General features: G+C 72.8%; 45 protein-coding genes, 3 pseudogenes and 2 CRISPR repeat arrays. Of the genes and pseudogenes, 34 read left to right on the top strand and 14 right to left on the bottom strand.

Annotation, left to right across the window (positions count from 1 at the left end):
* Positions 1 to 228 precede the first annotated feature (228 nt).
* Positions 229 to 625: a CRISPR direct-repeat array (repeat unit 31 nt; unit sequence TCCGGAACAGCCCCGGCTGCGCGGGGAGGAG).
* 183 nt (positions 626 to 808) lie between these two features.
* The 9 genes and pseudogenes from ACWEMJ_RS21600 to ACWEMJ_RS21560 all read left to right on the top strand — a co-directional run bounded on the left by ACWEMJ_RS21600 (position 809) and on the right by ACWEMJ_RS21560 (position 12,030).
* The gene (locus tag ACWEMJ_RS21600) at positions 809 to 1,657 is read left to right on the top strand and encodes a CRISPR-associated endonuclease Cas3'' (RefSeq protein WP_452138704.1); all 849 of its coding nucleotides are present in this window, start codon (positions 809 to 811) and stop codon (positions 1,655 to 1,657) included.
* Positions 1,654 to 3,549 (top strand): CRISPR-associated helicase Cas3', encoded by a 1,896-nt coding sequence (cas3, locus tag ACWEMJ_RS21595; RefSeq protein WP_452138703.1) that lies wholly within the window; start codon positions 1,654 to 1,656, stop codon positions 3,547 to 3,549. Before ACWEMJ_RS21600 ends, cas3 begins: the two co-directional genes overlap by 4 nt.
* A gap of 3 nt (positions 3,550 to 3,552) precedes the next feature.
* The gene (casA, locus tag ACWEMJ_RS21590) at positions 3,553 to 5,133 is read left to right on the top strand and encodes a type I-E CRISPR-associated protein Cse1/CasA (protein WP_452138702.1); all 1,581 of its coding nucleotides are present in this window, start codon (positions 3,553 to 3,555) and stop codon (positions 5,131 to 5,133) included.
* Positions 5,130 to 5,687, top strand: coding sequence for a type I-E CRISPR-associated protein Cse2/CasB (gene casB, locus ACWEMJ_RS21585; RefSeq protein WP_452138701.1), 558 nt, complete (start codon positions 5,130 to 5,132; stop codon positions 5,685 to 5,687). Before casA ends, casB begins: the two co-directional genes overlap by 4 nt.
* A 3-nt stretch (positions 5,688 to 5,690) precedes the next feature.
* Complete coding sequence (gene cas7e / locus ACWEMJ_RS21580; RefSeq protein ID WP_452138700.1) at positions 5,691 to 6,959, top strand: type I-E CRISPR-associated protein Cas7/Cse4/CasC; 1,269 nt, start codon at positions 5,691 to 5,693, stop codon at positions 6,957 to 6,959.
* Positions 6,956 to 7,732: a type I-E CRISPR-associated protein Cas5/CasD gene (gene cas5e, locus ACWEMJ_RS21575; RefSeq protein ID WP_452138699.1), complete on the top strand. Its 777-nt coding sequence runs from the start codon at positions 6,956 to 6,958 to the stop codon at positions 7,730 to 7,732. Before cas7e ends, cas5e begins: the two co-directional genes overlap by 4 nt.
* Positions 7,729 to 8,364 carry a type I-E CRISPR-associated protein Cas6/Cse3/CasE gene (locus ACWEMJ_RS21570; protein WP_452138698.1) on the top strand — a complete coding sequence of 212 codons (636 nt, stop codon included), beginning with the start codon at positions 7,729 to 7,731 and terminating at the stop codon, positions 8,362 to 8,364. The genes cas5e and ACWEMJ_RS21570 overlap by 4 nt, the downstream gene beginning before the upstream one ends.
* 72 nt (positions 8,365 to 8,436) lie before the next feature.
* Positions 8,437 to 9,197: a CRISPR direct-repeat array (repeat unit 29 nt; unit sequence GTCCTCCCCGCGCAGCCGGGGCTGTTCCG).
* Between the two features lie 803 nt (positions 9,198 to 10,000).
* A pseudogene (locus ACWEMJ_RS21565) lies at positions 10,001 to 10,884 on the top strand (helix-turn-helix domain-containing protein).
* Positions 10,885 to 11,154: 270 nt separating this feature from the next.
* Positions 11,155 to 12,030 (top strand): helix-turn-helix transcriptional regulator, encoded by an 876-nt coding sequence (locus ACWEMJ_RS21560; protein ID WP_452138697.1) that lies wholly within the window; start codon positions 11,155 to 11,157, stop codon positions 12,028 to 12,030.
* A gap of 28 nt (positions 12,031 to 12,058) precedes the next feature.
* On the opposite strand, the gene ACWEMJ_RS21555 is transcribed toward ACWEMJ_RS21560, so the two are convergent.
* Positions 12,059 to 12,334 (bottom strand): Atu4866 domain-containing protein, encoded by a 276-nt coding sequence (locus ACWEMJ_RS21555; RefSeq protein WP_452138696.1) that lies wholly within the window; start codon positions 12,332 to 12,334, stop codon positions 12,059 to 12,061.
* Between the two features lie 228 nt (positions 12,335 to 12,562).
* On the opposite strand from ACWEMJ_RS21555, the gene ACWEMJ_RS21550 reads away from it, so the two are divergent.
* The 7 genes and pseudogenes from ACWEMJ_RS21550 (at position 12,563) to ACWEMJ_RS21520 (ending at position 19,920) form a co-directional block, all read left to right on the top strand.
* Positions 12,563 to 13,312, top strand: coding sequence for an Atu4866 domain-containing protein (locus ACWEMJ_RS21550; RefSeq protein WP_452138695.1), 750 nt, complete (start codon positions 12,563 to 12,565; stop codon positions 13,310 to 13,312).
* An 83-nt stretch (positions 13,313 to 13,395) separates the two neighbouring features.
* Positions 13,396 to 13,794 (top strand): annotated as a pseudogene (locus ACWEMJ_RS21545) (amidohydrolase family protein); the annotation flags it as partial.
* Positions 13,795 to 14,297: 503 nt separating this feature from the next.
* Positions 14,298 to 14,894, top strand: coding sequence for a PadR family transcriptional regulator (locus tag ACWEMJ_RS21540; protein WP_452138694.1), 597 nt, complete (start codon positions 14,298 to 14,300; stop codon positions 14,892 to 14,894).
* Positions 14,891 to 16,654, top strand: coding sequence for a sulfatase (locus ACWEMJ_RS21535; protein WP_452138693.1), 1,764 nt, complete (start codon positions 14,891 to 14,893; stop codon positions 16,652 to 16,654). The genes ACWEMJ_RS21540 and ACWEMJ_RS21535 overlap by 4 nt, the downstream gene beginning before the upstream one ends.
* 109 nt (positions 16,655 to 16,763) lie before the next feature.
* Positions 16,764 to 18,110: an MFS transporter gene (locus tag ACWEMJ_RS21530; protein WP_452138692.1), complete on the top strand. Its 1,347-nt coding sequence runs from the start codon at positions 16,764 to 16,766 to the stop codon at positions 18,108 to 18,110.
* Positions 18,111 to 18,132: 22 nt separating this feature from the next.
* Positions 18,133 to 19,098 carry a formylglycine-generating enzyme family protein gene (locus ACWEMJ_RS21525; RefSeq protein WP_452138691.1) on the top strand — a complete coding sequence of 322 codons (966 nt, stop codon included), beginning with the start codon at positions 18,133 to 18,135 and terminating at the stop codon, positions 19,096 to 19,098.
* 18 nt (positions 19,099 to 19,116) lie between these two features.
* A complete protein-coding gene (locus tag ACWEMJ_RS21520; RefSeq protein ID WP_452138690.1) occupies positions 19,117 to 19,920 on the top strand; it encodes an SGNH/GDSL hydrolase family protein in 804 nt (267 codons plus the stop codon).
* On the opposite strand, the gene ACWEMJ_RS21515 is transcribed toward ACWEMJ_RS21520, so the two are convergent.
* The 3 genes from ACWEMJ_RS21515 to ACWEMJ_RS21505 form a co-directional block, all read right to left on the bottom strand.
* A complete protein-coding gene (locus ACWEMJ_RS21515; protein WP_452138689.1) occupies positions 19,917 to 20,327 on the bottom strand; it encodes an antibiotic biosynthesis monooxygenase family protein in 411 nt (136 codons plus the stop codon). The genes ACWEMJ_RS21520 and ACWEMJ_RS21515 overlap by 4 nt on opposite strands.
* A 133-nt stretch (positions 20,328 to 20,460) precedes the next feature.
* Entirely contained in the window at positions 20,461 to 21,642 is a 1,182-nt protein-coding gene (locus ACWEMJ_RS21510) for an acyltransferase family protein (RefSeq protein WP_452138688.1), read from the bottom strand.
* The gene (locus ACWEMJ_RS21505; protein ID WP_452138687.1) at positions 21,636 to 22,106 is read right to left on the bottom strand and encodes a nuclear transport factor 2 family protein; all 471 of its coding nucleotides are present in this window, start codon (positions 22,104 to 22,106) and stop codon (positions 21,636 to 21,638) included. The genes ACWEMJ_RS21510 and ACWEMJ_RS21505 overlap by 7 nt, the downstream gene beginning before the upstream one ends.
* 164 nt (positions 22,107 to 22,270) lie before the next feature.
* Here ACWEMJ_RS21505 and ACWEMJ_RS21500 point away from each other — a divergent pair, with 164 nt between their 5' ends.
* Positions 22,271 to 23,266 (top strand): aldo/keto reductase, encoded by a 996-nt coding sequence (locus ACWEMJ_RS21500; protein WP_452138706.1) that lies wholly within the window; start codon positions 22,271 to 22,273, stop codon positions 23,264 to 23,266.
* A 115-nt stretch (positions 23,267 to 23,381) separates the two neighbouring features.
* Here ACWEMJ_RS21500 and ACWEMJ_RS21495 read toward each other — a convergent pair whose 3' ends face one another.
* Positions 23,382 to 23,822: a MerR family transcriptional regulator gene (locus ACWEMJ_RS21495; RefSeq protein WP_452138686.1), complete on the bottom strand. Its 441-nt coding sequence runs from the start codon at positions 23,820 to 23,822 to the stop codon at positions 23,382 to 23,384.
* A gap of 23 nt (positions 23,823 to 23,845) precedes the next feature.
* On the opposite strand from ACWEMJ_RS21495, the gene ACWEMJ_RS21490 reads away from it, so the two are divergent.
* Both ACWEMJ_RS21490 and ACWEMJ_RS21485 read left to right on the top strand, forming a co-directional pair.
* Positions 23,846 to 25,336, top strand: a complete 1,491-nt coding sequence (locus ACWEMJ_RS21490) for an MFS transporter (protein ID WP_452138685.1) — start codon at positions 23,846 to 23,848, stop codon at positions 25,334 to 25,336.
* A 358-nt stretch (positions 25,337 to 25,694) separates the two neighbouring features.
* Positions 25,695 to 26,381 carry an alpha/beta fold hydrolase gene (locus ACWEMJ_RS21485; RefSeq protein WP_452138684.1) on the top strand — a complete coding sequence of 229 codons (687 nt, stop codon included), beginning with the start codon at positions 25,695 to 25,697 and terminating at the stop codon, positions 26,379 to 26,381.
* 140 nt (positions 26,382 to 26,521) lie between these two features.
* On the opposite strand, the gene ACWEMJ_RS21480 is transcribed toward ACWEMJ_RS21485, so the two are convergent.
* From ACWEMJ_RS21480 to ACWEMJ_RS21470, 3 genes are all read right to left on the bottom strand, one after another.
* A complete protein-coding gene (locus ACWEMJ_RS21480; RefSeq protein WP_452138683.1) occupies positions 26,522 to 28,306 on the bottom strand; it encodes a CocE/NonD family hydrolase C-terminal non-catalytic domain-containing protein in 1,785 nt (594 codons plus the stop codon).
* A 180-nt stretch (positions 28,307 to 28,486) separates the two neighbouring features.
* Complete coding sequence (locus tag ACWEMJ_RS21475) at positions 28,487 to 28,609, bottom strand: hypothetical protein (RefSeq protein ID WP_452138682.1); 123 nt, start codon at positions 28,607 to 28,609, stop codon at positions 28,487 to 28,489.
* Positions 28,610 to 28,620: 11 nt separating this feature from the next.
* A complete protein-coding gene (locus ACWEMJ_RS21470) occupies positions 28,621 to 29,487 on the bottom strand; it encodes an alpha/beta fold hydrolase (RefSeq protein ID WP_452138681.1) in 867 nt (288 codons plus the stop codon).
* Between the two features lie 178 nt (positions 29,488 to 29,665).
* Between ACWEMJ_RS21470 and ACWEMJ_RS21465 the strand changes: the two genes are divergently transcribed.
* Positions 29,666 to 30,004 (top strand): ArsR/SmtB family transcription factor, encoded by a 339-nt coding sequence (locus tag ACWEMJ_RS21465; RefSeq protein ID WP_452138680.1) that lies wholly within the window; start codon positions 29,666 to 29,668, stop codon positions 30,002 to 30,004.
* Positions 30,001 to 31,176 carry an MFS transporter gene (locus tag ACWEMJ_RS21460; RefSeq protein ID WP_452138679.1) on the top strand — a complete coding sequence of 392 codons (1,176 nt, stop codon included), beginning with the start codon at positions 30,001 to 30,003 and terminating at the stop codon, positions 31,174 to 31,176. The genes ACWEMJ_RS21465 and ACWEMJ_RS21460 overlap by 4 nt, the downstream gene beginning before the upstream one ends.
* Before the next feature lie 21 nt (positions 31,177 to 31,197).
* On the opposite strand, the gene ACWEMJ_RS21455 is transcribed toward ACWEMJ_RS21460, so the two are convergent.
* Positions 31,198 to 31,839 (bottom strand): class I SAM-dependent methyltransferase, encoded by a 642-nt coding sequence (locus ACWEMJ_RS21455; protein WP_452138678.1) that lies wholly within the window; start codon positions 31,837 to 31,839, stop codon positions 31,198 to 31,200.
* Positions 31,840 to 31,940: 101 nt separating this feature from the next.
* On the opposite strand from ACWEMJ_RS21455, the gene ACWEMJ_RS21450 reads away from it, so the two are divergent.
* From ACWEMJ_RS21450 to ACWEMJ_RS21435, 4 genes are all read left to right on the top strand, one after another.
* On the top strand, positions 31,941 to 32,417 hold the full coding sequence (locus ACWEMJ_RS21450; RefSeq protein WP_452138677.1) for a hypothetical protein: 477 nt from the start codon (positions 31,941 to 31,943) through the stop codon (positions 32,415 to 32,417).
* 243 nt (positions 32,418 to 32,660) lie between these two features.
* Positions 32,661 to 32,963 carry a hypothetical protein gene (locus ACWEMJ_RS21445; RefSeq protein WP_452138676.1) on the top strand — a complete coding sequence of 101 codons (303 nt, stop codon included), beginning with the start codon at positions 32,661 to 32,663 and terminating at the stop codon, positions 32,961 to 32,963.
* A gap of 147 nt (positions 32,964 to 33,110) precedes the next feature.
* A complete protein-coding gene (locus ACWEMJ_RS21440; protein ID WP_452138675.1) occupies positions 33,111 to 34,223 on the top strand; it encodes a hypothetical protein in 1,113 nt (370 codons plus the stop codon).
* 28 nt (positions 34,224 to 34,251) lie between these two features.
* Positions 34,252 to 35,313 (top strand): TauD/TfdA family dioxygenase, encoded by a 1,062-nt coding sequence (locus ACWEMJ_RS21435; RefSeq protein WP_452138674.1) that lies wholly within the window; start codon positions 34,252 to 34,254, stop codon positions 35,311 to 35,313.
* Between the two features lie 63 nt (positions 35,314 to 35,376).
* Here the strand turns inward: ACWEMJ_RS21435 and ACWEMJ_RS21430 are convergent, their stop codons facing one another.
* Positions 35,377 to 37,173: an amidohydrolase gene (locus ACWEMJ_RS21430; RefSeq protein ID WP_452138673.1), complete on the bottom strand. Its 1,797-nt coding sequence runs from the start codon at positions 37,171 to 37,173 to the stop codon at positions 35,377 to 35,379.
* Positions 37,174 to 37,439: 266 nt separating this feature from the next.
* Between ACWEMJ_RS21430 and ACWEMJ_RS21425 the strand changes: the two genes are divergently transcribed.
* From ACWEMJ_RS21425 to ACWEMJ_RS21390, 8 genes are all read left to right on the top strand, one after another.
* Complete coding sequence (locus ACWEMJ_RS21425) at positions 37,440 to 38,951, top strand: M1 family metallopeptidase (RefSeq protein ID WP_452138672.1); 1,512 nt, start codon at positions 37,440 to 37,442, stop codon at positions 38,949 to 38,951.
* A gap of 173 nt (positions 38,952 to 39,124) precedes the next feature.
* A complete protein-coding gene (locus ACWEMJ_RS21420; protein WP_452138671.1) occupies positions 39,125 to 39,679 on the top strand; it encodes a hypothetical protein in 555 nt (184 codons plus the stop codon).
* A 47-nt stretch (positions 39,680 to 39,726) separates the two neighbouring features.
* Positions 39,727 to 40,638, top strand: a complete 912-nt coding sequence (locus ACWEMJ_RS21415; protein ID WP_452138670.1) for a 2-hydroxyacid dehydrogenase — start codon at positions 39,727 to 39,729, stop codon at positions 40,636 to 40,638.
* A 190-nt stretch (positions 40,639 to 40,828) separates the two neighbouring features.
* Positions 40,829 to 40,981: a hypothetical protein gene (locus ACWEMJ_RS21410; protein WP_452138669.1), complete on the top strand. Its 153-nt coding sequence runs from the start codon at positions 40,829 to 40,831 to the stop codon at positions 40,979 to 40,981.
* Positions 40,982 to 41,086: 105 nt separating this feature from the next.
* The gene (locus ACWEMJ_RS21405; RefSeq protein WP_452138668.1) at positions 41,087 to 41,242 is read left to right on the top strand and encodes a hypothetical protein; all 156 of its coding nucleotides are present in this window, start codon (positions 41,087 to 41,089) and stop codon (positions 41,240 to 41,242) included.
* A gap of 94 nt (positions 41,243 to 41,336) precedes the next feature.
* The gene (locus ACWEMJ_RS21400) at positions 41,337 to 43,691 is read left to right on the top strand and encodes a DUF4135 domain-containing protein (protein WP_452138667.1); all 2,355 of its coding nucleotides are present in this window, start codon (positions 41,337 to 41,339) and stop codon (positions 43,689 to 43,691) included.
* Positions 43,688 to 44,884 carry a hypothetical protein gene (locus ACWEMJ_RS21395; protein WP_452138666.1) on the top strand — a complete coding sequence of 399 codons (1,197 nt, stop codon included), beginning with the start codon at positions 43,688 to 43,690 and terminating at the stop codon, positions 44,882 to 44,884. Before ACWEMJ_RS21400 ends, ACWEMJ_RS21395 begins: the two co-directional genes overlap by 4 nt.
* Positions 44,881 to 46,170: a JmjC domain-containing protein gene (locus tag ACWEMJ_RS21390; protein WP_452138665.1), complete on the top strand. Its 1,290-nt coding sequence runs from the start codon at positions 44,881 to 44,883 to the stop codon at positions 46,168 to 46,170. The genes ACWEMJ_RS21395 and ACWEMJ_RS21390 overlap by 4 nt, the downstream gene beginning before the upstream one ends.
* 62 nt (positions 46,171 to 46,232) lie before the next feature.
* Here ACWEMJ_RS21390 and ACWEMJ_RS21385 read toward each other — a convergent pair whose 3' ends face one another.
* From ACWEMJ_RS21385 to ACWEMJ_RS21370, 4 genes are all read right to left on the bottom strand, one after another.
* On the bottom strand, positions 46,233 to 47,465 hold the full coding sequence (locus ACWEMJ_RS21385) for a serine hydrolase domain-containing protein (protein WP_452138664.1): 1,233 nt from the start codon (positions 47,463 to 47,465) through the stop codon (positions 46,233 to 46,235).
* Between the two features lie 131 nt (positions 47,466 to 47,596).
* A complete protein-coding gene (dnaE, locus tag ACWEMJ_RS21380) occupies positions 47,597 to 51,148 on the bottom strand; it encodes a DNA polymerase III subunit alpha (RefSeq protein ID WP_452138663.1) in 3,552 nt (1,183 codons plus the stop codon).
* 109 nt (positions 51,149 to 51,257) lie between these two features.
* Entirely contained in the window at positions 51,258 to 52,082 is an 825-nt protein-coding gene (locus tag ACWEMJ_RS21375; protein ID WP_452138662.1) for a carbohydrate ABC transporter permease, read from the bottom strand.
* Positions 52,079 to 52,861 (bottom strand): carbohydrate ABC transporter permease, encoded by a 783-nt coding sequence (locus tag ACWEMJ_RS21370; protein ID WP_452138705.1) that lies wholly within the window; start codon positions 52,859 to 52,861, stop codon positions 52,079 to 52,081. Before ACWEMJ_RS21370 ends, ACWEMJ_RS21375 begins: the two co-directional genes overlap by 4 nt.
* A gap of 116 nt (positions 52,862 to 52,977) precedes the next feature.
* On the opposite strand from ACWEMJ_RS21370, the pseudogene ACWEMJ_RS21365 reads away from it, so the two are divergent.
* Positions 52,978 to 53,057, top strand: a pseudogene (locus ACWEMJ_RS21365) (metal-dependent hydrolase); the annotation flags it as partial.

Raw genomic sequence — 53,057 nt, 5'->3', positions numbered from 1 at the left:
TGTTCGCCAGCGAAGTCATGAAGCGAGATGGTCACGGCCGCGATCTTCTCACGCCCAGCTCCCACGCCGGTGATCCTTTCCGGTCACGGCACTAGCCGACGGACGAGATCGGAACAGCCCCGGCTGCGCGGGGAGGAGGGCGACGAGCACGAAGTCGCCCGCTCGTACGTCGGAACAGCCCGCCTGCGCGGGGAGGAGCGCAAGATGCCCGCCGACACCGGCCTGCACTGCGGAACAGCCCCGGCTGCGCGGGGAGGAGTCGTCGCTCTGGCCGGACTCGGAGTTTCCCTCCGGAACAGCCCCGGCTGCGCGGGGAGGAGTCGTGCCCACAAGTGGTCCTGCTGCCGACGTCCGGAACAGCCCCGGCTGCGCGGGGAGGAGGCCGCCGCCTGCGCGGCGCTCAGGCTCGCATCCGGAACAGCCCCGGCTGCGCGGGGAGGAGCGTCCGATCGCAGCTCGGGTGCCGACAGGTTCCGGAACAGCCCCGGCTGCGCGGGGAGGAGGATCATCAACGACCTACCTGCCGGGCGTTCCATGGAACAGCCCCGGCTGCGCGGGGAGGAGGGTCAGAAGATGAAACTCATCGCCTGGCCGACCGGAACAGCCCCGGCTGCGCGGGGAGGAGGCTTCGCGAGCTGCAGTGTTGTGGCGGCTTTGCTTTTTCTTTGCCTTGTCAAGGAGCGGTGGGGCAGCTCTGCGTACAGGGTAGCGGGGCCGCTCGGCTTCGCTGCGGGCTCTCCGGCAACTGAGTGATCGTCAATTACCTTGGCGTGTTGGCCTGTCAGTGGTCGGCTCTACGATCCGCCGCGTGGAAGCTGACTGCTCGAAGCCGGCGAGTGAGCTGGACTGCGCGTTGTGGGGCAAGTCCGATGGTTTGCCTGCCGGGGTGGTGTATCCGCTGATCGGGCACCTTCTGGATGTGGCCGCGGTTGCGTGGTGGGCCTGGGAGTTGCATCTGGTGGAACTTCAGCGGCGTGTCCTGGTGGCCGGCCTGGGGCTCGATGCCGGTGGTGTTGAGGGGCGGGAGCGTGCTCGGGCGTTGCTCGCGTGTTGGGCCGGTTGGCACGACGTGGGGAAGGTCGGGGCCTTTCAGCGCAAGGATCCGGCGGCTTTCGCGCTCCTGCGGGGGTACGGCCCTCTCGGTCCCGGTGCGGTGTCGTCGCACGGCCATGTCGCCCACCTCTTCCTCGCGCAGGCGCTGCCCGGTCTCGGGTACGACGGCGAGGGCGACGGGCTGGTGCCGGCGTCGCCGGCCCGGCGGGTCGCGCAGGTGGTCGCGGGGCATCACGGTCGCTATCCGGCGCAGCCGTCGCGGCGGGCCTTGCGCTCGGCGGGGCTGCGCGACAGGGAGCTCGGTGGCGGCAAGTGGGACGCGCAGCGCCGGTCGCACCTGGCGGCGGTGGCCGAGGTGATGGGCCGTCCGCTCGCGCCGCCGGTGTTGTCCGTCGAGGCGGCGGTCCTGGCGTCGGAGGTGGTGGTGCTCTCCGACTGGCTGGCTTCTCAAGTGCACCATGTCGAAGCCCAGTTGCACGCGATGGACACCGCCGGGAGCGACTTTCCGGAACGCCATTGGGAGCGCGCCCTGGAGGCCGCGCCCGGGCTGATCGCGGAGGCGGGCCTGCTGGTGCCGCAGTGGACGGAGACTCCGCTCGCGTGACGTTCCGGGACTGGTTCGAGTTCGACCCCAATCCGATGCAGGCATCCCTGCTCGAAGGGCTGCCGCGCTGCGCCGTGCCCGGTGCCGCCGGGTTGCTGATCGTCATGTCGGAGACCGGCAGCGGCAAGACCGAGGGCGGCCTGTGGGGTGCGAGGTGGCTGGGCGGGCCCGGCGTCGGGGTGCACGTCGCGCTGCCGACCATGGCCACCACGGACGCCGCGCACCGCAGGGTCGACGCCTGGGCGGGCCGGGCGCTGGCGGTGTCCTCCCCGGTCACCCTGGCGCACAGCCAGGCCGGCTGGAACCGCGACGCCTCGCGGGTGCTGACCCACGAGAGCGGCCTGGACACGTCGTCCTCGACCTGGCTGGAAGGCCGCGGTCGCGCGGTGCTGGCGGGGGTGAGCGTCTCGACGATCGACCAGGTCCTCACCGCCGTCCTGCGGGTGCGTCACAGCGCGCTCAGGCTCGGCGGGTTGACCCGCAAGGTGCTGCTGGTGGACGAGTGCCACGCCTACGACCCGTACATGCAGTCGTTGCTGCGCCGGGCGCTGGCCTGGTGGGGCGCGATGCGGGTGCCGGTGGTGCTGATGTCGGCGACCGTGCCCGCGGCCGTGGCGCGTTCGCTGGCCGCCGCCTATCTCTCCGGCTCCGCGCCGGGCGTCCCGGCGCCCGACGTGGAGCCGGTGTACCCGGGCTGGCTGTACGTGGACGGGACGACCGGCGAGCCGACCGCGTCCGAGCGCGTCACGACCAGCCGCCCCCGCACCCTGGACGTCGAGCTGGTCGAACTCCGGGGCGCGAACAAGCCTGTGCACAGGGGCGGCATCCCCGGTGCCGACGAGGCCCGCGCCCGGTTCGTCGCCGACCTGATGGAGCGTCAGCATGGAGACTTCTGCGCGCTGGTGGTGTGCAACACGGTCCGCTCCGCGCAGCACACCGTCACTGCTTTGGGCGAACTCCTCGGGCGGGACGTGGAGGTCTTCCTGGTCCACGCCCGCTACCGGGTCCTCGACCGGCGGGGGCACACGCTCCGCGTCGAGGAGGCGTTCGGCAAGAAGCGGGACAGGCGGCCCCGGCGCGCGGTGCTGGTCAGCACCCAGGTGTGCGAGCAGTCGCTGGACCTGAGCCTGGACCACGTGGTGAGCGACCTCGCGCCCCTCGCCCAGATCGTCCAGCGCGCCGGCCGCGGGCTCCGCCACCAGGTCGGCGACGACGTGCGGGTGCCCGTGAGCGTCCTGGTGCCCTGCGGCAGGGACGGCACACCGGACGACGGCCGCTGGCGAGCGGTCTACGGCCCGGCTCTGATGCGCTCCACCCGCGAACTCCTCGCCGCCCACGGCCCGATCGCCGTCCCCGGCGATGTCCAGAAGCTCGTGGACGCGGTCTGTGCGGGCTGGGACGCCGACGTCCCGGACCGCGACATCCTCGCCCACCTGGCGGGGGAGTGGGCGATGGAGAACGCGGCGAAACCGGTGATGATCCCGCACCCGCGCGACGTGGTCGACCTGTTCGACCTCACCGACCTGTCGATGACCGACGAGCAGGCCGCGACCCGCTACAACCTCGGCAGCGTCACCGTCCTGCCCCTGTGGGTGCTCCCGGACGGCCGGCTCGGCCTGGAGGAGGACGGCGCCCTCGTGCTCCCCGAACGGCAGCACGCCGACCTGCGCCCGATCCGCGAACGCCTGCTGTCGGTGCGGCGCGAACCCTGGCAGCGCGCCTTGCCGACCCTGGCCGAACGCCTGCCCGACTGGGCGCCCGCCCGCAGCCTCAAGGACGTCATGATCCTCGAATACCCGTGCGGGCAAAGGGAGTTGTCAGTGGCGGGGTGCACAGTGGCCTACGACAGCCGTCTGGGCCTCATCGTCCAGGCGCCCGTTGCCCAGGAGTAGAACGTGAACGCCCCAACCGCCGGCGACCTGGCCCACGAGCCGTGGATCGACTGCCTCTACGCCGACGGCGTCGTACGCCGCGTCGGCCTCCTGCAGGCCGTCCTGGACGCGCACCTGATCGCCGACATCGCCCCGCCCTACCCGGCCGCCTACGGCGCGCTGTACCGACTGCTCGCCGCCTTCTCCTACCGCGTCACCGGCCTGGACCGGCTGCAGGAGGGCGAGAGCGCCGAGAGCTGGTACCGCCGCCGCAACCGCCGGTTCGGTACGGCCTTCGACCCGGACGCCGTCGAGGAGTACTTCGGCCGCCACCACGACCGCTTCGGGCTCTACCACCCCGTGCGGCCGTTCCTCCAGGACCCGCGGCTGGCCACGGACTGCAAGGACACCTCCGGCATCAACAAGCTGGTCGTCGGAGGAGCCTCCGGCAGCGCCCGGCCGTGGTTCAACGGCAAGCACGGCGACCGCTCCCAGCGCCCCCTGCCCTCGGCGCAGGCCGCACTCCACCTGGTGATGTGGGCCTACTACGGCTCCGGCGGAACGGTGACCACCCGCTCCCACGGCGGCATCACCACCCAGACCGGCTGCCAGTCCGCCCCCGCCCGCGGCACGGTCGGCTACCACCCCCTGGGCGCCACCCTGCACGCCACCCTCCTCGCCCACCTCGTCCCGCCCGGCACACCGGAGGCCGACGGCCGCCCCGACGAGGCGATGTGGGAGCGCGACCGGCACCCCGACCCCACCCGGCCGGCCCCCGAACCCACCGGCCCCGTCTCCCTGCTGGCCGGCCGCATGCGCCACGCCATCCTGCTCACCCCCGGCCCCGACGCCCGCTCGGCCGTCGACTGCACCATCACCTGGGGTGCCCGCAACCCGCCGAAGACCGTCGGCGGCGAGAAGACCGAGTACGTCGAGGCCCACCCCGACCCCTACCTGTCCTACCGCCGCTCACCCAGGACGCAGCGCCCCGGCGCAGCAGTGGAGGCCGACGGCGGACGCCACCTGTTCCGCGATCTCGACGTCCTCCTCGACGCCCCCGACAACCGCCCCGCCACCCGCCGCAACCGGCCCACCCGCCCGCTCGTCCTGGCCGGCTGCGACATGCTGCCCGACGCCGTCCTGGACACCCTGCGCCTGCGCGTCGTCGGCGCCCAGCAGGACCGCGCCCAGAACCGGGACAGCCAGTGGTGGACCACCACCACACCTCCGCTGCTCGCCCACGACGCCCAACACGACCCGGACACCGCCGAGTTGGTGGCTGACGCGGTCAAGGAAGCGGACGCCGCCGCCCGGCGGCTCGACGAAGCACTCGCCGCCGCGTTCAACGACCGCCCCAAGGACAGGACCGACACCGCCAACCGCAGAGCCCGCGCCGCCGTCCAGTACTGGCCCCGCGCCGACACGGAGTTCTGGAACCTCTACCACACCGGCCGACTCGACCGCGCCCAGGCCCGCATGCGCCACGCGGCACTCGACGCCTTCGACCACCTCACCACCGCCCTCGCGCGCAGCCCCTCCGCCACCCGCCGAGTCGCCCGAGCCCGCGCACTGCTCCCCCTGCCCCGCAAGGAACCCACCCCGTGACCGACCCCGCCACCAGCCCCACTGACGGGCAGCAGACCCACACCCGCCGCTTCGTCGATCACATCGCCACCCTGCTGCGCGACGACGGCGCCGCCCGCCGGGCCCTGTCCACCGGCCTGCGGCCCTGGACCGAACACCCTCCCGGCGGCATGCACCGCTACGTCGTGAGCTGGCTGCCCGATGCCGCGCACCCGCAACGGGAGCGCGCCTTCTACACCGTGGCCGCGCTGATGACCACCACCAGCCGCGCGGGCATCGGCACCGGCGTCAGCATCGGCGGCGCACTCGGACGAGCCTCCCGCACCCTCTCGGCCACCACCACCGAGTCCTCCCTCAAACGCGTGGCCACCCACACCAGCGCCGGCCCCTACACCCACCTGCGCGGCGCCGTCCGCCTGATCGATGCCGGTGGCGCCCGTCCGGACTGGGAACGGCTGCTGCGCGAACTCGACGGCTGGTACTTCAACGGCCGCCGTACCTGCACCCAGTGGCAACAGGACTACTTCCGCGAGAACCAGCCCCGGCCCGTCAGCACCACGACCGACAGCGAGTGAGCCATGACCACCACCGTTCCCGCCGCCTTCCTGGATCTGCACGTCATCCAGACCGTCCCGCTCTCCGCCCTCAACCGCGACGGAGACGGCAACCCCAAGTCCGTGGTGATCGGCGGCGTCACCCGCGCCAGGCTCAGCCCCCAGGCCGTCAAGCGCCCCGTCCGCCTGCACATCGAACGGGCCCTCCCCGAGGAAGCCGCCGTCCGCACCCGTCGGCTCGTCCACGAGATCCGCGACACCCTGCTGCGCGAGCACTGGACGCCGGCCGAGCCCGGCCGGCCGACCCCCGAGGAGGAAGAGCTCGCCACCTTCGCCGCCCTGGACGTCTTCGCCGCCGCCTCCGGCGGGATGAAGGTCGGCAGCGTCGACGAGGCCGCCGAAGGCACCAAGGCCGCCGAAGGCACCAAGGCCAGAGACCCCCTCGCCACCGCAGCCCTGATCTACACCCCCGCGCACACCGCCGCCCGACTCGCCGCGGTGGCAGCCGAGTTGAAGGACGAGTACGAAACGGCGCACAAGGAGGCCGCCAGCAACGGCGGCAAGCCCAAGGCGCGAGCGAAGGCCAAGAAGGTCGAGCCCGCCACGGTCGCCGACCCGGGCACCATGAAGGGCCGGCTCGCCGAAGCCAACGGCTCCATCGCCCTGCTCGGCCGCACCCTCATGGAGGTCGACGGCGCCGAACGCGACGCCTGCGTCCAGGTGTCCTCCGCCTTCACCACCCACGAGGCCGTCATCGAGGTCGACTTCTTCGTCGCCGTCGACGACTACGCCGCCGCGACCCCCGGCATCCCCGACGTCGGGCAGATGGGCGACAGCCAGCACACCGCCGGCACCTTCTACCGCTACGCCACCATCAACCTGCACGCCCTCGTCGCCGCCAACAACGGCGACACCGACCTCTCCCGCCGACTCACCCGCGCCTTCGTCGAAGGCTTCATCACCACCCTCCCCGACTCCGGCCAGACCAACGCCGCCGCCTGGACCCTCCCCGACCTCGTCCACCTCGCCGCCCGCAGCGACCGGCCCGTCAACCTCTCCACCGCCTTCGACAAGCCGATCCGCGGCGGACGCGCGGGCCACGCCACCCCCTCGATCGAGCGCCTGGCCGAGTACGCCGCCACCATCCAGCGGCTCACCGCCGGCCGGGGCCTCGTCCACGCCGTCCACGCCCACACCGGCAGCGGCGAACTGCCCGGCCTCGGCGAGGCCGCCGACAGTTACGACCAGGCCACCGACGCCATCCTCGACCGGGCGTTCGGAACCCCTCAGTGACCGACACCGACCACGTCCTCGTCCTGCGCCTGGCCGCCCCCCTCCAATCCTGGGGCGTGCGCGCAGCCTTCAACGAGTACCGCGACAGCGCCGACCACCCCACCCGCTCCGGCGTCCTCGGCCTACTCGCCTGCGCCCTCGGCCACCCCCGCGGATCCGCCCCCGGCGACCTCGCCCAACTCGACCTCGCCGTCCGCGTCGACCGACCCGGCACGCCCATGGAGGACCTCCACACCATCGGCGGCCAGTCCCGCGCCGGCGTGGTCCCCTCCGCTGACGGCGGCACCCGCCCGGGCGCCGTCCTCACCCGCCGCGCCTACCTCGCCGACGCCGCGTTCACCGTCGCCCTGACCGGCCCAACTGCCCTCCTGCGGACGGTCAGTGACGCCCTCGACCACCCCGCCTACACCCCCTTCCTCGGTCGCCGCGCCTGCCCGCCGGCCGCCCCCTACAACCTCGGCATCCACCCCGGCGGCCCCGCCGCTGTCTTCGCCACCGCACCGCTGGACCGCGACGCCCGTCCGGGCGAGACCACCGTCACCGTCGACACCATCACCACCGTCGCCCACGACGACCCGACCGCGACCCACACCGTCAACGACGACCCGCACGGCGGCCGCCGCTTTCGCCAACGCACCCTCGCCCGCACCACGTTGACGCTCCCCGCCGACCTCTGCGTCGGCAGCGACGCCGGCGAGCGCTACGAGCGACTCCACCACTACCGCCACCACCACACCTCCCCGCCCGCCGGGGCAGCACCGGAGCACCCATGACCAGCGCCCACCTCACCGAGATCCGCCTCAACACCCGATCCCGCGACGTCCAGGCCGACCTCAGGAACGGCGGCTACGGCTTCCACCACCGCACCGCCCGCCTCACCAACACCGAGACGGCCGGCGGCGAAACCCGCCTCCTGTGGCGGCTCGACACGTTCAACAACGGCTTGCGCCTGCTCGTTCAGACCATGGACAAGCCCGCCCCCCAGACCCTCCCCGACGGCTACGGGGTTTCCCGCACTCTCCCTCTCGACAAGCACTTCGACCGCCTGGCCGCCGGCCAGAAGGTCCGCTACCGACTCGCCGGCAACTCCGTCCGGTTCGCCTTCGACGAGATCACCGGCCTCCCCCTCCCGAACCGCATCCCCTGCAGGGGCGAGGAGATCACCACCTGGTGGACCCGCCGCGCCCCCGACACTGGACTCGACCTCGACACCACCACCACCTCCCAACTCCCCACCGTCACCGGCACCCGCGACCGCAAACCCGGCTTCCGCCTCGTCCTCACCCGCTACGACGGCACCGCCACCATCACCGACCCCGACACCCTCCGCACCGCCATGCTCACCGGCATCGGCCGCGGCAAAGCCTTCGGCGCCGGCCTCCTCACCATCGCTCCGGCCCTCTAGCCGCCCCGCCCACCGCTCCTTGACAACAGCAAAGAAACCGCAAACCCCCTGGATCGCACCAGGTCAAAAAGGGTCCTCCCCGCGCAGCCGGGGCTGTTCCGGCGTCCGGCGGCGTCCTGACCATGGGTCACATGTCCTCCCCGCGCAGCCGGGGCTGTTCCGGGGCACGCCCACCCCGGCGTTGCGTTGTTCCTGTCCTCCCCGCGCAGCCGGGGCTGTTCCGAGCGGACGACGTGACGTCGCGGGTCGAGCAGAGTCCTCCCCGCGCAGCCGGGGCTGTTCCGCGCCCCCGTGGAGCTGCCGTCGTGACGATCCGGTCCTCCCCGCGCAGCCGGGGCTGTTCCGGCCCAGCAGGCCCTGGACGACGCCCGCCGGCAGTCCTCCCCGCGCAGCCGGGGCTGTTCCGGGTGCGCTGGGCGGAGAAGTGGGCCAGTTCGGGTCCTCCCCGCGCAGCCGGGGCTGTTCCGAGGATCGGCGCTTCCCTCACCACCATGGGCACGTCCTCCCCGCGCAGCCGGGGCTGTTCCGCGCTGGGGAGCCCCGATCGGGGTGGAGGAGGCGTCCTCCCCGCGCAGCCGGGGCTGTTCCGTAGTCGACCGGGCCGAACCGCTCGGCGACCAGGTCCTCCCCGCGCAGCCGGGGTTGTTCCGGCCTGCTGACCCGCGTCGCCTTCGACACCTACGTCCTCCCCGCGCAGCCGGGGCTGTTCCGCCGATGGCGACTCCCAGCACGAACGAGAGGAGGCCCTCCCCGCGCAGCCGGGGCTGTTCCGACCAGGCCGCCGAGCAGCCGGTCGCCGTCGACGTCCTCCCCGCGCAGCCGGGGCTGTTCCGACTTCCGGCAGGTGCGTTGTGTCGGCGTCGGCCTGTACGTGCGGGGGCGTGTTCGTGAGGCCGGTGTCGAGTACGTAGCTGAAGAGCATCCGTGCCAGCAGGTCACGGTACAACTTGCCTGCTGGACGTGCCGCGTGGGCGAGCCAGGTCGACAGGGATGCGTCCGGTCGGGACGATCTGCCGGGTGGCGGCCGCCGTGCGGGTGATCGCGCCCTCGGGCAGCGCACTTTTCTGCGCTTCGTCCAGGCCGTGCCGCCAGGCGTACGAACCCCTTCCCGGCGTCGTGGGCCAGCGCCAGGTACTCGGCCAACTCGCCCGCGCCGAAGGCCGATCCGGACCGGCGGGCCGGTGGGGGGATTCGTTCGGTCAGGGGGTGGCATCGGGTCTACCGGAAACGTGCGGGCCGCCGGAGATGCTCTTTGCCGTCGAACTCGGCCGCCGCCTGCGCGCTGTGAGCGGTACGACGACGAGTGTGCTCGTTCAACCCCGGCGGCGCACTGGACGCCCCTGTGCGCCCGCTGCTCCGCGCCGCCGGCGAGCGGCTGAGCCGCCTGCCGCTCGCCTTGTCGCTCAGCGAGGAGGCTGCATCGGCTGGATGCCCATCCCGCCGGCCCGGCTCGACGGGGCAGGGGTCAACCGCTGAGTCCCGTTGTGCGACGTCGCGGCGAGCAGTCGAGGACGCGTTCGGCCGTTCACGTCAGGCCGGTAGGGCGGCGGCCGGTGATCGGGGTGCGCTGTTCCTGGGTGGAGCGCACCCCCCTTCGCCCGTACGTCGGGGTGCTGCGGAGCCTTAGCCTCGGCGTATGGAGACGGAGAAGGACGGTCCCGCGGCCGAGAACGCGCTGGGAGGTTTCCTTCGCGCACGGCGTGGCCGGTTGCGTCCCGAGGATGTGGGAATTCGTGCTTCCGGTCGGCGCAGGGTGCCTGGGCTGCGTCGTGAGGAGGTCGCCATGCTCGCGGGGGTGAGTGCCGATTACTACATGCGCCTGGAGCAGGGGCGGGAACGGCATCCGTCGCGGCAGGTGTTGGAGGCCGTCGCGGGGGCGCTGCGGCTGGACGACGAGGCGGTGGCCACCTGTTCCGGGTGGCCGGCCCGGGCGGCCGCCAGGTGCGCCGTGCGCCGCGCGTCGAGCGGGTGGCCCCGCAGGTGCGGCGGCTGCTCGACACGTGGAGCGGCACGCCCGTCTTCGTGCTGGGCCCCGCGCTGGACGTCCTGGCCCGCAACCGGCTCGCGAGCGCCCTGCACGCCGGGTTCACCCACTCCGACAACCTGCTGCGCATGACGTTCCTGGATCCGGTCGGGCGGCAGTTCTACCTCGACTGGGAGCGGGCCGCCGAATCGACCGTGGCCGCGCTGCGGCGGTCGGCCGGCATCGACCCCGACGACCCCCGGCTGAGCCGGCTGGTGGGCGAACTGTCCGTGAAGAGCGCCGACTTCCGCGTCCTGTGGGCGCGCCACGATGTGCGCGGCAAGACGCGCGGGGCGAAGCACTTCCACCACGCCCAGGTCGGCGACCTGGAACTGCACCACGAGTCCTTCACCGTCGACAGTGCCCCCACGCAGCAACTCGTCGTCTACCAGGCCGAACCGGGCTCCTCCTCCGCCGACGGCCTCGCCCTGCTCGGCTCGCTCAGTGCCGGCCCCGTGCCCGCGCAGGAGGCGACGCCGGGCGTTGTCTCCGGCTGAACGCGCGCTCGCGGCGGCCGGGAGAGACCCAGCCGCGTCCTCGGGGGCGCCGGGCCGGGCCTACCGCTCCGTACCTCGGGTGGAGGTGGGGGAGAATGATGCCATGACCCGGACGGTGGGGCCGGAAGAGTTGCTCCGCTTGCGCGTCGGCGGCCGGCTCGCGCCGGGGGCCGGACCCTGTGGACGGCCGACGCTGCGGGTGCGGCATGGCCGGACGCTCGCAGGATCTCGCCGCCGACGGCCGGCGTTCCCCGTCACAAGGTCGGGGTCATGAGCGACAGCACTCCTCTGGGGACCTTCCTCAGAGCACGGCGCGAAGCCCTCGGACCGGAGGACGTGGGCCTGCCGGAGCACGGGCGCAGGCGGGTGCCGGGGCTGCGCCGCGAGGAGGTCGCCGTACTCGCGGGCGTGAGCTCCGACTACTACACGCGCCTGGAGCAGGGCCGGGAGACCAGCCCGTCGTCCCAGGTGATCGACGCCGTCGCCGCCGCGCTCCGGCTCGACGACGAGGCGCACGACCACCTGCGCCGGCTCACCCGGGCACCCCGGGCGCCCTGGGAGCGTCGCAGCGTTCCCGCCGGGCACGGTCGGATCAGCCCTCAGCTGCTGCAGCTGATCGGCAACTGGCCCGACACCCCCGCCTTCGTCCTGGGACCGGCCCTGGACGTCCTGGCGCACAACGCGCTCGCCGCAGCCCTGCACAGCGGATTCCGGCGGTTCGACAACCTGGCCCGCATGGTCTTCCTGGACCCGGCCGGGCGTGCCTTCTACCAGGACTGGGACAGGGCCGCGGACGCGTGCGCGGCCGAACTGCGTGCGGCCTGGGGACACGACCCCGACTCCCCGCGGATCACCGAAGTCGTCGACACACTCTGCGCCCGGAGCCCGGAATTCGCCGAACTGTGGGCACGGCACGAGGTGAAGGGCAAGACCCAGCAGGCGAAGAACCTCCTGCACCCGGAGGTCGGTGCCCTGGAGATCCGGTTCTCGGCCTTCACCGTCAACGGCGCCCCGCACCAGCAACTGGTCGTCTACCAGGCCGAACCGGCGAGTGCCACCGCGGCCGCCTTTGCAGAGCTCGCCGCCCGCACGGCCGGCGGACTCCCGGACCCCGCTCCGCTCGGCCCCGACACGAATTCCGCGTGAGCTGTCGGCCGCGCGACCGGACGCCTTCCTAGCGGGCGCGTTCGTCGCCTTCGCGGTAGAGCACCAGGTGCTCGTGGAAGAGGACGCCGTCGCGGATGTCGCCGGTGGCGGTGAAGCCGGTGTCGTCGACGTAGTCGAGGTGGCTGCCGGTCACCGTGTAGCGGCCGGTGTAGGCGCTCCGGCGATTTCCCCGGGCCTCGTCGTAGCGGCCGCCCGGCAGCAGCTCCTGGCGGATGAATCCGTCCGCGGTCACCCACATTCCGATGTACGGGTGAGGCTCGCGGGGCGTGTCGTTGTCGGTCATGGCCCCATCGTCGGTCCGGCGGCCGAGGGCAACCAGGCCGCCGTCTTCCCGGGTACGGGCATCCTGGGGGCGGCGCACCTGGGATGACGGCGGCCTGGTCCCGCTTCCTCCGCGCGACGAACCTGATGGTCACGCAGCTGCCGCAACTGCCGAGCGGCTGCCGCCGACCTGCATCGGCGCCCGTCGCACATCGGGCGGACCGATGAGCCGAACTCCCTGAGGAGCACCATGACCACCACCGGCACCGTGAGCTGGAACCCGAAGGCCCTCGACGAGATCCTCTCGAACGAGGAAGGGCGTCCCGTCCTGTTCACCAACGCCCGGATCATGACGATGGACCCGCTGATCGGGACGATGACCGGCGCCGATCTCCTGTTCGTCGGTTCGCTGCTCGTGGGCGTGGGCCCGGGCATCATCACCGCGGCGGGCGACGACAACGCCATCGTCGTCGACTGCACGGGCACGACCGTCGTCCCCGCCGTGGTGGACGCCGCCGCGCTGGTGGGCGGACGCGGCCACCGCTCCGAGCACGTGGCGACACTGACCCCCGGCAACACCACCGACTTCCTGGTGGTGCCCGACGAACTCGCCTCCGACGTGCTGGGCGCGGTGGCCGTCCTCGTGACCCGGCCGGGGCAGGTCCGCGCGCTGGTCGCGGCCGGCCGGCCCGTGCTCTGGGACGGCACCGACGTCCCCGGCCGGGCCACCGCGCCCGAGGCGGGCATCCCGGCCGCACCGGACATGGCCGGCAGCCCGCGGGTCGGCGTCTGGATCGACCGGAACGACTTCCTGCACCAGGAGCTCACCGCCGACGGCCGCTACGACGAGACCCGCGGCGGTCGCCCGCACGCCTACCAGGGCCGCTACTGGATCGACGGTGACCGCATCGACTACCTCGACGACCTCGGCTTCTGGGCCTACGGAGAGTTCCGGGGCGACGAACTGCACCACGCGGGCTACGTCATGAAGCTGCGCTGACCCCCGGCGACCACCACCGCGCCCGGCCCACTCCCGCGGACGGGCCCTTCCGGTCCTGTCCGCCGTACGGAAAGACGACCCTCATGCACGTCAACGACACCACCAACGCCGCCGTCCTCGAAGAGATCCTTCGTCGCCCCGCCGGTCGGCGGCGCATCCTGTTCACCGGCGCGACCATCGTCACCATGGACCCCGATCTCGGCGTCGTGGCGGGCGGGGACCTCCTCGTCGAGGGCGACACCGTCACCGCCGTCGGCCGTGATCTCGCCGTGGACGATGCCGTGGTCGTCGACGCCACCGGCACCGTCCTCAGTCCCGGTTTCGTCGACACCCACCGGCACGCCTGGGAGGCGCAGTTGCGCCGGATCATGCCGGACGTCGACGACCTCGGCGGCTACGTCATGTCGACCCTGGCCGGCTACGCCACGGTGTACCGGCCCGAGGACATGTACACCGGCACCAGGCTGGCCGCCCTCACCGCGCCGAGCTTGCCGGGGAGGAGGTTCTTGAGGGTCATGACGGTGCCTTTTCGATCAGTGCCGCCGGGGCTTGACGGTGTCCCGGGCGGGGTGCGAAGGGGTGTTTCGCGGGGTAGGACGCCTTCACCAGATGTGTGCAGAAGCGCCTTACATGTGAAGACAATAATTGCACGCGCGGGGTAATGCAAATGTCTGCCGCGCCACACGCCCGGCGGACCGGCCGGGCGGGCTTCTCGGCGGCGCGGCCCCGACCCAGCTCATGGCCGTTGGCGCGGGTGCGCAAGCCGAAGCCCCGGAGCGAACGCGCCCGGCGCGCCCCCCATGCTCGACCCGGTGCCGGACGTCGTCGCCGCCGGGCCGCAGGGGTTCTGCAACGGCCGGGCGTACCTGCGTGGCGCTGCATGAACAGGTGTGAACGGCGTGCCAAGCGTGGGCCGGATGCCTTGACCGGCCGGCGGCCCCGCGGGGACGGTTCACCTATGTCAATCTGCACATAGGGATGGCCGATGCAGTTCGAGTATGTGCTTCTGGGTCTGCTGGCCGGACGGCCGCTGAGCGGGTACGACCTGGGCCGGTGGGTGGAGACCGAGGGGCAGTTCCTGCGGTCGCGGGCCCATCACAGCCAGATCTACCGGCTGTTGGGGCGGATGGTCGCCGACGGCTGGGTGGTCTACGAGGTCGACCCGCGCGAGGGCCGGCCGGACGCGAAGGTGTACCGGCTCACCCCGGTCGGGCGGGACGCGCTGCTGGCGTGGGTGCGCTCGCCGTACCGGCCGACCAGCCGCTTCCAGGACGCCGACTTCCTGGCCCGGTTCGCGTTCGCCGCCGCCCTGGACCGGGCCGCGGCGATCGCCCTGGTCCGCACCGAACTCGACTACCGCCGTGAGCAGATCGCCCGCAACCGGCACCGCGACCGCACGCTGCGCTTCGAGGACCCGCTGCCCGAGCTCGACCAGGCGCTGGCCCGCGAGATCGGCGAGCAGCTGCACCGGTACGGCGCCGGGGCGGTCGACCGGTGGGTGGAGTGGCTGGAGGAGACGCTGCGGCGTCTTGAGGACTGGAACCCGGCGGCCGGCGCCGCCGAGGAGGGGAGCGCCCGATGAAGGCGATCATGGTGATGTTCGACAGCCTCAACCGGCACCTGCTGCCGCCGTACGGGGGCGACTGGACGCACGCGCCGAACTTCGCCCGCCTGGCGGAGCGCACGGCGACGTTCGACAACGCCTGGGCGGGTTCGCTGCCGTGCATGCCGGCCCGCCGCGAGCTGCACACCGGCCGGTACAACTTCCTGCACCGCAGCTGGGGCCCGCTGGAGCCGTTCGACGACTCGATGCCGGAGCTGCTCAAGCAGAACGGCGTCTACACCCACCTGGTCAGCGACCACCCGCACTACTGGGAGGACGGCGGCGCCACCTACCACGGCCGGTACAACACCTGGGAGTTCTTCCGCGGCCAGGAGGGCGACCCGTGGAAGGGCCAGGTCGCCGACCCGCAGATCCCGGACAGCCTGAAGAAGCTGCGCTTCGACTCCTTCCGGCAGGACTGGATCAACCGGCAGCACCTGGACACCGAGGCCAAGCACCCGCAGACCCTCACCTTCGACGCCGGCCTCGACTTCGTCCGCGCCAACCGGGACGCCGACCGCTGGTTCGTCCAGATCGAGACCTTCGACCCGCACGAGCCGTTCTTCAGCCACCAGCGCTACAAGGACCTCTACCCGCACGACTACGACGGCCCGCACTTCGACTGGCCCGACTACAAGCGGGTGGTGGAGACCGACGAGCAGGTGGCGCACGCCCGCTACGAGTACGCGGCGCTGCTGTCGATGTGCGACCACTCGCTGGGACGGGTGCTCGACCTGATGGACGAGCAGAACCTGTGGGACGACACCCTCCTGATCGTCAACACCGACCACGGCCTGCTGCTCGGCGACCGGGGCTGGTGGGGCAAGATGGTCCAGCCCTGGTACAACGAGCTGGTCCACCTGCCGCTGTTCGTCTGGGACCCGCGGGTCGGCGCGGCCGGCGAGCGCCGCTCGGCCCTCGTCCAGACCATCGACCTGGCGCCCACCCTGCTGGAGTACTTCGGCGTCGAGCGTCCGGCCGACGTGCAGGGGCAGCCGCTGCCGCTCGCCACCGACGCCCCGGTCCGGCGGGCCGCGCTGTTCGGCGCGCACGGCGGCCACGTCAACGTCACCGACGGCCGGTACGTCTACATGCGGGCCCCCGTCTCGCCCGACAACGCGCCGCTGTACGAGCACACGCTGATGCCCACGCACATGCGCGGCCGCTTCACCCCCGCCGAACTGGCCGACCTGGAGCTGGCCGAGCCGTTCGACTTCACCAAGAACGTGCGCACCCTGCGCGCCCCCGGACGCACCTTCCTCAACCCGTACCACCAGGGCACCCTGCTGTTCGACCTGGAGAGCGACCCCAGGCAGCGCACCCCGCTGGTCGACGACGCGGCCGAACTGCGGATGGCCGGCCTGCTGGTCGACCTGCTGCGGGAGACCGACGCCCCGCCGAGCCAGTACCTGCGCCTCGGCCTGCCGGCCGACGGGCCGGTGACCGAGGAGCACCTGCTGGTGCGCGCGCAGCGCGAGCAGGCCGAGCGGTTCGCCGAGCCGCTGCCCCGCCCGGAGGGGTTCCCGCAGGGACGGCTGTCGCTGCGCACGCCGGTGGGCGCGCTGATCTCCGACCCGGTCGCGGCCGAGGTGCTGCGCCGCTACCTGCCGGGCTTCCTCGACTCGGAGTTCCTGCAGTTCCTGCGGTCCACGCCGCTGATCGACGTCGCCGCCCTGGCCGGCGGCCGGCTGCCCTCCGGCGCCCTGCACCAGGTCGCCGAGGAGCTCGCGGCGCTCTGAGCCCCCGAACACCCCGGAGCAGCAGGTCAGCGGCGCTCCGAGCCGCGACGCGCGCCGAGCCGGTGGCGAAGACCCTCCTCCCCGCAACGACACCATGAAAGGACGACGCGTGTCCGAGCTCGTCGACAACGGCCCGAGAACCTCCCCGCCGGCGGCGGACGCTCCGCAGGTCGCCGGCCGGTGGTCCCAACTCTCCCTGCTGGGCGGCACCCTGCTGGTCGACGGCACCGAGGCCGGGCTGGTGACCGGCCTGTTCCCGGTGATCCGGCAGGCGCTGGGCCTCGGCCTCGGCGCGCTCGGCATCCTCACCGCCGCCGGGAAGCTGGTCCACGTGGTCGCCGCGCCGATGTGGGTGTGGGCGGCACAGCGCTACTCCCGGAAGAACGTGCTGGTGCTGGCCACCGGCCTGTGGGGGATCTGGGGCGTGGCCGCCGGATTCTCCACGAGCTTCGGCCAACTGCTTTTGTTCACCACGGTGTTGGCCGCCGGGTACGCCGCCGCCCAGCCGCTGGTCTCGGAGATCCTCGGCGACCTGTTCGACGGGCCCTCGCGGGGGCGGGCGGTCGGTGTCCTCTACGGCGCGGTGGCGCTGGTCGGCGCGGTGCTCGGCCCGCTGATCGCGCAGCTGGCCGGGGTGCGGGACGGCTGGCGGTGGGGGCTGTGGGGCTTCGGCGTCCTCAACGTCCTGGTGGGGCTGCTGCTGTGGCTGCGCCTGCGCGACCCGGGCCGGGGAGCGTCCGAGCGACAGCTCGCCGACCTGGACCCCGCCGCCCGCGCGGGCGGACAGCGGCTCACCCTCGCGGCGGCCGGCCGACTGCTGCGGATCCCGAGCTTCCTGGTGCTGCTGGGCTCCCGGCTGCTGTCCGGGCACCTGCTGCTCGGCTCGTTCGCGGTGGTCTACCTGGTCGACGAGTTCGGCTTCACCACCCAGCGGGCCGCCCTGGTACTGATGCCGCTGGGGCTCGGGTACGTCGCCGGCACCCTGCTCGGCGGGTTCCTCTCCGACTGGGCGGGCCGCCGCAGCCCGCGCCACGGCCTGCCCGCGGTGCTCCAGGCCGCCCAATTCGCCTTCGCCGCACTGGCGTTCCTCGGTACCCAGGTGCACTACGACGGCATCGGCGCCTACGCCCTGCTGTTCGGCCTGATGGGCCTCTCCCAGGGCGTCAACCCCGGGGTCAACCGGCCGATGGTCATGGCGATCACCCCTCCCGAGCTGCGCGCCGCCGCTTTCACCCTCTACGTCTCGATCTTCGAGGCGATCGCCTGGGCGGTGTTCGGCCTGGGCGCGGGCCTGGTGGGCGAACGGATCGGCCTGCGGCCGGTCTTCCTGGCGGTCCTCGTGATCCTGATGGCCGTCAACGGAGCGTTCCTGACGCTCCTCCACCTCAGCTACGCCAAGGACGTGGAGCGGGTGCAGCGCCAACTCGACCGGCGCCGCTCCGAAGCCCTCGCCTGACCCGTCCCGCCCTGGAGGCGCCATGCACCCGACCCCCGCCCCCTGCTGCACGCCCTCGCGCGGCCACGGCGAGCCGCCGCTCCTCGAACTCGCCCTTCCTGCCCGGGAGTTCCGCCCCGACGACAGCATGGTGCTGCTGCCCGGCGGCGAGTTCCTGATGGGCAGCGACGACCGCGAGGGCTTCCCGGCCGACGGCGAGGGGCCGGTCCGACCGGTGCGGCTGGACCCGTTCCTGATCGACACCCGGGCGGTCACCAACGAGCAGTTCGCCGCGTTCGTCGCCGACACCGGCCACCGCACCGAAGCCGAACGCCTCGGCTGGTCCTACGTGTTCGCCGGCTTCCTGCCCGCGGCGCTGCGCCGCGCATCGCCACGGCCCGAACGGACCCCGTGGTGGTGCGGCGTCCGGGGCGCCGCCTGGGACCGGCCCGAGGGCGAGGGCAGCGACCTCGCCGACCGGGCCGACCACCCGGTGGTCCACGTCTCCTGGAACGACGCCGCCGCGTACGCGAGTTGGGCCGGCAAGCGGCTGCCCACCGAGGCCGAGTGGGAGTACGCCGCCCGGGGCGGCCTCGAACAGGCCCGCTACCCGTGGGGCGACGAACTCGACCCGGACGGTGCCCACCGCTGCAACATCTGGCGCGGCACCTTCCCGACCAGGAACACCGCGACCGACGGCTACCGCGGCACCGCCCCGGTCGACGCCTTCGCCCCGAACGGCTTCGGCCTGTACAACACCGCCGGCAACGTCTGGGAGTGGTGCGCCGACTGGTGGACCACCGCCCACCCGACCGCCCGCCCCCTCGTCAACCCCCTTGGCCCGCAAGCCGGTTCGGCCCGCGTTATCCGGGGCGGCTCGCACCTGTGCCACAAGTCCTACTGCAACCGCTACCGGGTCGCCGCCCGCAGCGCCAACACCCCCGACAGCTCCAGCGGCCACACCGGCTTCCGCTGCGCCCGCACGCCGTCGTCGCCGGAAAGAGACTGACCACTCCAGGAGGAAGAGATGCCCCGCCCCCGTCTCCGTTCCGCGGTGCTCGCGGCCGCGCTGCTGGCGACCGCCGGCCTCTCCGGAGGGAACGCGCACGCCGCCGACGTGCACTACGTCGCCCTCGGCGACTCGTACTCCGCCGGCGGCGGCTCGTCCAGCACGTACCTCGACAGCTGCAACCGGAGCACCAAGTCCTACCCGTACCTGTACGCGCAGGCCGTCGCACCCGCCTCGTTCGACTTCCAGGCGTGCGGCGGCGCCGACACGGCCGCCGTGCTCGACGGGCAACTCGGACCGCTCGACGCCTCGACCACCCTGGTCAGCCTGACCATCGGCGGCAACGACCTCGACCTGAAGGGCGTGCTGGGCACCTGCCTGCTGGGCAGCGACTCAGCCTGCCTGGACGCGGTCGCCTCGGCCGAGGCGACCGCCCGGACCGTACTCCCCGGCCGGCTGGACGCGCTCTACACGGCGATCCGTGCCCGGGCCGCCAACGCCCGGGTCGTGGTGCTCGGCTACCCCGCGTTCTTCGACCTGTCCGTGCCGCTCTGCCCGGGCATCGGCCGCACCAAGCGGGCCGCCCTCAACGAGGGCGCCGAGGTGCTCAACAGCGTCATCCGGACCGCGGTCGCCGACCGCCCCGGCTTCGTCCACCAGGACGTCACCGACCGCTTCGCCGGCCACCGCCTCTGCGACGCCGACCCCTGGCTGCGTGCCCTGAACTGGCCCATCGGCCAGTCCTTCCACCCCACCGCAGCCGGCCAGGCCGGCGCCTACCTCCCGGCCCTGCGGGCCGGGGCCGGGGAAGCGGGCTCCTAGAGTTCCTCGCCGGCCTCCACGACCATGGCCGGGACGTACACCATCGGGCGCGGGGTGACCTGGAGCTTCTCGTCGTCCAGCATGCGTTGGACGGCCGCCCGCCATTCCGGGTTCTTGCGGGCCTCGTGGAGCGCCTCGCCGCTGCCCCACCAGGCGAAGTTGATGAAGCTGACCATGGCGTTCGGGTCCAGTGAGCGGAACATCCGCGAGCGGATGAAGCCCGGCTGCTTGGCCATGGCCTGGACGTTGTCCTTCCAGCGCTCCAGGAACAGGTCGCCCTGGCCCGCCGGAACGGAGAAGCAGTTGATCATGTAGATCGGCTCCTTGACCATGGCGTCGGTCAGCACCACGGTCTCCTCGGGCCGGTCGCCGATCAACGAATGGGTCAGCGGGACGTCGTTGCTCATCACAGCTCCTCGATGGTGGTGGTCCGCTTCGGTGGACACTGCGTGCCCGATGGTGCGGTGGCGCGGTGCAGCGGTGGTCGGGACCGGCCGAAGGCGTGTCGCGACCCGGCGCGGGCGCATGCCCGGTGCCGTTTCAGGCCAGCAGCAGGCCGGCGGCCGCCAGGCAGACCGCGGCCATCCCGGCGGCCATGCCGGCGAAGGTGAGCCGGACGTCGCGGGCGAGGCGGGGCCAGCTGCGGACGGGGTCCTCGACCAGTCGCGTCGACAGGTACGCCAGTACCAGTGACACGCCCAGGATGCCGAGCCGGGCGGAGAGGGTCAGTGCGTCGCCGGGCAGGGTGAGCGGCACCAGCACGACCAGCGGCCAGTGCCACAGGTACAGCGAGTAGCTGATGCCGCCCAGCAGTTGCACCGGCGCCGACGACGTCACCGCGGTGTGCCACTGCCGTCCCGGCCCGGTGCCGGCGGCGATGACCAGTCCGGCGCCCACCGTCGGGATCAGGGCGACGGCGCCGGGGAACTCGGTCGCGCCGGTGAACAGCACCGCCGAGCCGATGATCGCTGCGAAGCCGAGCAGCGAGGCCGCCTGCGCGGCGGCCCGCGGCAGGACGAGCCGCTGCCCGCCCAGCGCCACCAGCGCGCCGATCACGAACTCCCACACCCGGATCGGCGTGACGAAGTACGCCGGCCCCCGGTCCACCGCCGTCAGGTAGACGCACCCGGCCAGCGAGGCCAGTCCCACGGCTGCGACGCTCGCCCACCGCGCCCGCAGCGATCGGATCCGGAACAACAGCAGCAGCACCACCGGCCAGCACAGGTAGAACTGCTCCTCCACCGACAGCGACCAGTAGCTGCTCACCGCGGTCAACGCGGTGAAGTCGACCGGACGCGACCAGAACTCGGCCGTGAGCAGCCAGTTCTCCCAGTACAGCGCGCCGGCCATCACCTCGTGGCCGTAGGCGGCCCAGCGCTCGTGCGGGACGACGAGGAACGCGGCGGCGACGACGCCGATCAGCACCAGGAACGCGGCGGGCAGCAGGCGGCGCACCCGGCGCGCGTAGAACCGGGCGATCCCGATGCGTCCGGTGCTCTCGATCTCCCGCAGGAGGTGCGCGCTGATCAGGTAGCCCGAGATGACGAAGAAGACGTCGACGCCGACGTAGCCGCCGGTGAGCCGGGTCGGCCACAGGTGGTTGAGGACGACGATCGACACGGCCAGGGCGCGCAGTGCCTGGATGTCGGGGCGGAAGCCGGCCGGCCGGACCCGGCCGGCGGCGGGGGACGGACGGTCGAGGGCGACGTGCGGGTTCAGCACGGCTGTTCCCAGGGGCGCTCGTCGTGGCCGATGGTGCGCGAGCGGACCCGGAGCTTCCCGTCGTCGCCGCGCACGAGCACGTCGGTGGTGGGGCAGCTCACCTCCGGTGCGGGCTTCTGGCCGGGACTGATCCTGAACACCAGCGTGTAGTAGCTCGCCTCGACCGTTCCGTCGTCGCGTTCGTCGACCAGCAGCATGGTGTAGAGGTGCCGCTGCCGGATCCGGGCGTCGGCGAGCTTCTTGTTCAGCCCCCGCATGGTCGCGGCGAGTTCGGCCCGGCCGGTGAACGCGCCCTTCCCGACGCGGTGGACCACGGCGTCCTCCGGCTCGTGCGTGAGCCGGGCGTCCTCGGTGAAGGTGGCGGCCCATTCCTCCGCCCGTCCCTCGTTCTGCAGACGGACCTGGCGGGCGTAGAAGTCCTGTACCTCTACCTGGAGTTCCGCATGGCGGAGGGTGGTTGACATGGCGTCATGCTGTCCCGTGCCGCTCTAGCGGCACTCAAGGGGGAGTGGAAGGGCGGGCGCCGGCCGCGGCCCTGTGCAGCGGGGCTTGAGGGATCTTCTAACCCGGCTCCCTAGGGTCGCACCGGGCACGAGAAGCCGTTGTGGACGAGGACGAGGAGGTCGACGTGGAGACACGAAGGTTGGGGTCGCAGGGCCCTGAGGTCTCGAAGCTGAGCCTGGGCTGTCTGGGCATGTCGGACAACTACGGCCCGGCGGACGAGGCGGAGAGCGTCGCCACGATCCACGCCGCGCTGGACGCCGGGGTCACCCTGCTGGACACCGGTGACGTCTACGGCATGGGCCACAACGAGCTGCTGATCCACGAGGCGCTGCGCACCCGCGACCGCGACGATGTGCAGATCAGCGTGAAGACCGGCGGGCTGCGCAGGCCCGACGGGCACTGGAGCGGCTTCGACTGCCGGCCCGACGCCCTGTGGAACTTCCTCTCGTACACGCTGAAGCGGCTGCGCACGGACCACGTCGACATCTACCGTCCGGCGCGGGTGGACCCGAACGTGCCGATCGAGGAGACCGTCGGCGCGATCTCGGAGATGGTCCAGGCGGGCTACGTGCGCCACATCGGCCTGTCCGAGGTCGGCGTGGAGACGCTGCGGCGCGCGCACGCGGTGCACCCGATCGCCGATGTGCAGATCGAGTACTCGCTGATCTCGCGCGGCATCGAGGAGGCCATCCTGCCGGTCTGCCGGGAGCTCGGGGTGGGCATCACCGCGTACGGGGTGCTGTCGCGCGGCCTGCTGTCCGGGCACTGGACCGCGGAGCGCCGGACCACCGAGCGCGACTTCCGCAGCCGCGCGCCCCGCTTCCAGCAGGAGAACCTCCCGCGGAACCTGGAGCTGGTGGAGAAGCTGCGCGTGCTGGCCGAGGAGCGGGGGGCCACCGTCGCCCAGCTCGCGATCGCCTGGGTGGCCGCGCGGGGGCAGGACATCGTCCCCGTCGTCGGTGCGCGCACGCGCGCGCAACTGGCCGAGTCGCTGGGCGCCGCCGACCTCAAGCTCGGCGCCGAGGACCTCGCGGCCCTTGAGCGGGCCGTCCCCGCCGAGGCCGTCGCCGGTACGCGCTACGCGGAGTGGCAGATGGCCTTCCTGGACAGCGAGCGCTGAGCGGGAACGCCGGGCCCCGGTGCGACACGGTCGTTCCGGGGCCCCGCGCTGCCGCCCGGGCCCGCCGGGCAGGCGGCGCCCGTCAGCGGCCGGCCAGCTGGGAAGGCGGCGCCCGTCAGCGGCCGGCCAGCCGGTTCGGGGCCCACAGCCGGTCGGCGTCGCCGGCGGCCAGCCGGCCGCGGTAGACGTCGATCTTGTGGTCGACGATCTTCAGGTTGTCCTGCAACTCGGCGATCCGGGTGGCCACATCGGCGTAGTGGGACTCCAGCAGCGCGAGGCGCTCCTGCTCGTTGCCCGGACCGGCGGTCACCAGCTCCGCGTAGCGCCGGATGGTCTTGATGGGCATGCCGGTGGCCCGCAGCCTGGTGCAGACCGTGATCCAGTCCAGATCGAGCTGGTGGTAGCGCCGGCGCCCGCCGACGGTGCGGTCGACGGGGGACACCACCAGGCCCACGCGTTCGTAGTAGCGCAGCGTGTGCACGCTCACGCCGGTGCGGTCGGAGGCCTCGCCGATAGTCAGGCCTGTGTCGGGAATCGGCACCTTGACTTCGAGCATGCTCGAAATCGTAGCGTCGTCACATGAAGCTCTCAAGCCTCGCGGCGAACCGCGCCGCGGCCGGCGAACTCAGCCACAAGCAGAAGCAGTTGGTGCTGGCGGTCTGCTGCGCGAGCGTGCTCGTCGTGGTCATGGACATCTCCATCGTCAACGTCGCCCTGCCGACCATCCGCACCGACCTGCACACCTCGGTGTCCGGCCTGCAATGGACCGTCGACGCCTACACCCTGGTGCTCGCCAGCTTCCTGATGCTGGCCGGATCCACCGCCGACCGGCTCGGCCGCCGGCGGATCTTCCTGGTCGGCCTCACCGTCTTCGGGCTCGGCTCGCTGCTGTGCGGCCTCGCGCCGAGCAGCGGCTGGCTGATCGCGGCCCGCACGCTGCAGGGCGTCGGCGGCACCATGCTCAACCCGGTGGCGCTGGCGATCGTCGCCACCGTCTTCACCGAGCCGGCCGAACGGGCCAAGGCCATCGGGGTGTTCGGCTCCATCACCGGCCTGTCGCTGGCGCTCGGGCCGATCATCGGCGGCGCCCTGGTGGACGGCTTCGGCTGGCCCGCCATCTTCTGGGTCAACCTGCCGATCGTGGCCGGTGCGATCGTGCTCACCACGCTGTTCGTTCCCGAGTCGCGCGCGCCCCGCGCCCGCCGGTTCGACCCGGTGGGGCAGCTCCTGATGATCCTGCTGCTGGGCAGCGTGGTCTACGCGATCATCGAGTCCGGCCGGCTGGGCTGGGGCTCGCCGCTCATCCTCGGCCTGCTCGGCCTCGCCCTGCTGAGCGTGCTGGGCATCCTGGCCTACGAACCGCGCCGGGCCGACCCGCTGCTCGAACTGCGCCTGTTCCGCAGCGTGCCGTTCAGCTCGGCGATCCTGATGGCGGTGTTCACGCTGTGCGGGTTCAGCGCGTTCCTGTTCCTGACCACCCAGTACCTGCAGTCCGTGCGCGGCATGTCCGCGCTGGCCGCCGGGCTGAGCCTGCTGCCGGTCGGCGGCCTGATCGCCGTGCTCTCCCCGTACACCGGCCGGCTGGTCGGCGCGCACGGCCCCAAGATCCCGCTGCTGGTCTCCGGATCCGCCCTGGCGCTGGGCAGCCTGGCCTCGCTGTGGCTGCGGCCCGCCACCCCGCTGGTCGCGGTGCTGGCGATCTACCTGCTCTTCGGGCTCTTCCTCGGCACGGGCAACCCGCCGGTCACCAACACGGCCGTCTCCGGGATGCCCCGTTCGATGGCGGGGGTGGCCACCTCGCTGATCTCCGCGGCTCGGCAGACCGGCACGACACTGGGCGTCGGCATCTCCGGAACGATCGTCGGCGCGGCCGCGGCCCGCGGGGGGACGGCGTACACCGAGGCAGAGCACGGTGTGTGGTGGCTCTCGTTCGGGCTGGGCCTCGCCGTCATCGCGCTGTGCCTGCTGAGTACCGGGGCCTGGGCCAGGAGCACCGCCGCGCGGGCCGCGGAGCTGTTCGAGGAGGTGGACCGGGGCGCCGCCCCCGAAACCGCCGCCGCCGTCCGGTGATCCGGCGCTCCGCCCGCCGGGCGCGGGCGCGCCGGGCGGGGCCGTCGGGTGATTGCTCGTCGGACAGGCTCCGGCGGCGCCCGCGGTTCGCCCCCGCCCCCACGGCCCCGGGGGCGGCGCGGACGAACTGCCGGAAGCCGGGTTCGGGGACGCGCACAGCCTTGACGTCCCGCCCGCGTTCGGCACCTGGACAGCCCCGCCGGTGAGCGGCTCCCCGGGGGCCGTCCGCCCTGCCGCAGCCCGCGTCGGGCGCCCGTTCGCGCGCCCGGGCCGGTCGCGGGGCGTCGCGAGGAGTCATAGCGTGACCACTCAGTGTGGCCACAGCCATGGCCCGCCGCGACGAAACGAGGAACCCCCCATGGCCGGCAAGCCCAGCATCGTCTTCGCCCACGGACTCTGGGCCGACGGGTCGTGCTTCAACAAGCTCGTCCCCGCCCTCCAGGCCGAGGGGCACGAGGTCTCCAGCTCGCAGCACGGCCTCGACTCGCTCGAAAGCGACGTCGCGTGCGTCACCCGCTCCATCGACCGGGTGCCCGGCCCGGTGGTGCTCGTCGGCCACTCCTACGGCGGGACGCTGATCACCAAGGCCGGGGTCCACGACCGGGTGGGCGCCCTGGTCTACATCGCCGCGCTGGGCCCCGACGAGGACGAGACCTCGCAGGACCAGCAGAACAAGTTCCCCCGCACCCCCGTGTTCGACCACATCGACATCGCCCACGGCCGGATCTGGCTCAAGGAGTCGGGCACCGACCACTTCTGCGGCGATCTGCCCCCGGCCGAGCAGCGACTCGTCCGCGCCGTGGGCGCCGTGCCGGTCCCCGACCTGTTCGACCAGCAGCTGCCCGGCACCGCCTGGCGCACCAGGCCGAGCTGGTACATCGTCGCCAACAACGACCGCACGGTCCACCCGGACCTGGAACGGGCCGCCGCCGAGCGCATGTCCGCCAGGACCCACGCCGTCGACAGCAGCCACGTGCCCATGCTCTCCCACCCGGACTTCGTCCTCGACGTCATCCGCGACGCCGCGAAGTCCCTGGCGGCGTAGGCGCCGGACCCGCGCCGAGGCTTCCGTCGCCGACTTCGCCTCCGTCGCCGACTCTGCGGACCTCGCCGGCTTCTCGGACGACGCGCGGGAGCCGGCCCGCCGTCCGGGGGCGGCGGGCCGGGGGAGAGGGGAGGGTGGGGTCAGCCGAGCGGGAGTTCCAGGGAAGCCGGCGCGCTGACGGTGGTGGTGCCGCCGGTGAGGGCCACGGTGGAGTAGAGCGGGTCGCGGCTGTTGACGACCAGGGCCAGGCGGTGGCCGGCCGGGAGGTCGTAGGCGGCGGCCTGGAGCTGCCAGTCGACCGCGGTGTCGGTGCCGGGCTCCAACTCGGTGGCGGTGTACGGCTCGTGGGTGACGAGCCGGGCGGCGCCGTCCGGGGCGACGTCGAACAGATAGGCGACCAGGGTGGCGGAGGAGGCCGAGCTGCGCACGGTGAGCCGCAGCGTGGCCGCGCCGCGGATCCGGCGGGCCGGCTCGTCGCCCTGTGCGGTCAGCGGGTCGGTCGACCAGACCAGCAGCTGCTCGCGCTCGAAGGCCGGCAGCTCGTAGCGCCTGGGGTTGCCGTACCACTCCTGCTGGCCGGTCTTGAGCAGGACGCCGGCGGTGGCCGAGGGCGTGTCGCCGACGACGAACTCCCGCGACCAGCCGGTGGTCTGCTTGTCGGTCAGCGCGCCGTCGGCGGTGGCGCCGGTGCCGGTGAGGTACCAGGTCTCGCTGCCGACGGTGACGTCGTCCCAGGAGCCGTGGAACTCGCGGCGCGCCGGTGCGACGATCAGCTCGCTGCCGCCGGGGACGGTGACGGTCCGGTAGCTGAACATCGACTGGGTGGCCACCTGCGGCCACTGCGGCACCTCGTTGTCCGCGCCCAGCAGGTGGTGGTCGAGCCAGTCGAACGCCTCCCGGATCGGCTCCGCCAGCCCCGGGAAGGGCAGCCCGGTGGCCAGGCCCGCCAGGCCCGGGCCCTCGGGGGCGCCGTGGTCGCCGATCCACAGGTTCAGCCGCTTGGGGACGGTGAGCTGCTGGAACGTCTCGATCACCGGGCCGACCGGGAACAGCGTCTCGTGCCAGGTGTTGGAGACGAAGGTCGGGATCCCCAGCTCGTTGGTGCGGTCGGTCCAGGTCTGCGGGGAGCGCCTGGTGCCCCACTCCACCACCTCGTCCAGTTCCTGGCCGGCGAGGAAGTTCCTGAGGATCCGCTGGGTCTCCTCGTCGAACTTCTCCTCCATCGGGCCGCCGGTGAATCCGATCAGCGCGTTGACGGCCGCGAGGTGCCGGGTGTTGTTGGCGTACAGGCTGGTGGCGAGGTTGCCCCAAGTGCTGAGCGCGACCACGGCCTCGACCCGGCGGGCCGGGTCGTGCGCGGCGACCAGCTGGCTGATCCCGGAGCCGTAGGACTCGCCGAGGAAGCCGATCCCGCTCGGGGCGAAGTGCTCCTGCGCGAAGTCGATCACCCGCGCGCCGTCCGCCCAGTCGTTGGGCCCGCCGACGTCGATGAAGCCCTCGGAGGTGGACACCCACCCCTTGATGCCGATGCCGCGCGGCGTGTAGGCGAGGACGTGGTAGCCCTTCCGGGCCAGCGTGACGTAGAGGTAGAGGAACGGCAGCCACCCGTACGGGTTCCAGCCGGCCGGAACGATCACCACCGGGTGCGGCTTGCCGTCGCGGAGCTTCAGGGCGAGCCCGGAGAGGCGGACCCCGTCGGCGCCGGCTATGCCGGAGGCCTCGGTGGTGGCGATCCCTCGGACCTCGGCCACCAACTCGGCCAGTTCCGGCGCGAGTTGGGATCCCTCCTCGCCGCGCAGCGCCGCCAGCAGGGCCTGGCTGATACTGAGGACGGAGTCGCTGGGGGCCAGGCCCTCGCCCCAGATGCCGTTGGCGGCGATGTCGGTGAGCATCGCCTCGGTGGCCTGCGGGGTCGGATCGGTCATACGGATCACCCTTTCGTGAACGGATACCGAACCGCATCCTTGGCAGGCGGGCGGCAAAGAAACTGACGGACCATCAGATTCATTCGAACGGGTGGAATATGACGGGAAGGGCGGCACCGGGGGATCCGAGTCGCGTCGACCGCGATCGTGATCCCCCGGGGCCGCCCCGTCGGCGCGATATCAGGTGAACATCTGCTGGTAGGACCAGATGCCGAAGGTGTCGGAGTTGGGCTGCTTCTGCTCGCAGACGTAGAGGCTCCGGTCGGTGGCCACCACGAAGACCTCCAGCCGGCCGTTGTCCACGACGGCCCGGTCTATCCCAGGGCGCGCCCGAGGAAGTCGCGCAGGTGGCCCGCGACGACGTGCAGGTGGCTCTCCAGCAGGAAGTGGCCGCCGTCGATCAGGTGCACCTCCGCGTCCTTGGCGTCGCGGGCGAAGGCCAGGGCGCCCTCGGGGCGGAAGATCTCGTCGTTGCGGCCCCACACGGCGAGCACCGGGACCTCGCTGGTGCGCAGGTATTCGTGCAGCAGCGGGTAGAGCGGGCGGTTGGTGCGGTAGTCGCGGAACAGGGCGAGCTGGATCCGGTCGTTGCCCTCGCGGGAGACCAGGGCGAAGTCGTGCTCCCAGGTGTCGGGGCTGACCAGGCTCGGGTCGGGCACGCCGTGCAGGTACTGCCGGCGGATGGCGTCGAGGTCGAGCGCGGTGCGGACGGCGGGCTCGGTCTCGGGGCCGGGGTCCGCCCCGTACGCCCAGAGGCCGCGCCAGAACGGCTCGACGAAGCCGTCCTCGTAGCCGTTGCCGTTCTGCGTGACGAGGGCGGTGATCCGCTCGGGGTGCCGGAGCGCGAGGCGCCAGCCGATCGGGGCGCCGTAGTCCTGGACGTAGAGGGCGTAGCGGTCCAGGCCCAGCTGGTCGAGCAGTCCGGAGGTGAGCTCGGCGAGCGCGTCGAAGGTGTAGTCGAACGCCTCGGCGCTCGGGGCGGCCGAGTGCCCGAAGCCGAGGTGGTCCGGCGCGACGACGTGGTAGCGGTCGGCCAGCAGCGGGATCAGCTCGCGGAACATGAACGAGCTGGTCGGGTAGCCGTGCAGCAGCACGATCGCGGGGGCGCCGGCGGGGCCGGCCTCGCGGTAGAAGAGCTGATGGCCGTCGACGGTGGCGGTCCGGTGGTGCACGGCATGCATGCCTAACCCCTTTGGGCTCCTGGTCCGGTTGGATGACCGCAAGGCAAGCACGCTTTCTTCTAACCTGTCAATCCTGTCGGTCAGGTTAGAAGAGCGGATCGGGGGAACCGCTTGATCGTGCGGGAAATCTCGCACTATTATCGTGCGGAAATATTCGCACGATCCGAAGGTGGTTCCCATGGCTGCGGCGCGGGTGTACGAGCATCCCGAGGTCGACGAGATCGCCATCCCGCGTGTGCTGTTCGCGTTGAGCGAGCCGCTGCGGTTGTCGATGGTGCGGATGCTCGCGGAGCGCGGCGAGGTGGACAGCATCGAGTTGGGACCGGACCTGCCGCGTTCGACGCTCACGCATCACACCGGCCTGCTGCGTGAGACGGGGGTGGTGTTCGTCCGGGCCGAAGGGCGCAAGTGCATGATCAGGCTCCGGCGTGACGATCTGGAGCGGCGGTTCCCCGGGCTGGTCGACACGGTGCTCGCCGGGTACGAGGAAGCCCCGGCGGCGGGGGAGGACGCGTGATCCGCCGGCTGTGGCCGCTGGTCGCCGCGGCGGCCGCGCTGGGGGTGGACGCGTACGTGCTCGCCGGCGTGCTGCCGTCGATCGCCGACTCGCTCGGGGCCACGGTGGCGGCGGTCGGCCTGGGCGTCACCGCGTTCACGGCGGCCTACGCGCTGTCGGGGCCGTTGCTGTCGAGGTGGCTGATCCGGCGGAGCACCGCGGCGGCGCTGCTGATCGCGCTGGGGGTGTTCAACCTCGGCAACCTGGTGACCGTCCTCTCCCCGGGGATCGAGGTGTTCCTCGCCTCGCGGGTGCTGGCCGGAGCCGGCGCGGGAGTGCTCACGGCGGTGGCGACCGCGACGGCCACCGCGATGGCCGCCGACCACGAACGGGGCCGCGCGATGGCCCTGGTGACCTTCGGGCTGTCCACCGGGACGGTCGCCGGAGTGCCGATCGGGATGCTCGTCGGCGACCGGCTGAACTGGCGGTGGACCATGAGCCTGGTCGTCGCCGTCGGCCTGGTCAGCATGGTCGCGCTGGCGGCCCGGGCGCGGACGATTCCGCCGCTGCCGGCGTCGCGCGGCCCCGTCCTCGCGGTGCTGCGATCGCCGAGGACGGTCGTCGGGGTCGCCGCCGCGTTCCTCCTCGGCGTGGCCAGCCTCGGGCTCTACACCTACCTGCTGCCGCTGGCCGAGGCCCGCGGACTCCAGGGCTGGGGCTTCGCGCTGGTGTGGGCGTGGGGCATCGGCGGAGTCGCCGGCGCGGCGCTGGTCGGCCGGGCGCTCGACGCCGTCGGGCCGCGCCCCCTGCTGGTCGCGCTGCCCGCCGCGCTGCTGGTCGGCTTCGCAGCCCTCTGGGTCTTCACCACCCCTGCTGTGTGGCTGGTCGCGGCGGCGCTGTGGGGCGCGGCGGGATGGGCGAGCGTCCCGACGCTGCAGCAGGCGCTGACGGCAGACCGGCCGCAGCAGGCGATGCCGATCGTCGCGTTCCAGATGGCCGCCATGTACCTCGGGTCCGCCGCCGGGGCCGCCGCGGGCAGCAGCCTGCTCGCCCACGGCGCCGACCCGCGCGCACTGCCCGGCTGGGCGCTGCTGCCCACGGCGCTCGGACTGCTGCTCACCGGGTGGATCGCCACCCGTGCGCCCGGCGCGCGGCGCCGCGCGACCGCGCTCGCGTGCGAGGCCGCGGGCTGAGCGTGCGGCGGTGTCCGGGCGTCAGTCCTGGGCGGCGCGGCTGAGGACCCAGACGCTGTACGCGTCGTTCGCGGGGTGCAGTTGGTAGCTGCCGGCCCGCAGGTCGACGCGCAGGCCGGCGGCGGTCAGGTCCGCCTCGAACTCCGCCGCGCTGTAGGGGCGGGCGTGCGGCGGGGCGTCCTGGAGGTGGAAGCCGACCAGGATCCGGCCGTTCTCGCCGAGCACCTCGCGCATCGCGCGCAGGGCCGCGCGCTCGGTGCCGTCGGCCAGGTAGACCATGACGTTGCCCACGCACACGACCAGGTCGAACGGGCCGTCGCCGGGGGTCAGGGCGAGGATGTCGCGTTCCTCGATCGGCAGCCCGGGGTAGGTCTCCCGGGCCTGCCGGACCAGGGCCTCGTCGGGCTCGATCGCGACCACCTGGTGCCCCCGCGCCAGCAGCGCGGCGGAGACCCGGCCCATGCCGGCACCGGCGTCGAGCACCCGGGCGCGGCGCGGCAGGAGCGTGTCGGCGAGCCGGGCCTCGCCGTCGACGTCCTCGCCGGCGGCGATCAGTTCGGCGAACCGCTTGCCGAAGTTGCCGCTGTTGCCCGCCTCCTCCCAGCGGGTGCGCGGCGTCGACGTCGGTATGGGCGCTCGGGAGGGCGGCGTGGTTCCGTTCATCCCTCGATCCTAGGACGATGCCATCGGCGCTGGTGGCGGCCCCGCGCGGCCGGGCCGGGCACCGCACGGTCCACCCCGAGTGAAGGAGCAGGCGGGTTTCGATGACAGGGAAACGGGAGGGCGCGCCGGGCGGGATCGACCGTCGGCTCGCCGCAGTCGATGCCGCCCTCGACCGGGGCGACCCCGATGCCGGTGCCGAGGTGATCGAGCTGGTCCTCGCGAGCGACGACTTCGAGGCGGTCGCGGCGCGGGTCGAGCGTGCACTCGGAGCCGACCGGTTCGAGGTCCGGCAGTCGGCCTGCGTGGCAGCCGGCGACCTCGCCCGGACTTCGGGCCGCCTGACCCCCGGCATGTACGCACGGCTGCGGGCGGAAGGACTCGGAGGGGTGGCGGACACGGCGATCAGGGACGCGCTGACCTTCGTCCCGCTCCGGCGGCTGCCGTGGTGGTTCCGGTGGACCGCGATCCGCCTGACGGTGCGGGACCGGATCGAGGGCTGGTGGCTGCGCGCCGTCGATGCCGTCGAGCCGCACGTGACGCGCGGCGACGGCTTCGGTGACGGCACGTGTCAGCGATAAAGTCCTTGATCGCGAGCATAGTTGACGCTGTGTCAGGTCTGGGAGGCGGTTCGGATCCCCGGGCCGCGTTGGCAAGGGGCTGGGCAGCGGATACCTCGAAGAGGCGACTCCGGCGCTAAACGCCGGTCGGCGCGGGCACCGTCTTGGCGGGTTGCCTCACGAGGAGGCAATTCGCCGGTGCTGCCGGCCGCGCGGTCGTTCGTGAGGCGCGGTGGGTGGCGGGCGAGACGAGAGGTCAGAGCCATGAGCATGATCCAGACCGGTCGGCTGCAGCTGAGTTCCACCCAGCCCACGGAGTTGGGCGGGGGGAACACGTCGACGTTCACCCAGGTCACCTTCCCGACGCCGTTCCCGAGCGACGCGAGCGTGATCGTCGTGCCGTTCGTCCAGACGTTCAACGGCCCCGACACCCCGGGCCTGCGGATCGCCGACGTCACCACCACCGGGTTCAAGATCCGCATCAACGAACTCGTCGGTTCGGGCCGGGCGCTGTCCGACGGCCGCCACACCACCGAGACCGTCGGCTGGATCGCCAGTACGGTGTGAGCCCGGTGCCCGGTTCCCTCCCGACGACCGCCGGGAGGGAACCGGGCCGTTCGGCCTGAATCGGTCAACTCCCGTGCCAGGCAAGGAAATGGCCGCAGCGCGAGGTTTCCGGCGGCGGTTTTCTGGCGAACCATGTCCACCATGGGCATGTCTCCGCTTGCCGACCACCCTGCCGTCGCTGTCTTCCGTGAACCCCGGGGCTGGCGGCCCGCGCCGGCGCTGGGGCCCGAGGTCGAGGCCGAGGCGCGGCGGACCGCGCGCCTGCTGGCCGAGTCGGCGACCCATGCCGGGCCCGTCGAGCGCAGTGCCGAGCTGCGGCACATCGCTGCTGCGGCAGGGGAGTTGGTGGCCGTGCTGGCCGCGCCGGCCCCGGCCGTGGTCGGGGAGGACGTGCCGGCGGAGTCGACCAGCCAGTGGTACTTCCGGGTCCGCGAGGTGGAGTTGTCGGACCAGCAGGCCGCCCTGCACGGCGCGCTGGTGATCCAGCGCGGCCTGGCGGACCTGTGCGAGGCGCCTCTGTCGGGCGCCGATCTGGCGCTGGAGACGGCCGGGATGCGGCAGGCCGTGCTCGACCTCACCGGCACGGCGCCCGGCACCGGTCCCGAGCCCGCCCCGCCGGCGGCCGTGCCCGCGTCCGGCCCGGTGCCGTCGCCGGAGAGCGTGTGGAGCGCCCGCTGGCTGATCGGGCACCAGGTCCACGTCCTGTTCAACATCTGCGCCGCCGTCGCCGTGGCCGACACCACCTGCCATCTGCGCCGCGGAGACACCGACGCCGCACTGGCCCGGCTGGCGGACGCGACGACGTACGTACGCGGCTTCCCCGCGGCGATGAACCACGCCGGTGCGATCCCGACCGGCCACTACCTGGCGGAGGTCCGCCGGACCATGGCGCCGCCGTCGACGGACATCCCGCTCAGCGGGCGCCAGCACCGCGGCTACAAGCTGTTCCGGGCCGCGATGAAGGACCTGCTGGCGGCACTGCCCGACACCTACGAGCAACTGGCCGCCCGCTCACCGGAGTTGGCCGACGCACGCGGCGCCCTGCTGGAAGCCGACATCGTGGACGCCGAACGGCACGTCACCCTCGCCTACTCGCTGGTCCACCTGCGCCGCTCCATCGCCCAACGGCCCGAGGGCCCCGACAACGCCGTCGCCGAACTGCGGCTCATGCGCCACCGCCGCGCCGCCCAGTACGCCCCGCTGATCCGGTTCGGCGACCACTACGTCGCCGACGCCGTGGCCGGCCTGCGCCACCCCTGAACCCGCGCCCCTCCTTGGTGGGAGACCCATGACCGAGACGACGCCCGGCCCCGAACGACCCACCGCCACCGCTGCCACCGCCACCGCCACCGCCGCCGACCGGCACCTCGACCCCGCCGACGCCCGCGCCTGCGAGCAACTGGCCCGCACCCTGTGCACCCTGTGCGCCGACAGCGCCGACAGCGCCGACAGCGCCGACGGCGCCGAACTGGTCGACACCCCCGAGTGGCTGAACCGCGCCAGGGACGCCTGGGACGAACTCCCCCTGCCGCTGCGCCGCGCGCTGCGGCGCTTCCGCCGGCACTCCGGCCCGCACGGCACCCTGGTGATCGGCGGCCTGCCCGTCGACCCGACGACACTGCCCCCGACCCCGGCCGTCCCCGGCTCGGTGCAGCGCCGGGCCACCGTCCCGGCCGCGCTGCTCGCCATGGTGGCCTGCGGGCTCGGCGAGCCGCTCGCCTACCGGGCCGAGAAGTCCGGCGCCCTCGTGCAGGACGTCGTCCCGGTGCCCGGGCAGGAGTCCTTCCACGGCAACGCCGGGTCGGCCCCGCTGTCGTTCCACAGCGAGAACGGCTTCCACCCCCACCCGCCCGACTACGTGGTCTTCCTGTGCCTGCGCGCCGACCACGACGGGGTGGCCGGCATGCGCGTCGCGGGCATCCGCCAGGCGCTGCCGCTGCTCACCCCGGCCGACCGGGAGGCCCTGTTCGCGCCGGAGTTCCGCACCGCCCCGCCGCCCTCCTTCGCCCCCGACGCGGGCGGGGCCGAACCCGCGCCCGGGCCGGTACTGTCCGGCGCGGCCGAGGACCCCGACATCCGGATGGCGCAGCTCGTCACCACGCCGCTCACCCCTCGGGCCGCCGCCGCGCTGGCCGCGTTCGGCCGCGCCTGCGAGGCGACCGCCCGCACGCTGCGCCTGGCCCCCGGCGACCTGGTCGTCCTCGACAACCGCGTCACCGTCCACGGCCGCACCGCCTTCCGGACCCGCTACGACGGGGCGGACCGCTGGCTGCAACGCACCTACGTCACCACCGACCTGCGCCGCTCCCGCGACCACCGCCCCGACGACGGCCACGTCCTCACCCGCTGACCGGCCGCCGCCGACCCGTCACCGCCGACCGGCCGTCGCTGACCGGCCGCCGTTGACCTGCCGTCAGCAGCAGCCGTGCCACTGGTAGTCGGCGGGCAGGCCGAGCCCGGCGTCGGGGCTGCCGCCGGCGTTCGCGTCGGTGGCGGGGTGGACGGTGGCCCCCTGCTTGACGGTCTCGACGACCCTGATGTCCTTGATCTCCTCCGGCGGGACGGTGAGCGGGCTCGCGGAGAGGACGACCAGGTCGGCGAGCTTGCCGACCTCGATGCTGCCCTTGCGGTCCTGCTCGAAGTACTGGTGGGCGGCGTGGATGGTGATGGACTTGACGGCGTCGAGGGCCGACACGCACTGCTCGGGGCCGAGGACGACGCCGTCGGTGCGGGTGCGGCGGGTGACCTGGCTGGAGAGCACGGCGATCGAGTTGGGCAGGGCCACCGGGGCGTCGTGGTGCGAGGTGTAGACCATCTGCCGGTCGACGGCCCAGCGGGCGGGGGAGATGGTGGCGGCCCGCTCCTCGCCGAGGACGGTCTTCCGGTACCAGTCGCCCCAGTAGTAGGTGTGCATGGAGAAGAAGGACGGGATGACGCCGAGGCGGGCGAAGGTGTCGATCTGGTCCTCGCGGGCGGTCTGGGCGTGGATCGCCACCGTCCGCCGGTCGCCGGGGCCGGCCTCCTCGGCGGCTTCCTCGACCGCCGTCACGAACTGGTCGATCGCGGCGTCCCCGTTGACGTGCGCCAGCACCTGCCAGCCCCTGGCGTACGCGGTGCGCACCTGGTCGAGCACGACCTTGGGGTCCTCGACGGTCGGGTAGCCGCGGTAGCCCTCGGGCGTGCCCTCCGGCCGTTCCTGGTAGGGCCGGGTGAGCCAGGCGGTGCGGCCCTGCGGGGAACCGTCCAGGAACAGCTTCACGCCGGCCGCCCGCACCCCGTGCCGGTACTCCCGGCTCGCGCCGACCGGGTCCGGCTCCGGGGAGGCCGTCGCCTCGTCGGCCCGCGCGTAGGCGACGACGTCGATCCGGAACGGCGTCTGCGCGGCGGTGTCCCGCAGGGCCTTCAGGTTCTTCAGCGTGGCGCCGCCCTCCTGGACGGTCGTGAAGCCGAAGCTCGCGGCCGAGGCGGCGCCCTTGCCGAAGAGCGCGGCCAGCGCGGTCAACGGCAGGCCGGCGGTGGCCTTTTCGGACGCCGGGGTGAAGGCGGTCTCCTCCAGCACGCCGTTGGGCTCGCCGAACGGCCTGATGAAGGGGTCGGTCAGGCGGCGGATGACGCCGCCGTCCGGGTCCGCGGTGGCCCTGGTGAAGCCCAGCTCCCGCAGGCCGAGGGTGTTCACCGCGCCGAGGTGGAAGGACTGGTGGATCGCCAGCACCGGCTTCGTGGTGGACACCGCGTCGAGGTCCTCGCGGGTGGGGTGGCGGCCCTCGGCGAGCATCGCGTCGTCGTAGCCGAACCCGATGATCCACTCGGACTCCTCGCCCACCGGCGTCCGGGCCCAGGCGCGCAGCCTGTCCTGGAGCGAGGCGAGGTCGGTGACGTCCCCGTCCGGAGCGGCCAGCAGATTGGCGAGGGTGGCCTGCAACCCGATCCCGCCCAGGTGGCCGTGCGCGTCGATGAACCCGGGCAGCAGCGCGCGCCCCGCGAGGTCGCGCACCCGCGTCCGCGGCCCCTGCCAGCGGTCGACCGCCTCCCGGAGGCCGCCGACATGGACGATGACACCGTCCTTCACCGCCACCGCCTCGGGCCGCGGGTCGGACTCCCGGGAGTCGGCGGCGGCCGTCACGATCTCCCCGCCGTGGAAGATGACATCGGCCTCCTCGTACCCGGCCGCCCCGCCGTCCTCCGTGGCCCCTGCCGACCGACCGCTCATGCCGAATCCCTCCTGTTGCCCACGTTCAGTGCGCAGTCGCCTACCCACGGCTACGGGTGGCGAACCGGCGCGGGCCCGATTGCCCGCCGGGCGGCCGGGCCGCACATCCCGAACTGCGTTGCTGTTCATGGGAGTTGACGGGATGTCGGGTCGGAGTGTCGCTGTGGTCGGTTTTTATGAAGTTCTCACGAACGGGGAGTGGGTCGGTGGTTGCCGGGACAGGGATCGATGCGACCCGATCGTTCCGGTGATCCCTGGAGGACCACGTGCGCAAGAGGTTGATCGTCTCCGCCGCCAGTGCCCTGAGCCTGTTCCTGGCCGTCCCCGCCTCGGCCTCCGGCTTCCAGCCGGGCGCGGACGGTGTGGGTGACCCGTACTACCCGACGTTCGGCAACGGCGGGTACCAGGTCTCGCACTACGACATCCGACTGAAATACCAGCCCGCCACCGACGAGTTGGAGGGCACCACGACCATCCTGGCCACGGCCACCGAGAACCTCTCGCGGTTCAACCTCGACTTCGCCCTGAAGGTCTCCGAGGTCCGGGTCAACGGGCGGCTCGCGACCTTCGCGACCAGCGGCGACCAGGAGCTGGAGATCACCCCGGAGCGGCCGCTGGCCAAGGGGACGCAGGCCACCGTCGTGGTGCGCTACAAGGACGTGCCGTCGACGGTCGAGAAGTACGGCGGCTACACGGCCTGGCGCCGCACCGCGGACGGCGCGGTGGTGGCCGGCGAGCCGGTGTCGGCGGCCTGGTGGTTCCCGAGCAACGACCACCCCAGCGACAAGGCGACCTTCGACGTGTCGGTGCTCGTCCCCGAGGGCACCCAGGTGGTCAGCAACGGGCTGCTCACCGGCGCCTTCTCGCAGGCGGGTTGGACGCGTTACAGCTGGCGCGAGGACAAGCCGCAGGCCACCTACCTGGCGACCCTGGCGATCGGCAAGTTCGACATCAGCCGGGACACCACGCCCGGTGGGCTGCCGGTGTACAACGCCTACGCCAAGGACCTCGGGGAGAACGCGGGCGCGGCCCGGGCGAGCGTCGAGCGCACCGGCGAACTGGTGGACTGGCTGAGCGGCTTCCTCGGCCCGTACCCGTTCAGCTCGGCCGGCGGCATCGTGCCGAACGTCCGGGCCAGCGGCGCGCTGGAGACCCAGACCCGGGTGTTCTACGGGCCCGGCATGTTCGCGCGGGGATCGAACGTGTCGGTCGTCGTGCACGAGCTGGCCCACCAGTGGTACGGCGACAGCGTCTCGCTCTCCCGCTGGAGCGACATCTGGCTGAACGAGGGCTTCGCCGAGTACGCGCAGTTCCTCTGGTCCGAGCACGAGAACGAGGGCACCGCGCAGGAACTGGCCGACTACATCTACGCCTCCTACCCGGCCGACGACCCGTTCTGGAGCGTCAAGCCGGGCGACCCGGGCGACGAGAACCAGTTCGCCGACGCGGTCTACGAGCGCGGCGCGGTCGCCATCCAGGCGCTCCGCAACACCGTCGGCGACGAGGCGTTCTTCCGGATCCTCAAGGGCTGGCCCACCGAGCACCGCTACGGCAACGCCACCATCGCCGACTTCCGGGCCTACGCGGAGCGGATCTCCGGCAAGCAGCTCGGCGACCTGCTGAACACCTGGCTCTTCACCCCCGCCAAGCCCGCCGTCGGCCCGGGCCCCCACAGCACCGCCGCCGCGGACCGCGGCGACGACCGGCCGCCGGCGGAACCCAAGTCCTGGCGCAAGATCCAGGACGCCAACACCGCCCACACGGCCGACCGGAAGTAACACCCCCCACCACCCAAACCGCCCGCCCGCCCCGATCCGGGCGGGCGGTCTCGGGGTTCGTGGGCGGGCGTTCACTCCGGTGGTGGAACGTTTCGTAACCCCGTCGGTCAGGGGTCGTTGTTCCGCCGAGCTCCATGCATCCGCCGACGAGACCACGGGAGCACACCCACCCCATGACGACCGCCGTCCGTGGCACCCTGCTGGGTGCCGCTCCGCTGCTCGCGCTGGTGCCGCTGATCGCCGACGCCTCCGCGCGGGCCGGCGCCGCCGCGCCGACCACCGACGCCACGTGCGTCCTCAACGGCCGCGGCGCCTTCGCCGATGCCGTCGGCCCGGGAGGCGTCGACCTCCCGGTGGGCGACACGCTGGCCATCACCGGCACCGTGACCTGCGTGGACCGGGCCGGGGCGCCGGCGGCCTCCGGGACGTTCACGCGGACGGTCAGCCGACCGGCCACGGACTGCACGGGCGAGGAACTCGATGACGGCTCCACCGCGATCGTGCACTGGAACGACACCACCATGTCCACCATCGACTTCGACCGGACCGCCGTCCGGAAGGTGAACGGCACCGCCTCGCTGGTCGCCGGCGGCCGGGTCTCCGCCAACAGCGCCCGCTTCGCCGACGACACCGTCGAGGCCGTGGGCACCACCACCAGCACCGGCTGCGGCACCCCGACGGGCGCGACCGCCGCCGCCTCGACCCTGGTGCTCCGCCTCGCTCACTGAACGCCCCGCGCGGGGTCCGGGGCGGCGGGGTGGTTAGGGTCGGGGGCATGAGCGCCCGCTATCTGCTTCCGTACGCCCCCGAGGTGATCGGCGGCCTGCCCGACGGTCTCGACGCCCTGGTGTGGGACGGGGACGGGCCGGCGCCCTCGGACGAGGCGCTGCGGGAAGTCGAGTTCTTCTGCCTGCCGTACCTGCGGCACGCCGCCGCGCTGCCGGTGATCGCGCACCTGCCGTCGCTGCGGGTGGTGCAGACGCTCACGGCCGGCATGGACGACGTGCTGCCGCACGTGCCGGCCGGCGTGGTGGCGTGCAACGCGCGCGGGCTGCACGACGCCAGCACGGCGGAGCTGGCGGTGACGCTGATCCTCGCCTCGCTGCGGGGCGTGCCGCGCTTCGTCCGGCTCCAGGAGCAGGGGAGCTGGAGCCAGGAGTTCCACCAGTCGCTGGCCGACCGGCGGGTGCTCATCCTCGGCCACGGCTCGATCGGACGGGCGCTGGCCGCCCGGCTGGAGCCGTTCGAATGCGAGGTCGTCAAGGTCGCCAGGCGCGCCCGCCCGGACGAAGGGGTGCACGGGGTGGGCGAGTTGGCGCAGCTGCTGCCGACCGTGGACGTCGTGGTGCTGCTGACGCCGCTGACCCCGGAGAGCCACCACCTGGTCGACGCCGGGTTCCTGTCCCGGCTGAAGGACGGCGCGCTGCTCGTCAACGTCGCCCGGGGGCCGGTGGTCGACACGGCGGCGCTGCTGGCGGAGCTGTCCGCGGGGCGGCTGCGGGCGGCGCTGGACGTGACCGACCCGGAGCCGCTGCCCGCCGACCACCCGCTCTGGCACGCCCCCGGTGTGCTGATCACCCCGCACGTCGGCGGGCCCAGCAGCGCCTTCCTGCCGCGCGCCAAGCGCGTGCTGCGCGAGCAGATCCTGCGGTTCGAGAAGGGGGAGCCGCTCGCCCCGGGGCGCTGACCCCGCTTCGGGCACCGGCCCGCTTCCCCGCCCCGCCGCCCGAAGTCCGTGTACTGGTGGGGAAGTTGTGTTGACGAACTTGTCATGCTGGGCAACACTTGCTGGCGGTCGTGTCATGAGCGCGACCATGGCAGATTCGGTCACCCGAGGTCGCGGTGGCCCGCCGAGCCCCTTGTCAGGAGGACTCTTCATGGAAGCTCCTACCCTGCAAGCGCCGCAGTGCGACACCCTCGTCACCGACGAGGCGTTCGACCTGGTGGTCGGTGACCTGGAGCAGTCCGCTCCGGAGCACGCGCCGAGTGCCACGACCTGCGGCTGGCACCTCTACTGCGTGCTGCAGTAGCCGTCGCCGAATTCGCCCTCTCGAAACACCCCCGCACCAGGTCGGACGCCGCATCCGGCGGCGTCCGGCAGTCGCCGTGCCACTTCTACCGACAGGGGACCATCGATGGAGACTTTGACCGTGCAGGCGCCGACCGGCGACACCCTCACCGACGAGGCGTTCGACCTGGTCGTCGGCGACCTGGAGCAGGGCCTTCCCGAGCAGGCGCAGGCCTCGGTCTGGCCGACCTGCGTGCGCATCTACTGCAGCCCCGACTTCTAGGCCCGGGCGCGACGCAGCACCACGACGCCGCGCGGCGCCGGCCCGGTCGGCCGGCCGCGCGGCGTCGTGCATCGACCACCCGACCAGGAGCCGAATGGAACTGCGCGACCGCGGCGACACCACCCCCGCCCCCGAACTCCCGCCCGCCACACGGCGGTTGCTGACGGCACTGGCCGAAGGCCGGGCGGGCCGGGCGTTCCCGCCGGTGGCCGTGCCCGGGCCGGACGGCACGCTCGCCGTCGAACGCCCGCTGGGCGGCCCGTCCGACGCGCGGGCCCTGGAGCGGGCACTGGCCGACGTCCGGTTCGCGCCGCTGCACGAGGTGCTGCGGCGGATCGAGGACTGGTCGGCGGGCGTCGAGGCCGGGACGGTCGATCCGCGGCTGCTGCGGCCGGAGCACGCGGACCTGTTCGGGCCGCTGCTCACCGAGGTGCTGGAGGCCTGCGTCGACGGGCCGCCCGAGCGCGCCGCCGCCGTCGCCGACCGGCGGGTGCGGCAGTACCTGGACTTCCTGGCGCTGTTCCTGCGACGGCTGGCCCGCGACCGGCCCGGACACCCCGTCACCGACCTGTGGGCGAACGGCGAGGAGACGCACAACGGCGGCCGGCGGGTACTGCGCGTCGAGTTCGCCGACGGCACCCGGCTCGCCTACAAGCCGCGCCCGGCGACCGGCGAGCAGCTGTTCCTGGCCACCGAAGGCTCGGTGTTCGCCCTGCTCAACGCACTGCCCCCGGCGGCCGGCCCGGTCCGGCTGCCGACCCTGCGGAGCCTGCCGGGCAGCGGCCCGGACCGGACGGGCTACTCCTGGCAGGAGTGGATCGAACCGCCGGACGCGTGGGGCGTCCTGCGTGCCGACGGCCGGTGGCGCCTGCACGGCGCCGTCCTCGACCCCGGGACGGCGGACCGCTACTGGCACCGCGTCGGGTCGCTGGCGGCCGCCGCGTTCGCGTTCGGGATCACCGACCTGATCGACGGCAACGTGCTGATCGGCCGGCGCCCGCAGGACGACGAGCCACTGCCGTTCCCCGTCGACCTGGAGTCCTACTTCGGCGACCTCAAGCGCCTGCACGAGACCGGGCTGCTGTTCGACCCCGCCGTCTCCACGCACCACCACGCCGGCCTGGAGAACGTCGCCCGCTGGTGCGAACTCGACGGCCCCGCGACCTGCTGGCGCCCCCGCCCGGACGGCTCGCTGCGGCTGGAACGGCGAACCGCCTCGCTCACCCGGACCACGACCCGCACCGTGGTCGGCGACACCGAGGGCCGCACCGGCTATGGCCCCTACCTGCCGGCCATGCTGCGCGGCATGTTCGACGCCTGGACGCTGATGTGCCGCCACCGCGCCCGAATCGCCGCGTTCCTCGCGGAACGCGCCGCCGAGCATGTGCTGCGGGTGATCGCCCGCCCGACCGCGGAGTATCTCGTCGGTGGTGAAGTGCCGTTCACCGACAGCGAGTTGGAACAGATCGAGCGGGGCGACGTCCCCTACTTCTTCCGTACCGCCGACGGCGGCCCCCTGCTCGCCCTCCGAACGCCGCCCGACCGGGAGCCGCACCCCGCCCCCGCCGACGCCCCACAGTGGGGCGACCGCCCCCGGCCGCCCGTCGCCACCGTCCGCGAAGGCGGCAAACTCGACCTCGCCGGACTCGGCATCGCCCTCCGCGACGCCGTCGAGCACGTCTACGGAGACCTCCAACCGGGCGACCAGCACGACCCCACCCACGCCACCCGGATCGACCTGCGCGGCCCCCACGAGGGCACCGCCTCCTTCACCTGGCCGACCGCCGCCCGCCGCATCACCTACACCTGGGACAAAACGACCCTGCGCCTCCACATCACCCCCCTGAACGAGCCACCGCCTCCCCCACCCGCCGAACTCCACGAACCCGCAGCAGCCCCCCGTCCGCCCGCCGAGATTCGGGACCGTCTGCTGCGCCTGGGCCGCGCCGATGCCGCGCTGCGTGTGCCCTGGGCCGCCGGTGGGTTCGTCGACGTCGGGCTGGAGGCGAAGCTCGAACGGCTGACCAGGGCCGGGATCGGCTGGCTGCGCGGCGTCGTCGCCGAGCACGGTTGGCCCGGCCACCGGCTGGTCGGGGAGGAGGCCGCCTCGGCCGCCAACGCGTTGCTCCAGCACCACACCGGCGACCTCGCGTTCCCGCGCGCCTGCCTGGCCCTGATCGAGGCCGCCGCCGAGCGCGGCGACATGCACCGCCGCGACGCCGCCTACCTCGCCGACGCGCTGCGCCACGCCGAGGGCCGCCCGCAGCTGTACGGCACGAAGTTCGAACGGGCCGAGGACGGTGCCCTGCGGCCCTGCCCGATCGAGGACGAGGACCGGGTGGACGAGCGCCGCGCGGCCGTCGGCCTCGGCCCGCTCGCCGACTACGCGGCCTTCCTGGCGCGGAAGTTCCCCGCGCCCGGGCCCGAGCACGAAGGGGGACAGGCGTGAACGCGACCGACTGGACCGAACTCCTCGCCCGCGTCTGGGGCAAGGAACCCGCCGTGCTCCCGGCGGCCGCCCCGGCCGACGCCGCGCGGCTGCACCGGGTGATCGTCGCCGCCTGCGAGCCGTTCCGCGCCGGAACGGTGTTCCGGGCCCTGCCGCAGGTCCGCCTGCACACCCCGCTCGGCTGGCTCGGCGCGCCCGGCCGCCTGCTGCCCGACCCCGCCGACCCGGACCCCGCCGCCTACCGGTCCAGGCTGCGCGCCGAGCCGCCCGGCAGCGGGACCGACGCCGGCTTCCTGCTGAGCGTGCGCCAACCCCTGCACACCGACTGGGAGTTGTGGTCGGCGGTCCGCGACACCCTGGCCGCGCTGTGGCAGCGGGTGGGCCTGCCGTGCCTGCCGGTCGAGGCCGAACTCACCGAGGGCGACGCCTTCATCCGGGTCCGGGGCCTGGCCGCCCCGTCCGCGCACGCGGTGCTGACCTGGGTGCTGGAGGGTGCCCTGGAAGCCGAACTGCCCGAGCCCGACGGCGAGTTCCGCGTCCTGCGGGCCACCGCCGGCGAGCTGCTGTACTGGCCGGAGGGCACCCGCTCGCGCGAACACCACCGGGACGGCTGCACCACGCTGCGGATCTCCGTCCCCCGCGCGCCGCACCTGGCGACCGGAGCGGTCAAGGACCTGCTGGCCGAGGACGTCCAGCGCCGCCTGGGATACGACGGCACCGTGCCCTACCTGCCCCACCCGCCGTCCGGCGACCGTCCGACCGCCCCGGCCGGGCCCGTGCTCGCCGTCGGCGAGGCCGTCCGCGCGGCCGTCGGGGGAGCGGAACTGCCCGCCGCGCTGCGCGCCCGGTGGGCGGCCTGCTGGTCGGCGGCCGGGCTGGAACCCGTCCCCGACCCGCGCCCCGAGCTGCCCCTCGCCCCCGGGCAGCGGCTGCGGGTGGCGGGCGAGATCCTCCGACTGCCCGACGGGCCCGGCCGCCGGCTCTGGGCGGTCAACGGGCACACCTTCCCGATCGGCGGCACCGCCGGCGAACACATCGCCGAACAGCTGTGGCCCGGAAGGGAGTTGACGGTCGCCGAACTGTGCCGCGCGGTCGGCGCGGACGAGCACAACGCCGCCGTCACCGCGCTGCTGCGCAAGCTGTACCGGCTGCGCGCGATCGACCTGACCGGCGGCGAGAGGACGGACCGATGACGGATCTGACCGCACCCCCCAGTGACCTGGCCGTCGTCCAGGGCCCGCTGGACTGGGACGAGTTCACCGCGCGGTACTGGGACCGCCGGCCGGTGTTGATCAAGGCCGTCCGCCCCGCGCCCTTCGAGCTGCGCGAGGTCTTCGCCGCCGCCACCACCGCCACCCGCGCGCCCGACCCCTACCGGATGCCGCCGACCGCCCAGTTCGCCGTCGGACGCTTCCAGCAGACCGAGCCCGCCGCCTGGTTCCCGCGCACCGAGGACGGCGCCTTCGACGGCTACCGGCGGCGGCTGGACGCCGAGTTGGCGGCCTTCTCGCAGGAGAACCGGTACGCGCTCACCGTGCACGCCTTCCACGCCTTCCACGCCGCGCAGTGGGAGCGCCAGCGGGCGTTCTTCGATCCGCTGTGGGAACGCGTCGGGCTGCCGCTGTCCGGGGCGATCACCACGCTCTTCCACGGTAACTACGAGCACACCCCGGTCGGCGTCCACCAGGACCGCTTCGCCACCTTCATGTTCGCCCTCGAAGGCCGCAAGCGGATGCGGTTCTGGCGCGAGCGCCCGTGGACCGAGCCGGTGTCCACCAAACTCGACTACCAGGCCCACCTGGCCGACTCGTTCACCGCCGAACCCGAGCCCGGCGACCTGCTGTACTGGCCCGCGCGCTACTACCACGTCGGCGAGAGCGTCGACGGCGCCACCGCCACCAGCGTCAACGTCGGCGTACCGCGCAAGGAGCACCGCGCGGCCTACGACGTCGACGACCTGCTGCTCGACAACGCCCCCGACGCGATGGTCGACCCGGACGCCGCCCTGCTGCGACTGCCCGCCCCCACCGCCCCGCTGACGGTGTCCGAACCGCCGACCGACGGCGCCCTGCCCGAGGCGCTGTCGCAGACCCTGCGCCTCCTCCAGGCCTACGGCGACCCCGACCGGACGCGGCAGCGGGCCACCACCGTCTCCCTCGCCAACTGGAGCGCCGGCGGCCTGTCCCCCGTCCCGCCGCCCGAACCCCCGCGCCCGCTCGCCGACACCACGACGCTCCGGGCCCGCACCCGGATCCTGTACGAGCCGGCCGGCCCAGTCCTGCTGTGCGCCGCCAACGGCCACGTGCTGCGCACCCCGCTGACCCGCCACCAGGCCGAACCCCTGCTCCGCCGCCTCGCCGCCCCCCACCCGACCCCCGTCGCCGAACTCCTGTCCCCCCTACCCCCCGCCACCCACCCGGCCGCCCGCCACCTACTGCAAACCCTGGAATCCTTCCGCGCCCTGACCCGCGAGCCATAACCGCAGCCCCGCGCCCGCCGGCCCCGCGTCCGACCCGATCACTCAAACACGCGCCGCCAGCCCTACCCGACAGCCGGCAGCACCGCGTCCGCCAGCGGCAGCACGTACCGCATGTCCGCCCCCTGGGTGCCCGTCGGGTTGAACGAGTAGATCATCTTGCGCTTCAGGTCCCGGGTCGCGAACACGCCGCTGGTCCAGCCGGGGCGGGAGCCCGTCTTGCCCCAGATGGTGACCCCGTTGATCTCCGCGCTGACCAGGCCCATGCTCATGCAGGCCCGCTCCTGCCCCGGCCGGCACTGCGCGTTGTCCACGTTGTGCACGTCGGGGACGGTGAACAGCAGCTGCTGCTGCGCGGCGGGCAGCAGCCGCCCCTGGAACAGCGCGGTGATGAAGCGGTCCAGGTCGGGCGCGCTGGAGATCAGCCCGCCCTCCGCCCACGGCCACGGGCTCTGCTCGGTGACGTCCACCGGGCGGCCGACGCCGTCGGGCCCGGGCACCGTCAGGTAGGCGTGCGCGGCCGGGTCGGCCAGCCGGGGGTCGTCGCGGTCCGGGACGGCCGTGTCGCGCAGGTGCAGCGGCTGGATGATCCGGTGCTTGACCTCGTGCGCGTAGGAGTGCCCGGTGATCTTCTCGATCAGCAGGCCGGCGATGAAGGTGTTGAAGCCGTTGTACTGCTGGGCGGTGCCCGGCGCGAAGATCATCTGCTGGCCGGCCAGGGTGGCGACGATCTCCTGGGGCGTCCAGCTCTCGAGGCGGTGGTCGACGAACCAGGCCGCGGTGCCGTCGCCCCAGGCGCCGCTGGCGCCGTGCGGCAGGCCGGAGGTGTGGTCGAGGAGCTGGCCGACCTTGATCGGGGGGAGTTCGGCGGGCAGCAGGCCGGGCAGGTACTGCTGGACGGTGCCGTTCACGTCCAGCCGGTGTTCGGCGGCCAGTTGGAGCACCACGGTGGCGGTGAACACCTTGGAGATCGAGCCGATCCGGAACCGGCCGTCCGGGTTCGGCGCCTCGCCGGTCTCCCGGTCGCCGATGCCGCTGGAGGTCTCGAACGGCCCGTTGTCGTCCGCGACGCGCACCAGCACCCCGTTGATGTCGGCGTTCGGGAACCCGGCCACCGCCCGCCGGACGGCGTCCCGGTCGATCGGCGGCAGCGCGGTGCCGGGCGACGCGGACGCGGTGAGCGTCGCGGTGGCGGGCGCGGCGACGGCCGGTCCGCCCACCCCCACGACCGCCGCCGACACCATCGCCCCCGCCACCGCGAGAGTGGCCCAACGCCGGTTGCGCACAGTGCTGTTCACGCTTCGGTACTCCTGACTCGGTCGGTACTCGTCCCTGCCCGATCGAGTCTGTCCGTCGCGCGCCCCGGTGCCATCCGGGACGGACCCTGAGCGCACCCGGGGCCCGAGCCCTGATGCGCCGTCAGGGTCCGCTACACGGTGCCCTGCCAGCAGTGCGGTCCGAGGAAGGTCTTGATGTCGGAGGCGAGGCCGTTGTCGGGGTTCACCGTGAAGCCGAGCTCGTACAGGGTGTTCTTGTCCCAGCCGGTGGTGAGCAGCCGGATCGGGACGTCGCCGGGGTGCGCCAGCAGGGTGGTGCGGAGCTCGGAGACCACGTCGGGGGTGAGGCGTCCGACGGGCGCGGTGATCTGGACGGGCGGCTTGGTGCCGAGTTCGGCGGAGGAGATGTCGAGGGTGGCGATCTCCTGGCCGAAGATGCTGAGCGAGCCGTCGCGTTCGTTGAGGCGGCCGCGGATGGCGATGACGTTGTCCTCGACCATCTGCGCGGACATCAGCTGGTAGGCGGCGGGGAAGAACAGCACCTCGATCGAGCCGTCGCGGTCGGCGAGGGTGATGATCGCCCACGCGTTGCCGGCCTTGTTGATGCGCCGGTCGACGCCGGTGATCAGCCCGGAGAGGCGGACCTCGCCCTCGGTGCGGCCGGAGCCGAGCAGTTCGACGATGGAGACGTCGCGGTTCTTGGCGAGGATGTGCTCGGCGCCGTCCAGCGGGTGGCTGGAGACGTACAGGCCGAGCATCTCCCGTTCCAGGCCGAGGAGTTGCTTGCGCGGCCACTCGCGGTCGGTGAGCGTGAAGTCGAGCCCGATGGCGGGGGTGTCGTCACCGCCGAGCATGGCGAACAGGTCGTCCTGGCCGATCGCCTGCTGCTTCTTGACGCCGGTGACGGCGTCGATGGCGCTCTCGTGGACGGTGCTGAGCGAGAGCCGGGTGTGGCCGAGCGAGTCGAACGCGCCGGCCTTGATCAGGGAGTCGACGGTGCGCTTGTTGCACACCACCAGCTCGACCTTGTCGAGGAAGTCGGCGAAGGAGGTGTACTTGCCCTTCTCCTGCCGGGTGGCGACCAGCGACTCGATCACCGGGACGCCGACGTTGCGCACCGCCTTCAGGCCGAACCGGACGTCGCTGCCGACGGCGGTGAAGTCGACGACGGACTCGTTGACGTCGGGGGAGAGGATCCGGATGCCCATCGCCCGGCACTCGGCCAGGTAGACCGCCATCTTGTCCTTGTCGTCCGCGACCGAGGTGAGCAGGGCGGCCATGTACTCGGCGGGGTAGTTCGCCTTCAAGTAGGCGGTCTGGTACGACACCAGGCCGTACGCGGCGGAGTGCGACTTGTTGAAGGCGTAGCCGGCGAACGGGACCAGCACGTCCCACACGGCCTGGATGGCGGCGTCCGAGTAGCCGCGTTCCTGGCAGCCCGCGTGGAACGGGACGAACTCCTTCTCCAGCACCTCCTTCTTCTTCTTGCCCATCGCCCGGCGCAGCAGGTCGGCCTGGCCGAGCGAGTAGCCGGCCAGCACCTGCGCCGCTCGCTGCACCTGCTCCTGGTAGACGATCAGGCCGTAGGTGGGGCCGAGGACCTCCTTGAGCGGTTCCTCCAGCTCCGGGTGGATCGGGACGATCTCCTGCTGGCCGTTCTTGCGCAGCGCGTAGTTGGTGTGCGAGTTCATGCCCATCGGGCCGGGCCGGTACAGCGCGGAGACGGCGGAGATGTCGGCGAACTCGGTGGGCTTCATCAGCCGCAGCAGGGCGCGCATCGGGCCGCCGTCGAGCTGGAAGACGCCGAGGGTGTCGCCGCGGGCGAGCAGCTGGTAGGTGGTGGGGTCGTCGATCGGGATCTTGTCGATGTCGATCTCGACGCCCCGGTTGGCCTTCACGATCTTGATGCAGTGGTCGATGATGCCCAGGTTCCGCAGACCCAGGAAGTCCATCTTGATCAGGCCCATGGCTTCGCACGACGGGTAGTCGAAGCCGGTGATGATGGTGCCGTCCTTGTCCCGCATGTGCAGCGGGATCAGGTCGAGCAGCGGCGTCGAGGAGAGGATCACCGCGGCCGCGTGCACGCCGGTGCCGCGGATCAGGCCCTCGATGCCGAGGCCGGTGTCGATGATCTTCTTGACGTCCGGCTCGTTGTCGTACAGCGAGCGGATCTCGGTGCCCTCGTTGTACCGGGGGTGCTTCTCGTTGAACAGGTCGGCCAGCGGGACGCCCTTGCCCATCACGTCCGGCGGCATCGCCTTGGTGATCCGGTCGCCCATCGCGAAGGGGTAGCCGAGGATGCGGTTGGCGTCCTTGACGGCGGCCTTGGCCTTGATGGTGCCGAAGGTGTTGACCTGCGCGGTGTACGCGGAGCCGTACTTGTCGGTGACGTAGCGCACCATCTGGTCGCGCTGGCGGTCGTCGAAGTCGATGTCGACGTCCGGCGGGTTGATGCGCTCCGGGTTGAGGAAGCGCTCGAACAGCAGGTCGTGCTCCAGCGGGTCGAGCTGAGTGATGCCGGTGAGGTAGGCGACCATCGAGCCGGCCGCCGAGCCGCGGCCCGGGCCGACCGGGATGCCGTTGTCGCGGCCGTACTGGCAGATGTCGGCGACCACGAGGAAGTAGGCGTCGAACCCCATCGGGGTGATCACGCCCATCTCCAGCTCGACCCGGTCCAGCACCTCCTGGCTGGGGTTGTCGCCGTAGCGGTGCTGGAGGCCGGCGGCGATCTTCTTGCGCAGGAAGGACGCCTGGGTCTCGCCCTCGGGCACGTCGAACTGCGGCATCCGGTCGACGTAGGTGAACACCTCCTGGTACGACTCGATCCGCTCGGCGATGGCGAGCGTGTTGTCGCAGGCCTCGGGGAGCTCGCTGAACAGCGCGCGCATCTCCTCGGCGGTCTTCACGTAGTAGCCGGAGCCGTTGAACTTGAAGCGGTTCGGGTCGTCCTTGTTCTTGCCTACGCCGACGCAGAGCAGGCTGTCGTGCGCGTCGGCCTGGTCGGCGGTCACGTAGTGCGAGTCGTTGGTGGCCAGCAGCGGGATGTTCAACTGCTTGGCCAGGCGCAGCAGATCGGCGCGGACGTCCTGCTCGATGGACAGGCCGTGGTCCATCAGTTCGAGGAAGTAGTTCTCCTTCCCGAAGATGTCCTGGTACGCGCCGGCGGCCTTGACCGCCTCCTCGTACTGGCCCAGCCGCAGCCGGGTCTGCACCTCGCCGGACGGGCAGCCGGTGGTAGCGATGATCCCGGTGGCGTTGGCGGCGATCAGCTCCCGGTCCATCCGGGGCTTCATGTAGTAGCCCTCCATCGACGCGAGGGAGGAGAGCTTGAACAGGTTGCGCAGGCCGGTCGCGTTCTGCGCCCACATGGTCATGTGGGTGTACCGGCCGCCGCCGGAGACGTCCTTGCCGCCCTCGCCGTCCGAGCCGGTCGGCCGCTGTCCGCCGGGCGACCAGAACACCTGCTTCTTCTCGAACCGCGAGCCCGGGGCGACGTACGCCTCGATGCCGATGATCGGCTTCACCGAGCTCTTGGCGGCCGCGTGGAAGAACTCGTACGCGCCGAACATGTTGCCGTGGTCGCTCATCGCGATGGCGGGCATGCCCTGTCTCTCCGCCTCCGCGAACAGCTTCCCGTTCTTCGCGGCCCCGTCCAGCATCGAGTACTCGGTGTGGACATGCAGGTGGGCGAAGCTGTCGGACACGGCGGTCGGACTCCTTGCGGCAGAGGGCGAAGCCCCCACCCTAAACCGCCCGCCCCCGCGCCCGGGCACGTACGGCCCGGGACGCGGTGGCGGCTTCGCGCCGTCCCGGTCAGCCCTTGACCGCCCCGGCGGCGAGGCCGGAGGCGATCCTGCGGTGGATGGCGAGGAAGAACACCACCACGGGCAGCGCGGTCAGCGTGGCGCCCGCCATCAGGCCGCCGTAGTCGGTGCCGAAGCTGGTCTGGAAGGAGACCAGCCAGATGCTGACGGTCTGCTTGTCCGGGCTCGACAGCAGCACGTACACCAGCACGTACTCGTTCCACGCCTGGACGAGCGCGAACACCGAGGTGGCCACGATGCCGGGGGCGAGCAGCGGCAGCACCACCCGGCGGAACGCGCCGAAACGGCTGCAGCCGTCGATCATCGCGGCCTCTTCGAGCTCGACGGGCACGCCCGCGATGAAGCCGCGCAGCATCCACACCGTGAAGGGCAGCGTGAACACCAGGTAGGTGAGGATCACACCGGTGAGGCTGTCGGTCATCCCGACGTCGTTCAGCAGCAGGTACAGCGGGATGATCAGCGCCGTCAGCGGCACCGTCTGGACGATCAGGATCACCACCACGAACGCCTTGCGGCCGACGAACCGGAACCGGGCGAGCGCGAACGCGGCCAGCGCGCCGACCAGCAGGGACAGCACCACGGTGCCGAGCCCGATGACCACGCTGGAGCGGACGTTGTCCCAGAAGGTCGGGCTGTTCAGCGCCCGGGCGAAGTTGTCGAGCGTGGGCCGGCCCGGCCAGAACTCCGGCGGCAGCCGCAGGATCTCGGTGGCCGGCCGGAACGCCGTGAGCACCATCCAGTAGACCGGGAAGCCGATCAGCGCGGCGACCAGCAGCCCCAGCAGGTCGTGGCCGAGCGAGCGTCGGCGCCTCATTCGATCTCCCCCGTCCGGAACATCTGCCGCAGGTGGACCACCGAGCCGGCCAGCAGCAGCACCACGGTCACCAGCGCGATCGCGGCCCCGACGCTGTACCGGTTGACGGCGAAGGACTCGATGAAGGAGTAGACGCCCAGCAGGTAGTACTCGCGCTCCGGTTGCCCGCCGCGCATCAGCCAGATCTGGTTGAACACCCCGAAGTCCCAGATCGCCGACAGCGTGGTGACCATCACCAGGACCGGCCGGATGGTCGGCAGGGTGACGTGCCGCAGGATCTGCAGCGGCCGGGCCCCGTCGAGCACCGCCGACTCCTCCAGCTCGGGCGGCACCTGGGCCAGCGCGGCCCGCAGGGTGATCGCGGCGAACGGCAGCGAGCCCCACACCACGACGGCGACGATGACGGCGAAGCCCTGCCAGGGGTCGGTGAACCAGTTGTGGCGGGCCAGGTCGACCCCCGGCAGCCGGGACAGCAGCCAGTTCACCACCCCGTAGTCGGCGTCGAACAGCCAGCGGAAGATCGACGCGGCGACCATCGCGGGCATCGCCCAGGCGGTGACCAGCATCCCGGCGATGGTGGTGCGCACCCACGGCGAGACCCGGTGCATCAGCTGCGCGGTGAACAGCCCGCAGAGCACGGTGAGCACGACGCACACGGCGGTGAAGAGCACCGTGCGCCCCACCACCGTCCAGAAGAAGCCGTCGCCGAGCACCCGGCGGAACTGCGCCAGCCCCGCCCACGGCGGGGCCGCGCCGCTGAACAGCTGCTCGCGGGTCATGTCCTGGAAGGCCAGGACGACCATGTCCACCAGCGGGTAGCCGAGCACCAGCACCAGCGCGAGGACGGTCGGGGCGATCAGCAGGTAGGGGAGCAGGCGCGGGCGGCGGCGCCGTGGGGTGCGCCGCCACCATGGTCGACCTGCTGCGCTGGCACGGCGCGGAAGAGGTCGAACACCGCAGCGTCGCCTACGACTT

It is taken from the genome of Kitasatospora sp. NPDC004531 (genome assembly GCF_053602195.1).
Note: the sequence above shows the minus strand (reverse complement) of the source record. Positions and strands in the feature narration are given on the sequence as shown.

Bases quoted from the DNA above. Each gene is read 5' to 3' on its own strand.
- ACWEMJ_RS21440 (WP_452138675.1), top strand. From the start codon at position 33,111: ATGTCTCCGCTTGCCGACCACCCTGCCGTCGCTGTCTTCCGTGAACCC.
- ACWEMJ_RS21555 (WP_452138696.1), bottom strand. From the start codon at position 12,334: ATGACCGACAACGACACGCCCCGCGAGCCTCACCCGTACATCGGAATG.
- ACWEMJ_RS21455 (WP_452138678.1), bottom strand. From the start codon at position 31,839: ATGAACGGAACCACGCCGCCCTCCCGAGCGCCCATACCGACGTCGACG.
- ACWEMJ_RS21550 (WP_452138695.1), top strand. From the start codon at position 12,563: ATGACCACCACCGGCACCGTGAGCTGGAACCCGAAGGCCCTCGACGAG.
- ACWEMJ_RS21505 (WP_452138687.1), bottom strand. From the start codon at position 22,106: ATGTCAACCACCCTCCGCCATGCGGAACTCCAGGTAGAGGTACAGGAC.
- ACWEMJ_RS21435 (WP_452138674.1), top strand. From the start codon at position 34,252: ATGACCGAGACGACGCCCGGCCCCGAACGACCCACCGCCACCGCTGCC.
- ACWEMJ_RS21410 (WP_452138669.1), top strand. From the start codon at position 40,829: ATGGAAGCTCCTACCCTGCAAGCGCCGCAGTGCGACACCCTCGTCACC.
- ACWEMJ_RS21495 (WP_452138686.1), bottom strand. From the start codon at position 23,822: ATGCTCGAAGTCAAGGTGCCGATTCCCGACACAGGCCTGACTATCGGC.
- ACWEMJ_RS21515 (WP_452138689.1), bottom strand. From the start codon at position 20,327: ATGAGCAACGACGTCCCGCTGACCCATTCGTTGATCGGCGACCGGCCC.
- ACWEMJ_RS21470 (WP_452138681.1), bottom strand. From the start codon at position 29,487: ATGCATGCCGTGCACCACCGGACCGCCACCGTCGACGGCCATCAGCTC.
- ACWEMJ_RS21520 (WP_452138690.1), top strand. From the start codon at position 19,117: ATGCCCCGCCCCCGTCTCCGTTCCGCGGTGCTCGCGGCCGCGCTGCTG.
- ACWEMJ_RS21415 (WP_452138670.1), top strand. From the start codon at position 39,727: ATGAGCGCCCGCTATCTGCTTCCGTACGCCCCCGAGGTGATCGGCGGC.
- ACWEMJ_RS21375 (WP_452138662.1), bottom strand. From the start codon at position 52,082: ATGAGGCGCCGACGCTCGCTCGGCCACGACCTGCTGGGGCTGCTGGTC.
- cas7e (WP_452138700.1), top strand. From the start codon at position 5,691: ATGACCACCACCGTTCCCGCCGCCTTCCTGGATCTGCACGTCATCCAG.
- ACWEMJ_RS21490 (WP_452138685.1), top strand. From the start codon at position 23,846: ATGAAGCTCTCAAGCCTCGCGGCGAACCGCGCCGCGGCCGGCGAACTC.
- ACWEMJ_RS21525 (WP_452138691.1), top strand. From the start codon at position 18,133: ATGCACCCGACCCCCGCCCCCTGCTGCACGCCCTCGCGCGGCCACGGC.
- ACWEMJ_RS21465 (WP_452138680.1), top strand. From the start codon at position 29,666: ATGGCTGCGGCGCGGGTGTACGAGCATCCCGAGGTCGACGAGATCGCC.
- ACWEMJ_RS21445 (WP_452138676.1), top strand. From the start codon at position 32,661: ATGAGCATGATCCAGACCGGTCGGCTGCAGCTGAGTTCCACCCAGCCC.
- ACWEMJ_RS21450 (WP_452138677.1), top strand. From the start codon at position 31,941: ATGACAGGGAAACGGGAGGGCGCGCCGGGCGGGATCGACCGTCGGCTC.
- ACWEMJ_RS21480 (WP_452138683.1), bottom strand. From the start codon at position 28,306: ATGACCGATCCGACCCCGCAGGCCACCGAGGCGATGCTCACCGACATC.
- ACWEMJ_RS21540 (WP_452138694.1), top strand. From the start codon at position 14,298: ATGCAGTTCGAGTATGTGCTTCTGGGTCTGCTGGCCGGACGGCCGCTG.
- ACWEMJ_RS21370 (WP_452138705.1), bottom strand. From the start codon at position 52,861: ATGACCCGCGAGCAGCTGTTCAGCGGCGCGGCCCCGCCGTGGGCGGGG.
- ACWEMJ_RS21570 (WP_452138698.1), top strand. From the start codon at position 7,729: ATGACCAGCGCCCACCTCACCGAGATCCGCCTCAACACCCGATCCCGC.
- ACWEMJ_RS21420 (WP_452138671.1), top strand. From the start codon at position 39,125: ATGACGACCGCCGTCCGTGGCACCCTGCTGGGTGCCGCTCCGCTGCTC.
- ACWEMJ_RS21560 (WP_452138697.1), top strand. From the start codon at position 11,155: ATGAGCGACAGCACTCCTCTGGGGACCTTCCTCAGAGCACGGCGCGAA.
- ACWEMJ_RS21400 (WP_452138667.1), top strand. From the start codon at position 41,337: ATGGAACTGCGCGACCGCGGCGACACCACCCCCGCCCCCGAACTCCCG.
- ACWEMJ_RS21535 (WP_452138693.1), top strand. From the start codon at position 14,891: ATGAAGGCGATCATGGTGATGTTCGACAGCCTCAACCGGCACCTGCTG.
- ACWEMJ_RS21430 (WP_452138673.1), bottom strand. From the start codon at position 37,173: ATGAGCGGTCGGTCGGCAGGGGCCACGGAGGACGGCGGGGCGGCCGGG.
- ACWEMJ_RS21390 (WP_452138665.1), top strand. From the start codon at position 44,881: ATGACGGATCTGACCGCACCCCCCAGTGACCTGGCCGTCGTCCAGGGC.
- ACWEMJ_RS21485 (WP_452138684.1), top strand. From the start codon at position 25,695: ATGGCCGGCAAGCCCAGCATCGTCTTCGCCCACGGACTCTGGGCCGAC.
- ACWEMJ_RS21405 (WP_452138668.1), top strand. From the start codon at position 41,087: ATGGAGACTTTGACCGTGCAGGCGCCGACCGGCGACACCCTCACCGAC.